This is a genomic window from Pedobacter sp. SYSU D00535, assembly GCF_017355855.1.
Classification (GTDB): Bacteria; Bacteroidota; Bacteroidia; order Sphingobacteriales; family Sphingobacteriaceae; genus Desertivirga.
This window is the reverse complement of the sequence record NZ_JAFEWD010000013.1, coordinates 1-57,671: the sequence shown is the minus strand read 5'-3', so window position 1 is coordinate 57,671 and position 57,671 is coordinate 1. Positions and strand designations below refer to the sequence as shown.

56 protein-coding genes and 1 pseudogene (1 of these 57 running past the window's edge) are annotated in these 57,671 nt (G+C 43.5%); 26 read left to right on the top strand and 31 right to left on the bottom strand.

Annotated elements, in window-relative coordinates:
* The 3 genes from J4N23_RS18925 to J4N23_RS18915 all read right to left on the bottom strand — a co-directional run.
* On the bottom strand, positions 1-744 hold the 5' portion of the coding sequence (locus J4N23_RS18925; protein WP_207429410.1) for an LruC domain-containing protein. It extends 576 nt beyond the left edge of the window; 744 of the gene's 1,320 nt are visible here — the first part of the coding sequence; the start codon lies at positions 742-744; its stop codon lies off the left edge, out of view.
* A 425-nt stretch (positions 745-1,169) separates the two neighbouring features.
* Positions 1,170-2,084, bottom strand: coding sequence for a hypothetical protein (locus tag J4N23_RS18920; RefSeq protein ID WP_207429409.1), 915 nt, complete (start codon positions 2,082-2,084; stop codon positions 1,170-1,172).
* Positions 2,085-2,347: 263 nt separating this feature from the next.
* Entirely contained in the window at positions 2,348-3,292 is a 945-nt protein-coding gene (locus J4N23_RS18915) for an NAD(P)-dependent alcohol dehydrogenase (RefSeq protein WP_207429408.1), read from the bottom strand.
* 465 nt (positions 3,293-3,757) lie between these two features.
* Between J4N23_RS18915 and J4N23_RS18910 the strand changes: the two genes are divergently transcribed.
* The 7 genes from J4N23_RS18910 (at position 3,758) to J4N23_RS18880 (ending at position 11,733) form a co-directional block, all read left to right on the top strand.
* Complete coding sequence (locus tag J4N23_RS18910; protein ID WP_207429407.1) at positions 3,758-4,645, top strand: family 16 glycosylhydrolase; 888 nt, start codon at positions 3,758-3,760, stop codon at positions 4,643-4,645.
* A gap of 178 nt (positions 4,646-4,823) precedes the next feature.
* On the top strand, positions 4,824-5,216 hold the full coding sequence (locus J4N23_RS18905) for a BLUF domain-containing protein (protein WP_207429406.1): 393 nt from the start codon (positions 4,824-4,826) through the stop codon (positions 5,214-5,216).
* A gap of 8 nt (positions 5,217-5,224) precedes the next feature.
* Entirely contained in the window at positions 5,225-6,019 is a 795-nt protein-coding gene (locus tag J4N23_RS18900; protein ID WP_370527298.1) for an alpha/beta fold hydrolase, read from the top strand.
* Positions 6,020-6,024: 5 nt separating this feature from the next.
* A complete protein-coding gene (locus J4N23_RS18895; RefSeq protein WP_207429405.1) occupies positions 6,025-7,524 on the top strand; it encodes a PAS domain-containing sensor histidine kinase in 1,500 nt (499 codons plus the stop codon).
* Between the two features lie 78 nt (positions 7,525-7,602).
* Complete coding sequence (locus J4N23_RS18890) at positions 7,603-10,242, top strand: PAS domain-containing protein (RefSeq protein WP_207429404.1); 2,640 nt, start codon at positions 7,603-7,605, stop codon at positions 10,240-10,242.
* Positions 10,243-10,265: 23 nt separating this feature from the next.
* The gene (locus J4N23_RS18885; protein ID WP_207429403.1) at positions 10,266-10,634 is read left to right on the top strand and encodes a two-component system response regulator; all 369 of its coding nucleotides are present in this window, start codon (positions 10,266-10,268) and stop codon (positions 10,632-10,634) included.
* Positions 10,635-11,043: 409 nt separating this feature from the next.
* Entirely contained in the window at positions 11,044-11,733 is a 690-nt protein-coding gene (locus J4N23_RS18880) for a DUF3826 domain-containing protein (protein WP_207429402.1), read from the top strand.
* A 29-nt stretch (positions 11,734-11,762) separates the two neighbouring features.
* Here the strand turns inward: J4N23_RS18880 and J4N23_RS18875 are convergent, their stop codons facing one another.
* Positions 11,763-12,287, bottom strand: coding sequence for a hypothetical protein (locus J4N23_RS18875; RefSeq protein ID WP_207429401.1), 525 nt, complete (start codon positions 12,285-12,287; stop codon positions 11,763-11,765).
* A 389-nt stretch (positions 12,288-12,676) separates the two neighbouring features.
* On the bottom strand, positions 12,677-12,937 hold the full coding sequence (locus J4N23_RS18870) for a hypothetical protein (protein ID WP_207429400.1): 261 nt from the start codon (positions 12,935-12,937) through the stop codon (positions 12,677-12,679).
* Between the two features lie 334 nt (positions 12,938-13,271).
* Between J4N23_RS18870 and J4N23_RS18865 the strand changes: the two genes are divergently transcribed.
* The gene (locus J4N23_RS18865) at positions 13,272-13,796 is read left to right on the top strand and encodes a DinB family protein (RefSeq protein ID WP_207429399.1); all 525 of its coding nucleotides are present in this window, start codon (positions 13,272-13,274) and stop codon (positions 13,794-13,796) included.
* A 361-nt stretch (positions 13,797-14,157) separates the two neighbouring features.
* Here the strand turns inward: J4N23_RS18865 and J4N23_RS18860 are convergent, their stop codons facing one another.
* Positions 14,158-14,769 carry a hypothetical protein gene (locus J4N23_RS18860; RefSeq protein ID WP_207429398.1) on the bottom strand — a complete coding sequence of 204 codons (612 nt, stop codon included), beginning with the start codon at positions 14,767-14,769 and terminating at the stop codon, positions 14,158-14,160.
* A gap of 404 nt (positions 14,770-15,173) precedes the next feature.
* Positions 15,174-16,091: a hypothetical protein gene (locus J4N23_RS18855; RefSeq protein WP_207429397.1), complete on the bottom strand. Its 918-nt coding sequence runs from the start codon at positions 16,089-16,091 to the stop codon at positions 15,174-15,176.
* Between the two features lie 365 nt (positions 16,092-16,456).
* Here J4N23_RS18855 and J4N23_RS18850 point away from each other — a divergent pair, with 365 nt between their 5' ends.
* Entirely contained in the window at positions 16,457-17,719 is a 1,263-nt protein-coding gene (locus J4N23_RS18850; RefSeq protein WP_207429396.1) for a hypothetical protein, read from the top strand.
* A gap of 157 nt (positions 17,720-17,876) precedes the next feature.
* Here J4N23_RS18850 and J4N23_RS18845 read toward each other — a convergent pair whose 3' ends face one another.
* The 3 genes from J4N23_RS18845 to J4N23_RS18835 all read right to left on the bottom strand — a co-directional run bounded on the left by J4N23_RS18845 (position 17,877) and on the right by J4N23_RS18835 (position 20,299).
* Positions 17,877-18,398 (bottom strand): DinB family protein, encoded by a 522-nt coding sequence (locus tag J4N23_RS18845; protein ID WP_207429395.1) that lies wholly within the window; start codon positions 18,396-18,398, stop codon positions 17,877-17,879.
* A gap of 255 nt (positions 18,399-18,653) precedes the next feature.
* Entirely contained in the window at positions 18,654-19,664 is a 1,011-nt protein-coding gene (locus tag J4N23_RS18840; RefSeq protein ID WP_207429394.1) for an NAD-dependent epimerase/dehydratase family protein, read from the bottom strand.
* Positions 19,665-19,723: 59 nt separating this feature from the next.
* Positions 19,724-20,299 carry a Crp/Fnr family transcriptional regulator gene (locus J4N23_RS18835; protein WP_207429393.1) on the bottom strand — a complete coding sequence of 192 codons (576 nt, stop codon included), beginning with the start codon at positions 20,297-20,299 and terminating at the stop codon, positions 19,724-19,726.
* 212 nt (positions 20,300-20,511) lie between these two features.
* Between J4N23_RS18835 and J4N23_RS18830 the strand changes: the two genes are divergently transcribed.
* Positions 20,512-20,958 carry an SRPBCC family protein gene (locus J4N23_RS18830; RefSeq protein ID WP_207429392.1) on the top strand — a complete coding sequence of 149 codons (447 nt, stop codon included), beginning with the start codon at positions 20,512-20,514 and terminating at the stop codon, positions 20,956-20,958.
* Between the two features lie 407 nt (positions 20,959-21,365).
* Positions 21,366-21,641, top strand: a complete 276-nt coding sequence (locus J4N23_RS18825; protein WP_207429391.1) for a hypothetical protein — start codon at positions 21,366-21,368, stop codon at positions 21,639-21,641.
* A gap of 127 nt (positions 21,642-21,768) precedes the next feature.
* On the opposite strand, the gene J4N23_RS18820 is transcribed toward J4N23_RS18825, so the two are convergent.
* Complete coding sequence (locus tag J4N23_RS18820; RefSeq protein WP_207429390.1) at positions 21,769-23,289, bottom strand: choice-of-anchor I family protein; 1,521 nt, start codon at positions 23,287-23,289, stop codon at positions 21,769-21,771.
* A gap of 509 nt (positions 23,290-23,798) precedes the next feature.
* On the opposite strand from J4N23_RS18820, the gene J4N23_RS18815 reads away from it, so the two are divergent.
* Entirely contained in the window at positions 23,799-24,299 is a 501-nt protein-coding gene (locus tag J4N23_RS18815) for a DinB family protein (protein WP_207429389.1), read from the top strand.
* Between the two features lie 284 nt (positions 24,300-24,583).
* Here the strand turns inward: J4N23_RS18815 and J4N23_RS18810 are convergent, their stop codons facing one another.
* Positions 24,584-25,669, bottom strand: a complete 1,086-nt coding sequence (locus tag J4N23_RS18810; protein ID WP_207429388.1) for a spore photoproduct lyase family protein — start codon at positions 25,667-25,669, stop codon at positions 24,584-24,586.
* Between the two features lie 383 nt (positions 25,670-26,052).
* Here J4N23_RS18810 and J4N23_RS18805 point away from each other — a divergent pair, with 383 nt between their 5' ends.
* The 5 genes from J4N23_RS18805 to J4N23_RS18785 all read left to right on the top strand — a co-directional run bounded on the left by J4N23_RS18805 (position 26,053) and on the right by J4N23_RS18785 (position 32,029).
* A complete protein-coding gene (locus tag J4N23_RS18805) occupies positions 26,053-26,625 on the top strand; it encodes a Crp/Fnr family transcriptional regulator (RefSeq protein ID WP_207429387.1) in 573 nt (190 codons plus the stop codon).
* A gap of 59 nt (positions 26,626-26,684) precedes the next feature.
* Positions 26,685-27,395: an MBL fold metallo-hydrolase gene (locus J4N23_RS18800; RefSeq protein WP_207429386.1), complete on the top strand. Its 711-nt coding sequence runs from the start codon at positions 26,685-26,687 to the stop codon at positions 27,393-27,395.
* Positions 27,396-27,781: 386 nt separating this feature from the next.
* A complete protein-coding gene (locus tag J4N23_RS18795; RefSeq protein ID WP_207429385.1) occupies positions 27,782-28,678 on the top strand; it encodes a bestrophin family protein in 897 nt (298 codons plus the stop codon).
* A 189-nt stretch (positions 28,679-28,867) separates the two neighbouring features.
* Positions 28,868-31,195, top strand: a complete 2,328-nt coding sequence (locus J4N23_RS18790) for a TonB-dependent receptor (protein ID WP_207429384.1) — start codon at positions 28,868-28,870, stop codon at positions 31,193-31,195.
* 3 nt (positions 31,196-31,198) lie between these two features.
* Positions 31,199-32,029, top strand: coding sequence for a DUF4249 domain-containing protein (locus tag J4N23_RS18785; protein WP_207429383.1), 831 nt, complete (start codon positions 31,199-31,201; stop codon positions 32,027-32,029).
* A 405-nt stretch (positions 32,030-32,434) separates the two neighbouring features.
* Here the strand turns inward: J4N23_RS18785 and J4N23_RS18780 are convergent, their stop codons facing one another.
* Entirely contained in the window at positions 32,435-32,860 is a 426-nt protein-coding gene (locus J4N23_RS18780) for a hypothetical protein (RefSeq protein ID WP_207429382.1), read from the bottom strand.
* A 474-nt stretch (positions 32,861-33,334) separates the two neighbouring features.
* Between J4N23_RS18780 and J4N23_RS18775 the strand changes: the two genes are divergently transcribed.
* Complete coding sequence (locus J4N23_RS18775; protein WP_207429381.1) at positions 33,335-34,843, top strand: carbon-nitrogen hydrolase family protein; 1,509 nt, start codon at positions 33,335-33,337, stop codon at positions 34,841-34,843.
* Between the two features lie 165 nt (positions 34,844-35,008).
* Here the strand turns inward: J4N23_RS18775 and J4N23_RS18770 are convergent.
* The 4 genes and pseudogenes from J4N23_RS18770 to J4N23_RS18755 all read right to left on the bottom strand — a co-directional run.
* Positions 35,009-35,182: pseudogene (locus tag J4N23_RS18770) on the bottom strand (DUF4394 domain-containing protein); the annotation flags it as partial.
* Positions 35,183-35,309: 127 nt separating this feature from the next.
* On the bottom strand, positions 35,310-36,383 hold the full coding sequence (locus tag J4N23_RS18765) for a serine hydrolase (protein WP_207429379.1): 1,074 nt from the start codon (positions 36,381-36,383) through the stop codon (positions 35,310-35,312).
* A 436-nt stretch (positions 36,384-36,819) separates the two neighbouring features.
* The gene (locus J4N23_RS18760) at positions 36,820-38,139 is read right to left on the bottom strand and encodes a trehalase family glycosidase (protein ID WP_207429378.1); all 1,320 of its coding nucleotides are present in this window, start codon (positions 38,137-38,139) and stop codon (positions 36,820-36,822) included.
* 396 nt (positions 38,140-38,535) lie between these two features.
* Positions 38,536-38,934: a helix-turn-helix domain-containing protein gene (locus J4N23_RS18755; RefSeq protein WP_207429377.1), complete on the bottom strand. Its 399-nt coding sequence runs from the start codon at positions 38,932-38,934 to the stop codon at positions 38,536-38,538.
* A gap of 81 nt (positions 38,935-39,015) precedes the next feature.
* Between J4N23_RS18755 and J4N23_RS18750 the strand changes: the two genes are divergently transcribed.
* The gene (locus J4N23_RS18750) at positions 39,016-39,651 is read left to right on the top strand and encodes an NAD(P)-dependent oxidoreductase (RefSeq protein WP_207429376.1); all 636 of its coding nucleotides are present in this window, start codon (positions 39,016-39,018) and stop codon (positions 39,649-39,651) included.
* Between the two features lie 151 nt (positions 39,652-39,802).
* Here the strand turns inward: J4N23_RS18750 and J4N23_RS18745 are convergent, their stop codons facing one another.
* The 7 genes from J4N23_RS18745 to J4N23_RS18715 form a co-directional block, all read right to left on the bottom strand.
* Positions 39,803-41,011: a cell wall metabolism sensor histidine kinase WalK gene (locus J4N23_RS18745; protein ID WP_207429375.1), complete on the bottom strand. Its 1,209-nt coding sequence runs from the start codon at positions 41,009-41,011 to the stop codon at positions 39,803-39,805.
* The gene (locus J4N23_RS18740) at positions 41,011-42,177 is read right to left on the bottom strand and encodes an FIST signal transduction protein (RefSeq protein ID WP_207429374.1); all 1,167 of its coding nucleotides are present in this window, start codon (positions 42,175-42,177) and stop codon (positions 41,011-41,013) included. Before J4N23_RS18740 ends, J4N23_RS18745 begins: the two co-directional genes overlap by 1 nt.
* A 355-nt stretch (positions 42,178-42,532) precedes the next feature.
* The gene (locus J4N23_RS18735; protein ID WP_242689291.1) at positions 42,533-44,194 is read right to left on the bottom strand and encodes a glycoside hydrolase family 28 protein; all 1,662 of its coding nucleotides are present in this window, start codon (positions 44,192-44,194) and stop codon (positions 42,533-42,535) included.
* 111 nt (positions 44,195-44,305) lie between these two features.
* Positions 44,306-45,496, bottom strand: coding sequence for a UxaA family hydrolase (locus J4N23_RS18730; protein WP_207429373.1), 1,191 nt, complete (start codon positions 45,494-45,496; stop codon positions 44,306-44,308).
* A 20-nt stretch (positions 45,497-45,516) separates the two neighbouring features.
* Complete coding sequence (locus J4N23_RS18725; protein ID WP_207429372.1) at positions 45,517-45,786, bottom strand: UxaA family hydrolase; 270 nt, start codon at positions 45,784-45,786, stop codon at positions 45,517-45,519.
* A 50-nt stretch (positions 45,787-45,836) separates the two neighbouring features.
* The gene (locus tag J4N23_RS18720; RefSeq protein ID WP_207429371.1) at positions 45,837-46,595 is read right to left on the bottom strand and encodes an SDR family NAD(P)-dependent oxidoreductase; all 759 of its coding nucleotides are present in this window, start codon (positions 46,593-46,595) and stop codon (positions 45,837-45,839) included.
* A gap of 10 nt (positions 46,596-46,605) precedes the next feature.
* Positions 46,606-47,298 (bottom strand): RraA family protein, encoded by a 693-nt coding sequence (locus J4N23_RS18715; RefSeq protein WP_207429370.1) that lies wholly within the window; start codon positions 47,296-47,298, stop codon positions 46,606-46,608.
* A 387-nt stretch (positions 47,299-47,685) separates the two neighbouring features.
* On the opposite strand from J4N23_RS18715, the gene J4N23_RS18710 reads away from it, so the two are divergent.
* Together J4N23_RS18710 and J4N23_RS18705 are read left to right on the top strand one after the other, a co-directional pair.
* Positions 47,686-47,979 (top strand): hypothetical protein, encoded by a 294-nt coding sequence (locus J4N23_RS18710; protein WP_207429369.1) that lies wholly within the window; start codon positions 47,686-47,688, stop codon positions 47,977-47,979.
* A gap of 1 nt (position 47,980) precedes the next feature.
* Complete coding sequence (locus J4N23_RS18705; protein WP_207429368.1) at positions 47,981-48,283, top strand: hypothetical protein; 303 nt, start codon at positions 47,981-47,983, stop codon at positions 48,281-48,283.
* A 183-nt stretch (positions 48,284-48,466) separates the two neighbouring features.
* Here the strand turns inward: J4N23_RS18705 and J4N23_RS18700 are convergent, their stop codons facing one another.
* The 3 genes from J4N23_RS18700 to J4N23_RS18690 form a co-directional block, all read right to left on the bottom strand.
* A complete protein-coding gene (locus J4N23_RS18700) occupies positions 48,467-48,898 on the bottom strand; it encodes a hypothetical protein (RefSeq protein ID WP_207429367.1) in 432 nt (143 codons plus the stop codon).
* 968 nt (positions 48,899-49,866) lie between these two features.
* Positions 49,867-50,991 (bottom strand): MBL fold metallo-hydrolase, encoded by a 1,125-nt coding sequence (locus J4N23_RS18695; protein ID WP_207429366.1) that lies wholly within the window; start codon positions 50,989-50,991, stop codon positions 49,867-49,869.
* An 84-nt stretch (positions 50,992-51,075) separates the two neighbouring features.
* Entirely contained in the window at positions 51,076-51,231 is a 156-nt protein-coding gene (locus tag J4N23_RS18690; RefSeq protein WP_207429365.1) for a hypothetical protein, read from the bottom strand.
* 31 nt (positions 51,232-51,262) lie between these two features.
* Here J4N23_RS18690 and J4N23_RS18685 point away from each other — a divergent pair, with 31 nt between their 5' ends.
* The 3 genes from J4N23_RS18685 to J4N23_RS18675 all read left to right on the top strand — a co-directional run bounded on the left by J4N23_RS18685 (position 51,263) and on the right by J4N23_RS18675 (position 52,228).
* A complete protein-coding gene (locus J4N23_RS18685; protein WP_207429364.1) occupies positions 51,263-51,418 on the top strand; it encodes a hypothetical protein in 156 nt (51 codons plus the stop codon).
* A gap of 147 nt (positions 51,419-51,565) precedes the next feature.
* Positions 51,566-51,802, top strand: coding sequence for a hypothetical protein (locus J4N23_RS18680; protein WP_207429363.1), 237 nt, complete (start codon positions 51,566-51,568; stop codon positions 51,800-51,802).
* A gap of 276 nt (positions 51,803-52,078) precedes the next feature.
* Entirely contained in the window at positions 52,079-52,228 is a 150-nt protein-coding gene (locus J4N23_RS18675) for a hypothetical protein (protein WP_207429362.1), read from the top strand.
* A 128-nt stretch (positions 52,229-52,356) separates the two neighbouring features.
* Here J4N23_RS18675 and J4N23_RS18670 read toward each other — a convergent pair whose 3' ends face one another.
* The 3 genes from J4N23_RS18670 to J4N23_RS18660 form a co-directional block, all read right to left on the bottom strand.
* A complete protein-coding gene (locus tag J4N23_RS18670) occupies positions 52,357-52,680 on the bottom strand; it encodes a hypothetical protein (protein WP_207429361.1) in 324 nt (107 codons plus the stop codon).
* A 110-nt stretch (positions 52,681-52,790) separates the two neighbouring features.
* Positions 52,791-53,423 (bottom strand): response regulator transcription factor, encoded by a 633-nt coding sequence (locus tag J4N23_RS18665; protein WP_207429360.1) that lies wholly within the window; start codon positions 53,421-53,423, stop codon positions 52,791-52,793.
* Complete coding sequence (locus J4N23_RS18660; RefSeq protein WP_207429359.1) at positions 53,420-55,075, bottom strand: ATP-binding protein; 1,656 nt, start codon at positions 55,073-55,075, stop codon at positions 53,420-53,422. Before J4N23_RS18660 ends, J4N23_RS18665 begins: the two co-directional genes overlap by 4 nt.
* 366 nt (positions 55,076-55,441) lie before the next feature.
* Between J4N23_RS18660 and J4N23_RS18655 the strand changes: the two genes are divergently transcribed.
* Positions 55,442-55,666 carry a CDGSH iron-sulfur domain-containing protein gene (locus J4N23_RS18655; protein WP_207429358.1) on the top strand — a complete coding sequence of 75 codons (225 nt, stop codon included), beginning with the start codon at positions 55,442-55,444 and terminating at the stop codon, positions 55,664-55,666.
* A 313-nt stretch (positions 55,667-55,979) separates the two neighbouring features.
* On the opposite strand, the gene J4N23_RS18650 is transcribed toward J4N23_RS18655, so the two are convergent.
* Positions 55,980-56,288, bottom strand: coding sequence for a hypothetical protein (locus J4N23_RS18650; protein WP_207429357.1), 309 nt, complete (start codon positions 56,286-56,288; stop codon positions 55,980-55,982).
* Positions 56,289-56,498: 210 nt separating this feature from the next.
* Here J4N23_RS18650 and J4N23_RS18645 point away from each other — a divergent pair, with 210 nt between their 5' ends.
* Positions 56,499-57,101, top strand: a complete 603-nt coding sequence (locus J4N23_RS18645) for a DUF4468 domain-containing protein (protein ID WP_207429356.1) — start codon at positions 56,499-56,501, stop codon at positions 57,099-57,101.
* The last annotated feature ends 570 nt before the right edge of the window (positions 57,102-57,671 follow it).

Here is a 57,671-nt window from a genome sequence, read left to right as displayed (position 1 = left end):
CTTTATCACGTCGGCCTGCACTACCATGTCGTTGTAGTCGGCATCATTCTGATTGTTTCTCTTGTCTTCCCAGGCATAAGTAAAATCGATGATATCCTTACATTCATCCATGCAGAATTCAAAGTAAACGGACCAATTCTTTCCTGGGAACTGTTTAGCCTTGTCGAGGGTAACCCCCTTAGGAGAATCAGCGCAAAGCCCTCCCCATGCCGTCTCTCCGTTTGACAGCGCTGCATGCGTTGCTATATTGAGGCAACGGGTGGATCCCAGGTATTTATCCACGTAAGATTTAGGGATCGTAACTGTGTAATTAGTCACCTTCGCACTTGCACTCCAGGACTGTTTGAAAGCAAACTTCCCGGGAGTTGCGCCACCGTTGCTTAGTTTCTTTTCCTGCTTAAACTGCTCGATGCTTTTAAAGACATCTGTGTGAATTTCGAGCAGATAAATATTGGGCTTTGTGATTCTGTAAGTAACAAGAATATCACCGCCACTATTTACCGCTACGTCTACCGAACCTACGTTCGTATGTTGTCCTGCAACCAGACAGCGGCTGATACAGGGTTCGGGGACCTCATTGAGCATGAGAGAGCTGCTGTTTTTTTTCGCCGAAAGCGATTGGGAATTAAGCTCTGCATTGACGATTTCTTCATCGCTGCAACTTACCACTCCAAAGACGGCAAGCAAGGCAAAGCCAAGTACGGAGACGCTATGCCTCCATTTGGTAGAATTAGTTGTTTTCATAGATAGGACTTTAATTAATTAACACTAGTTCACATAGGCTAACGTTTCTTTTAAATACTTGCGTAAAAAGCAATTGTTTATATAAGTTGTAACATATTTGTTGAAACGGATACATAGACCTGATTTTCAGGAACTAAAAGGGCGGCACCTCTGCTTCCTTTCGAGGAATAGGCGTACGCTTCCGATGGTTATTGTGTTTAGGGTTACAGGCGGGCTAGGCTACGCTTTCATCTTGAACTCCGCAATGTTCTCTCTCCTGCCTCGTTTATTGAATTTTGTTGCAGGTCATATTAATCCTAATTTCGGTAATTAAGGTTAGCGGTATGTTGATAACCAAGGTAAGGAGTTGACTTTTTGGAATTTCTCAAAAGCAGTCATCCTTCCAAATCTGCAATAGTTGTCAGATGACCGAAGGGGAGCGTGCCCTAAATACTGTTTCGCTTTAGGACTTGTCTTTTTATTTCGACTAAAAGGTGTCGCTGTAGCTCGACGTGAGATTTATTCTCGGGAACTTTGATATGCGTAGCGAAGGCCTCTTTCAGAAAACCGTGGCCCAGAACAGCCTGCTCATAGCTGTAGAACATATCTTTCCATGCCTTTACTCTTTCCATCGGGTGTAAAGCAATGCCGTTTGAAGCAAACATAAATGGACTAGCCAAACCTGCGTACCGGATGCTTTTCTTTTTAGACTCCAGATGAGCGTCCAGATACATGATGGCGTAGTCAATGTTGGCCGCTATCCTTTCTCTGATCTGCCCGTCAGTTTCAGGCTTTTGAGGCTTTATACGCCAGTCATTTGCTTCTCTAACGGTGTAGTCATGTTCTGTATCCACCACGTCTTCATCTGCCTGAAAGGTGTAGTGATGGCTTATTTCCGTGTACAGCTTGTCGAGGTAGGATGTTTTTTTACCCTGCTCCGCCGGACGCACATCAGATAAACTTAGTTTGTTATTCTTTAGATAATTAACCTTGAAGATTTTTTGCTGGGTTGCTTTGTTCGTCTCAAAACGGAGGAGAGAGTCTTTTTCGTCGAAACTCCATCTGCCCTCAATGTATTCTTCCGTGAGGCCCTCGGTATGCAAAGAGCGATAGGTGCCGTCAGCATTGAAGACATAGTAACTGCCGATATAGTCGCTGTTTACAAGATTTTCTACAGAAACATTTACCTCTCCCGCTTTAAATCCATCTTCCTGCCCTGGCAGATAGCTGGTACGGAAGTCCCATTTTCCGACAATGCCTGTGTCGGGATCACTCAGTAATAGGGATAACACGCTGGAAGGTGATGGCAAACAGGAAGATAAGAAGAAGAGCGCAGCAAGGCTAATGATCTTGATGTTCATGAGTAATTGTGATAGTATTTAGCAGTCGCTAGTGGACTCACCGCGCGAAAATAGATCTGTCCACTAACCGGAAGGGGCGGTGATCCTCTTTGTCCCGCGATCGAGACACTAAAGATAAGAGTTAATTTACGGGCTGTCAACAGCACTGCTAGTACCACATGGAAATAGGCTTCTGTGAGTATACGGAGATTCAGGCCAGCCGACGCCACTTAGCTCCATAGTTTCACCAAAAACACCAGGCCCTTGCAACGATTCCGCAGTCTCTACCAAACCATCGCCACTTTTCCCCTCGTTCGCATAGCTTCAATGTAGCCAATGGCTTCAGGAATTTCCTGATGCGAATAGGTAGCGTCTATATGAACTTTTATTTTCCCAGTTTTCACCAGCGAAGCTAGCGTTTCTAAATCTGGTGTATTCGTCTCAGCTGTAAATTGTGCCAAGGGATACTTGCTCAGCTTTGCTTTGAAAATTACCGATAGCATGTGCGGCATGGAGGTGAAGCCGACCATCACGCCCCGCTGTCCCATACGCCTGAAATCAGCCAGGGAAAGGTTACCATGGGTATCAACAACCAGGTCATATTTTCCCTTATGCTGATGGATGTTTTCCTGATCGTAGGCGATCACTTGATCAGCACCAAGGCCCACCACCAGGGCAGCATTCTTGGCAGAACATACCCCTGTAACTTTCGCCCCGTAGGCTTTAGCAATTTGCACGGCAAAATGTCCTACCCCACCGGAAGCACCGTTAATCAACACGGATTCGCCTTTCTGTAATTTTCCATGAGTGATGAGCGCCTGCAGCGCGGTAAGCCCCGCAACAGGAACACAAGCTAACTCCCTGAAGGTTAGTCCTTCGGGTATTTGCGCACACTCTTTTTCTGCCACGCAGGTGTATTGGGCGAAAGAACCACCTCTAAGCGTCTCGCCAAACACCCGGTCGCCTGCCTTGAACTGTGTTACACCCTCTCCTACTGCTTCGACAACACCCGCAAAGTCGGCGCCTATAAACTTAGAGCGGGGTTTAAATAACCCGAAAGCGAAGCGTGCCAGGATGGGAGTCCCCCTCAGGATATGCCAATCGGCCGGATTAGCCGAGTTAGCAGCAACCTTCACCAGCAACTGACCTGCTTGCGGTGTTGGTTTTTCTACCTCTTCCAATTGAAGGACCTCAGGTCCTCCGTATAGTTTTCTTGTAAATGCTTTCATACAGTATGTCCGTTTTGATGCCTGCAGAGATGCACATTTCTATAATCTCCCACCCCTTCGTCCAATTGTAGAAGCATCCTTTCAGACTTAATCATCCTATAGACAACGTTATGTACAAGGAGTTACAGTTTATGCTTAAAATCCTGGAGACATATCCGAGAAGTTTAAGCTGGCGAGCACTAACACTCGGCTTAAAGAAATAAGATCCTTTTAACCACCTGCGGTATGCCATTTAGCTAGCTGAGGACAGTCGTTTAGCCGCTCTAGCCAAGCTAAATCTTTTGCTACTTTTAAAGTGGCTGGCTACTTTCAAATAAGTTCTAGCCTAGCCCCTTCCATCTTCACAAAATGCCCACCTATTTGAATGATTTTGTCCCCCGCACAAGCGCCCAGATGTGCTAACCTTTGTATTGTTCGGCCGCCAGACATTTACCATTTAATCAATTACTAAAAAACTACCTTAATATGAATCTGAAATTTAACTATGGAGTCCTCTCCATTGCGATGCTATTTGCATTCTCCTCCTGCAAAAAATCGGACCTCATTGAATCATCTCCATCTGCCTCTGCCGCAGGCAAGAATGGCGCGACTACCAGTGCGGTGACATGGACCACCGTTTTGAACGGCACTACTTTTTCCAGTCGCAGCGTGCTCGAAGCACACTGGAACTACTTGTATCCCTGGGGATCAGACCACAACGGTTCTGCCAGGATGTATGCGAGTAATACGGACCGTAATCATGTTTATCTTGAAAATGGTGGGATGACTATTAAAGCAACCCGAATTAACTGGAACGAGGGAAACAGCAGCGCCGACCCCCATTTGCCGATCCGCTATCATTCAGGGGCGATGCATGCTAAAGCCCAGATAAACGTTAACGATGCCTTTGACACCTGGGAGATCAGCGGTGATTTTAAAGCGCCCGTTACTCGCGGTAGCTGGCCTGCATTCTGGATTACCGGCGCGACTTCCTGGCCGCCTGAGTGTGACATCCTGGAGTTTAAAGGAAGCACTACGAACTGGCAAAATACGGTGGATGGCCCCGATTGGCAGAACACCAGCTGGGAAACTACTCAGACCGTAATTTCAAATGCAGCCTCTACCTGGCATAATTATAAGCTCGTGTTGACGCGGATTAAAAACTCTAGCGGCGCCTGGACGAATGACGTGCGGTGCCAGTACTACATAGACGGGGTATTAAGAGGAACGCATACCGGCACCAATCACGCAAACAAGCCTATGTGGCTGATCATAAACCTGCAAATGGAAGGTTCGAGCGGATCGCCAGGACCTACTGCAGACACCTACTACTATTCAAAAAACATCATTGTCCGCAAGGGAAAAACAACTTAATCCCAGCTCCTTCAACGCAGCGTCTCACAGAGACGCGGCGGCTTATCGACTTCTTAAATTATAGAATGGAAGTCCTCACTTCCCCTTTTTTCTACTTTTAGAAAACTCCAGAAAACAATTACCCCATTATATTGTTTTATTGTCGAGTTTAGAATAACAAACACTTCCCATAAAGGTCATGGCCTTATACTATTTAATATATTCCAGCTTTCCCAGCAGGATGTTGTCGGACCAGGAGCTCGATGATCTACTGAACACCGCAAGGTCTGCAAACTCTGAGCATGAAGTCACAGGAATGCTCATCTGCTTCAAAGATTTATACGTCCAACTGATTGAAGGAGAGGAAACAAAAATTCAGCAATTATACAGTAATCTTCTTCGAGACGATCGTCATTACAATGTGCAAACTTTAAAAGAAGGAAAAATCGACCAGCGTTTCTTTCCCGACTGGAGTATGGGGTTCGAACGGAAAGACATCAGTCAGGAAATGCAGGAAGAAACCATTAACATGTTTGCTGAAAAAAGCTTGTTCCTTTTATCTATTTTAGACTCTAATAATGATCCTAAATAAATAATCTTGTGAATACGATAATCAAACGTAATAATGTCACCATTACAGGCAAGGGAGAGAAAGTAATGCTTTTCGCCCACGGATTCGGCTGCGACCAAAACTCCTGGAAATTTGTTACTGATGCTTTTGCGAACGACTATAAATTAGTCCTATTTGACTATGTAGGAGCCGGCAAATCCGATTTAAGTGCCTACAGTTCTTCCCGCTATGGAACGTTAGAAGGGTATGCTCAGGATATTCTGGAGGTTTGTGATGAGCTTAAACTGGAGGAAACTATTTTTGTTGGTCATTCCGTAAGCAGCATGGTGGGCGTGCTTGCTGCCCTTAAGCACCCGTCTTTTTTCGAAAAGCTGATTTTTGTAGGTCCCTCTCCGCGTTACCTGAATGATGAGGGGTATCACGGCGGATTTGAAAGAGCCGATTTGGAAGCACTTTTTGAATTTATGGATTCCAACTATTTGGGCTGGTCGAGCCAGTTAGCACCGGCTATTATGGGAAACCCCGACCGGCCGGAACTTGGAGCATTTTTGACCAGTAGCTTTTGTTCCACAGATCCTGATATAGCGCGGGAATTTGCAAGAGTTACTTTTTTCTCTGACAACAGAGCAGATTTGCCAAAACTTCAGGTTCCCAGCCTTACCCTGCAATGTACGGATGATATTATTGCTCCCCTTAATATCGGAGATTTTATCGCTGCAAACACTCCTGATAATACATTGTATATAATGGAAGCGAGCGGACACTGTCCTCACATCAGCGAACCACAAGAAACAGTTAAGGCGATTAAGAAGTATTTAAATTAGGGCTATTGAGTTTCAGTGTCGACAAAAAGTTATTAGATACCTTAATTGACACAGAAGAACTGTATCAAAATGCCCCTTGTGGATATTTATCTTTCCTTCCTGACGGAACAATTATCAAAATAAACAGGACCCTTCTCGAATGGCTCGGGTATGAGCTGGAGGAGGTTTTATATAAAAAAAAATTTACTGACCTCATATCAAAAGGGGCGGCACTACATTACGAAATGTTTTTTCGTCCATTAATTAACGCTAATGGAGCAGTAAACCAGCTGAGCTACGATATTATCAAAAAAAATAACGCCTCTTTTCCCGTTTTTCTTAGCGCGGTACCCAGCAAAGCAGTCGACGGAGTTGCCCAAGCAATCAACGCTACGCTCTACGACGTTAGCGAACGTAAGCTATACGAACGGGAACTGTTAATTTCTAAAAGGAAAGCAGAAGCTGAACGAAAACGGTTCGAATTTTTATCCGACTTTAATCCTGATATTATCTGGACTGCCGACGTTTCCGGCAAGGTCGACTATGTGAACAAGCGCTTTTTTCAGTTCTTTAATATCTCCGAATTCCTGGCAAAGGAGGTGCTGCTTAAAGTATGCATCAAGGACCGCTTTAAGCTGTTGCGGTGCTGGAACACCGGGATGAAAAGTTTGGAAGAATTTAAAGTTGAAATCCGACTGGAAAATCATGCCCAAGCCTTTGAATGGTATCTTATCAAGGCCCAACCGTATTTTGAAGACGGGCGACCAGTTAAATGGATCGGTTCATGTACCAATATTGATAGTCAGGTTAAATCAATACAAAGAAGAGACGAATTTATTAATATTGCCAGTCATGAACTGAAAACTCCCATCACCAGCTTAAAGGCATACCATCAAATCCTCCAGCGAATGGCGCTGCCTGAAAGTAGCAGAAAGTTTTTATTGAGAGCCGATGCCTCTCTTAATTCTCTGGAGTTTCTTGTTTCCAGCCTCTTCGACGTTTCAAATATAGACTCTGGTCAGCTTTCCCTCAATCTCAGCTCATTTTCAATTACTAAAGTGCTTGAAGAATGCATCGACCTTATATCTGCCACTCAGAACAGCCATACCATTATTCGGACCTTTAATTCTGACGACGTCCATCTGGTATATGCCGATCGCCAAAAAATAATGCAGGTTATTATTAACCTGATAAATAACGCTATCAAATACTCGCCACAGGCAGACAAGGTGGAAGTCGGCCTGAAGCTTAGCGAAAACGGGAAATTAGTAAAAATTGAAATCAGCGATTTTGGAGTTGGAATACCGGCAGACAAACTCGAGCTTATATTTGAAAAATATTATCGGGTAAGCGATACTACCAATAACAACAAAGCATCGGGGCTGGGCCTTGGGCTGTACATCATTCAAAGTATTCTGAAGCAGCATCAAAGCAGGGTGTTTGTTAATAGTACATTGAATGAGGGGAGTTGCTTTTATTTCTCACTTCCTGTCTCCAACTGGAACAATAGTGAGCCATTATCATAAGATATAAAATTGGAGGTTTAAAAAAGCGTCCATATTACCAGTATCTTTGCAGAAAGTACTTAAAAAGTTGAATCTAGTATGAATTCAGAGTTATTTAGTCGCGACAGCATGGCCTCATTATTTGAGCAGGCTCCTGTAGCGCTAGCATATTTGGAAGGGGAGAATCTACTCGTTGATATCGCCAATCCCCAAATACTTGAACTATGGGGAAAAGAAGAGGAGATTATTGGATTACCGATTATAGAAGCATTACCCGAAATAGCAGACCAGCCTTTTCCGGCTATGCTTAAGAATGTTTTTGATACGGGCATTGAGCAACGCGGATATGAAACACTGGCGAAACTATACCGGCATGGGATTCTCGAGGATGCATATTTTAACTTCATATATGCGCCTGTACGGAATACGGGAGGAGAGATCACGGGAGTAAGTGTAGTGGCGACAGAGGTTACAGAACAGGTGTTGGCCAAGAAAAATCTGGTAGAAAGTGAAAGGAAATTTAAAAGTCTTGTATTAGAGGCAGATGTTGCCACAGCGGTTTACGTGGGGCCGGAAATGAGGATTGAAGTCGCGAATGATGCAATGATTAAGGTTTGGGGTAAAGACCAGGACGTTATTGGAAAAACACTTCATGAGGCTCTTCCTGAACTGGAAGGGCAGCCTTTTCACGACTTACTGCAGCGCGTTTATCATACAGGCACTACCTACAAAGCAACTGAAGACCCTGTAGATCTGGTTGTTGATGGAAAACTACAACGTTTCTACTACAATTTCAGTTATAAGGCACTTCGAAATTCGGCAGGTGAAATTTATGCTATCCTGAATATGGCTACGAATGTTACAGAGCAGGTGATGATACGAAGAAGGGCGGAAAGTAACGAGGTAAAACTCCGTGACCTGATTTTACAAGCTCCGGTGGCGATGGCAGTTATTCAGGGAGAAGATTTTATTATAGAAACAGCCAATTCAAAATCGCTGGAGATTTGGGGACGAACGAAAGATGTTATCGGTCAAAAAGTAATTGATGTTTTTCCCGAACTTATTGAGCAGGGATTTATTGACGTGCTTCAGGATGTGTATCGTACAGGTGTACCTTTCTACGGAACGGAATTGCCTATTTCTATAGTACATAGCGACGGTCCGAAGACGATGTATATCAACTTCGTTTATCATCCCATTTTTGAGGGTGAAAAAGTTTCGACTATCATGTCTCTGGGCTACGATGTCACAGATCTAGTGCTTTCGCGACACCGGGCAGAGGAAAGCGAAGCAAGGTTTAGAAACCTGGTGGACAAAGCCCCTGTTGCTACGGCATTACTGAGTGGAGAAAACATGGTACTGGAACTGGTTAATGATGCAATGCTCGAAATTTGGGGAAGAGATAGAAGTATCCTGGACCGGGAACTCCTCGAGTTTATGCCGGAGCTAAAGGGACAAAGCTACCCGGCCTTATTGAAAGAAGTTTATGAGACGGGAGAGGAATATACCAATACAGAAAGTAAAGCCGAGATTATAGTCAATGGCGAACTCAAAACCTATTATTTCAATTTCACCTATAAACCAATAAGCTTCAAGGAAAACAAAAGAAGCATCCTGATCATGTGTCTTGATGTCACAGAACAGGTATTGTCGCGTAAGTTGGTGGAAGAAAATGAATTGAAGCTAAAAGAGAGTCAGCAAAGACTCAGCGAGTTGGCAGACTCCATGCCACAGATTGTTTGGACTGCAAGACCAGACGGCTATTTGGATTATTATAACGAGCAATGGTATGACTATACTGGCTTTAGCAAGGACAGTTTCGGGGATGAAAGCTGGGAACCGATATTGCACCCGGAAGATCTAAAACGCGTGGTAGATACCTGGTACAAATGCGTAAGCACCGGAACGGTTTACGAGATCGAGTACAGATTTAAAGATCGATTTAAAGAGGGAGAGTATCGCTGGTTCCTTGGTCGTGCTGTACCTATACGCAATGAAGAGGGACAAATAGTGCGCTGGATTGGAACGAATACGGACATTAATGAGTTCAAGATTTTGCAAAAACAGAAGGATAACTTCCTTGGAATTGCAAGCCACGAATTGAAGACCCCGGTAACCAGTATCAAAGCTTATACGCAGGTTCTGGAGGCTATGTTGAAAAATGAGGGAGATGAGAAAAAGGCAGGCCTGGTTCATAAGATGGATCTGCAGCTGAATAAGCTTACTTCACTTATTGGAGACCTGCTGGATGTTACTAAAATTCAAACCGGAAGGATGCAGTTTAATGATGCTTCTTTTGATTTCAGCTCGCTCGTAGAAGAGATTGTGGAGGAAATACAACGAACAACAAAGCATCAACTTGTCACCAAGTTGGAATTTGACGGGAACGTATTCGCTGATCGGGATCGCATCGGCCAGGTAATTACTAACCTTATTTCCAACGCTATAAAATACTCTCCTGGGGCAGACAAAGTAATTATCTATAGTCGCCTGGATGGCCCTAACGTCAGGCTTTGTGTTCAGGACTTTGGTATAGGAATCCCTGAAAACAAAAGAAACAAAGTGTTCGAACAGTTTTATCGCGTAAGCGGGACTAAGGAACACACCTTCCCTGGCTTAGGTCTCGGCCTTTACATTTCTTCTGAAATTATCAAAAGAGAAGGTGGGGAAATATGGGTTTCGAGCAAAGAAGGCTATGGGTCTACCTTCTGCTTCTCGCTACCTAATGAAATTAAATAAATAAGATTAATTGAAACGCAGGAATGACTAACAAAACAATAGTTGTAGTAGATGACGACCCGGGAATTGTAGACTCGCTGGTAGTAATGCTTGAATTTGCGGGCTACACAATTAAAACTTTCACCAAGGGATCCGACCTCTTCCCGTATTTGGCCCGACAAAAAGCAGATTTAATTCTATTAGATGTTTGGTTATCCGGAGAAGACGGCAAAGAAATTTGCCAACTACTTCGTTGCTCTCCGGCAACCAAAGATATCCCGGTGATTATGCTTTCGGCCAGCAGGGATCTTGAAAAAACGGCCCTCGAAGCTGGCGCAAATGACTTTCTCGCGAAACCATTTGAGATGAGTATTCTACTGGAAAAAATAAATCAGTTCCTTTTAACGAAATAGCAGGATTTACAATAGTCGAGACTACCAATTTCCACTTAGTGTCATCGACATTCAGCTTATGTCTTAGCAAAACCGCCTCTGAAGTTAACTTTGAGGCGGTTTTTTATTGTCGAGCAGACTTGTTGAAGCAAAGGAGGCCTCCAGGCACGTCCATGCGGGAATCAGAAGGGAATAACAAGAGCACTAGCTCTTCGATCTTTTTAAGGAGGGCAAATCCTCCTTCTTGATTTCAGTTAATGCCCCCCATTTTATCGAAGTTTAATCAGCTTATATCCCGTTTTAGTGTGTACTTTTGAACAAAGCCATTCTTCAATCACTACTGGTTGCAGAAAAAGGTTTGCATAAGCATCCAATTAAACTATTAAAACCATTATAGAATCTATTAAAACCATTATAGAATCCGGAAGATATGAATAGCAAAGGTGTAATTATTCTATTGTTCGTGGCGGTACTATCTCTTTCTGCAAAAGCTCAGTTAAGCACCACCCAAAAAGCTACTCCTGAGCAGATTGCGAATGAAGAGGCGGCTATCTACAAGAATGCCGCCGAATGGGCCGCATCCTTACAACTGAATGATGCGGAAAAAGAGCAACGTATAAAAGCTCTTATCACCACTCATTTAAAGGCTGTCCACGACTGGCATTATTCCCACAGCTACGAAACTGTACCCGCTGGAATTAACCCGGCTACCGGCAAACCCCTTGGTCCTTTAGACCGGCAGTTGATTGCTTCATCAGCTATGCCAGGAAGCGTGCATGAGACCCTGATGACTGGTCTGCGTAAGGATCTTACCGAGCAGCAGGTGGAGCAAATTTTGGATAAATACACGAAAGACAAACTCGCCTCCACCCTTGCTAAATACAAAATGATCGTGCCTGACCTGACCGCAGAGGAAGAAAAGGTGATCTTAGCGAACCTGAAGCAGGCCCGCGAACAATCGATCGATTATAAGACGGTGAAGCTGGTCATCGAAATATTTGAAATATACCGGACTAAAAACGAGCAGTATTTAATCTCGAAAGGCCGTAACTGGCCCCAGCTGTATAAGAAATACATTGATATCGTGGAGCCACCGAAAGAGACTGCTAAAAAGCGCTGATCGAGAGCTCCTTAAGCAGGCAGTGCCTGCTAATTCTTTTTGATGGAACCGATGGAGATTCCTAGAAAACAGTCGTCCTGACATCCGTCTTCTACGTAACCACAGGAGGATATTAACCCATTATTCTTTGCTTCAAAATAGGTCTTAGCATTTTTCCTTTCCAGAAGCCATTCATTTTTAGCTTGCTGATAGATTTGATCGAGAGTTAGCGGCAGGGAAGCAGACGTATAGGTATGGGAGTTTAACTCACTTTCGTTTTCTGTCCATTCAAGAGATTCCTGCGGCACAAGAGAACCTTGCGGAACTGCAGTGTATTTAAAATGCCGCTCAATTACTCTGCCCGAGGCGACTGTAATTTTAGTCTGGCCTGCAAAGCCAGTCGAGGATCCGAAGGTAGTGGTATAAGTATATGAATTGCCAGATTCTTTTTTGAAATCCAACCAGGCCCGGTAGCTTTTCTCAAATTGGTTTTGGTACTCAATATCGTCTTTGTCGCAAGATGTGAAGATGCCGACAAGAAGCAGGAGGAGTAAGGTTAATGTTTGGCTGTTCATAGTAAGGTGCTTTATGTTATTACGAAGGCACGAATGGGAATGATACAAGAGAGGCTTTTTTTGAAAAGATGGTTCAATCTTCCCAGTAGTTAATTGCCTTCCAAAAAAAGCAAGCAGCATTTGAAGGTTTCATGGTTTGCTTGTTCATCTTGGTTAATCATACCCTGCTCGCTGCATCAAGATTTCCAGGCTACCCAAAGGAGTTTTAACAGTGCATACCTCGAGCTTGGAGAAATAAATCCCCCCGCCCCATCTTCCGCCCTGATAAAATCGATAAATAGACTTTTAAGATAGGCGTTGTTCATCGGGATAGCAACAAAGGAAAAGCTCAAGCCACCTGAACGTGGTGATCATCGGGGAGGGACTAGCTTGTTATCCCTCCCGATTTACTAGTCATTTTTAGCTCCGGCCTCGGCCATACGTTTGCTTTCAAAGTTACCCCTTATCCAGGTTGCTTTTGGAGAAATGTAAGATTCCATGATGTAAGCTCCGGTCTTCGTATCCAGAATTACCACCTTATTCTCATGGACCGCAGTCTGATATCTTCCATTAGTTGAGTCAGCTGAGTTCTTGAAACTGATGATGGCTGTTAATAGAAATGCACTCGCAAATCCAATTGCTGTGGATTTTAGGTCTAGTTGGTATTTCATCGCTGATAATTTAAGTGTGTAATAACTAATATACGAAACTTCCAGAAGTTAACAGAAAGTTGAATATCCCTAGCGTTGGTCGCTTTTTTAGTAGCCAGGCCACCATTGAAAGTAAAGCCGATATATCTTGAACTGTTCAATAAGAGTGTGGCACCGTATAGCTGAACCCAAAAGGGGAATTGGGGGAGGAGGCCCCTTGCCCTGGTTGGATGTCGCAAACTACGCCCTAACTTGTCTTTTTCGCGTCTCACTGTCCCCGCCAGGATATCAGAGATTTGTATATCGAAAAATAAGTAACAAGTCCCTGATTTAACTAATCCTAAAGGAAAACATTATGGAAACTCCCTTAGCGAGATCATTAGCTATCGTTATTCCCGGTTATCGGATGCACAGCCAGACCTTCAACAACATGCTGAACGACATTCAGGAAGCCGATGCTCAAACCCGGATTGAAAATAAAACCAACCACTTCACCTGGATGGTAGGGAATTTGGTCAACTGCAGGTACTGGCTGGCGGGCATTTTAGGTCTACCAGAAAAGGATCCGAACGAAGACTTGTTTAAGGACGCAAAAGCATTGGACGTCAATGCCGTGTACCCCACGCTGGATGAGTTGAAGAAAGAGTGGCATAAAATTTCACCTCTGGTATATCAAAAGCTATTACACATCGACGAGGCAGAGCTGATGGAGTCTTATGAATTCGGCATGCATGTTCCTTACGTGGAGGAGAATAAGCTGAACATGGTGGGCATGTGCATGGATCGTGAAAGCTACCTTTTCGGGCAATTGGGTCTGATGCGAAAGATTTTAAATTACCCAGGGGTAAGATATGATGTGGATGATAATTTGGGCTATTAAGTCCGGCACCTTTCCTGAATAGCGTGTTAGGTCGTAGCGGAGACCTGACGACAAGTGCGAGTAAGGAGGAAATAGAGCCGCGTTTAGTTCAACTGGGTGGAGCTAGTTAAGCGATCGATGATTAGCTATCGAAGTTCTTGTTTGAATTGGCTGTACACCACCTCCGGCTGCGCCACCTCCGCCAGCGGAGGACAGTCCTCTGCTACTGCAGTACCTTAGACGGGAAAGAAGCGTTCTGAAAAGCAGAGGCCATATTAAATAACCAGCAGGCAATGGACCGGCAGAGTCAGGAACAACAAAAAATAATGAAGGGGACGTAGGTGCCTATTAGGAAGACTCTAAGAAGTAGGAAGAACCTTACTTAATTGAGCTTATAGTTAATACCGAATGCAAAACTCATCAGATCCGGATAACCGGGGACGAAAGAAAGTCCGAAATCTAATTGCTTACTCAGTCCGACTTTGTATTCAAATTCCCCACCATACCATAAAAACAAATATTGATATTTATCCCCTGGATCCCCTTTGAAACGGTTTTGGTTTATATACCCGGGTAAATCCAACCAGTTTCTCCGAAAGACTAATGTCGGCCCAAGTCCCCCGTACAGACTATGATTTCCTCTTTTAAGAATTCTATGCCTCAATCCTATATGACTGAAACCAGCTAATCTTTCTGCGCAATCGGCGTACAGCGCCTGCACTACCTTGAATGATATAACATCCTTAAGAAAAAATTTTTCATATGACAGCTCCGCACCGACATTAATAACTAAATATCCATGCTCGTCCAACTTGTTCGGCATTAAAAATGCGTTTTCCTCTTCGCCTTTAGGATGTACACTTAATCCAAATAATTTTATTCCAATATTATCTTGTGCTGCGATCCTATTGCATGATAACAGGATAAAAACAGACATACAAACTATATGCAACAATTTCATTCCATCATTTAACTGAAGTAAACCCTTTTCCATACCGCCAGCTAACAGGCGGCTCGTTCGAGTGCAGGATTAACAGCACCTGAATGGGTAAAATTACAAAAAGGTGAGTATCGGGGGCACTTCGCATTGGCAGAAATGTTTGCCTTCCCGGAGTATGCGGATGTGTTGATAGGTGTGCGCTAGTATGAGAACTTCGATACAAATTCTATTGATTGTAAATATTCCTGCTGGCTTTTATGCGGTGTGAGGAATATGAATTGCCTTTCTTCCAAGGCATAAGGTTAGAGTTTTTTTGAGACGACAAGATCGGCTCTTAGCGGTCTTAAATCCCACTTTCTTTCCTGAATAGCGTACTTCCTATTCATCCCCTAAAAAACCTCGAAAGAGTGTAGCGAGACGCGATGACCAGTACCTTGGTGGTTACAAGATTGCCTTATTCAGTGCTTTACTGTTTTTTTCTCCACAGTAAAAGGTGCAGCTAAAAAGCGCTCAATCATTGCAGCAATTTCATGGTGAGGACGCGTTGCCGGGATAAAGCCGATGACACAGATATGGTGATTACCGCTCATTCCTTTAATCTGATATTTTTCTTCGATGCCAGCACGACCGAAACTATAGAGATCCATGTTATGCTGTCCTCCCGCACGTATTTGCCGGTGATTTTCGTTCGGAGCATCGTCATCTGGAGTTTTAGCAAGGAAGAGTACATTCTTCGCCTTTGGATCGCCGAGATAGAACCACTCCGGCGTAAAATCTTTAAATTTCCCTTCAGGAATATGTTTTTTTCCGTCGGCTGTGACAAAAAAGTCTTCTGCATCCGCTTTCCCTCCGGCAACACCTTCGAATAGGAAGCTATACTCCCCCTCCGATTTCAGTACTTGCAAGGCTATACGATCCCCAAAAAACCAGTATCGGAAGGTAAACTTGTCATTCGAGGATTCCAGGATCACCACATCCCCTTCCGTCCTCCCATCAACAATCATTGTTTTTGATCCGCTATTGCGGCCGGCATGGCCAAAGTTACCGACACTGTTTGGGAATCCGCGAAAGTCTCCGTTCGGCCCGGGAGGAAGATAGGAAGCGATCCAGTCGTTTCCTTCAGTATCTATAAAACTTTTAAATCCTGACACCCCGTTATCTTTTTCGAAGTAAACGGTGCCCATAGGCATTTCAATCCGGTAACAGCCTGTTCCGTGCCACTGTACTTCCGTAAGTTTTACAGTAGCCGGGCTGGCTGTTTGCGCCTTTGTTGAGACCGCCCTTCTATTTTTTGAGGTCTCCGCATTCTGTGCACAGAGAATGCTGGAGGTAAAAATCGTGCAAATAAGAAATACTGCTGGCCTGACAAACTTCATCTATGGGTATTTAATTTTTTATCGGTTATTTCCGGCTTTAAGCGAACGAGCTTAAGCACGGGTAATAAAGGTATAGATATATCGAGAAAGGAAGAAAACGGAGACTGATTGTTTCGTTTTAACTCAACATGATGCCAGTCAGCTATGCACCACCTCTAGATACAGAGGACAACGATCTGGCTAGTTTGAACTCCAGGCTAGAGCAACCCCTCCTACAGCAGTGAGCGTTTCCGCTGGATAAGGTGAACAGCGTAGAAATAGTTATTTACGGTTCATTCACCAGTAAACGCCCCCAAAAAGGTAGTGCTTTCTAATACCAAATTTCGATTTATATTTGTGAATCGCTTCAACTTAACATTATCACAATGACCCGATTTACTGCTTTAAAAACCCTATTCCCAGTACTTATCATTGCAATTCCTGTAATATGTTTTTCGCAGGCAAATTATAAAAATGGGTTTATCATATCTGCTAAAGGGGACACCTCAAAAGGATTAATAGATTTAAAAGAATGGAGAACCACCCCTCAAAGTATCACCTTCAAAAAAGAAGAGAACAGTAAGCCGGAAAAACTGGGATTGAATGAGCTTCAGTCGTTTAGCATCATTGGCAACGGTTCTTTTGAAAAACATACTGTAAATATCAGTTTGGGAGCGATAGGACTGGCAGACCTGTCGACAGAGAAAGATACGACTTCTGAGACACGGACTATTTTTCTCCAGTTGATCGAGACAGGTAAAAATGTTTCGCTTTATAAATATACAGACAACATAAAAACCCGGTTCTATATTCAAAAAGCAGGATTACATGCCAACCCTGAAGAGCTGCAGTATCGTCCCTATCTGAAGAATAGAGAGATAAGTGGAGCGAAAGTATTTGCCAACCAACTTCATTTGCTTGCAGTTTCCAGTGGAGCTGACTCTCCACGACTCCGTGCAAAATTAGAGACTATCGAATACAGGGAAACAGAAGTCCGCAACATCATCCAGGAAATTAATGGAAGCCGGGAAAATGCAAAGCATCGAGAGAAAACCTCCACTTCGAGATTTGTTGCAGGTATTTTTTCATCTACTGCATCCTTAGTTTACAAAGGAGACCACCAGCTCGCAAAAGACGGCGCTACGCATGCCTTTGCCCATGCTCCCGGCATCGCCTTCGGGTACGATTTGTTTGAAAACAAACAAGTTCAGAAAATGATGTTCCGATTTGCGGGAGCAGCGTGTATGCAAAGAGCGTCTACGACGGAGAACAGTTACAATTTTAACACCCTCAGCTACCGGACGGCTAACCATGATATGGAGTACCTTCATATCTCCTTAAACCCGCAAATCCTCTACAATGTATACAACAAGCCCCAGTTCAAAACTTTCTTTGCAGCAGGGGTAACTGCATTTCGGAACGTTTATTTAAAAAACGAATCCGTCGATGCTTACGGATTAAAGAAAACGAATAAGGAGATGGACCTGCGCAAGATGGGCTTTTCCTATTCAGCAGCTGCAGGAATCCAGATGTGGAAAAAAATAGAGTGTTATGTCAAATATACCCCATCTCTGGAACTCAATTCTAATGTAAACTACTCGATGAGGCTTCGACAAAAGTGGTTTGGTATAAATTATCTATTTAAATAGACCGATAGAAATACTAAAGCAGGAGCGAATTTAATAGCGTAGATCCGATCTCAAACTTCATGCTTGCAACATAAACGGGGGTGACATAACTTTAAGCCCGGCCAGCGCAAGGATGGAAGAGCACTTTACCGTTGAGCCCTACTGCCTGCGAGCTATGCTAATCATAGCGCATTGCAGGTTTTCCGAACCCTCTTCTTAGGATGGCAATCTGACCAATATGATAGGCAATATGATGATTGATAAAAGCCCAAAGTTCGCCTTTTGAAGTCGCCACCTGATCGAACGGTGCATCGGGTTTTTCGTTGAGCGCTTCAGTGCTCGCCCTTTCAAGTGCCTGATGTAAGGGCTCGTATAAGCGGTTCCACTCTGATCGGATTTCTTCGATAGAGGGGTAGGCATAATTATCACGGGCTGCTGACTGTCCCATCACAGCAAACAAGTCGTTCCATTTTACCTCGACAGGGAGACCGATGCCTGTTGCCAGGCCATATTGCGAGTTCAATAAATGTCCTGCAAGATATTTCACATGATTCATGGCGGTATTTTCATACAATCGCTGGTTGCTTTCTTCGTCTGAAATACCGTCCAGGACGTTGTTATACAGGCGCTGATGTAAGTTGAATTGTGTTAGAAGCAGATTCTTCACCAGGTGATTAGGGCTGTTTGTTGTAGTATTCATGGCTATGCAATTTACCGTAAAATTAAGGGAGTCGAATTCTACTTATGGGGGACCGGAACGGCAAAAGAAGGGTCATTTGCGACAAGATGAGATTGTTCGCACCGGATGAACGGTCGAGCATCGTGGTGAGACCAGCATTAGAGCGCTGAAAGAAGACCCGGGGGAGTCGAATGAGACTCCCCTACCGCGGCCTGCTCCTATCCAGCCCGGGGCGTTCATGCCTCGCTGTAAACACAACAACAACTAATGGAACAATTAAAACCGATCTTCATTCTGCCGTAAATAGCGCATAGCCTCTTTCACAACTTCATGTGGATCCTTTGGAATAAAGCCTAGCTCTTCCCTTGACTTTGAAAGGTCAAAATCTTGCTGAAGCCCTGAAAACATCTTTATGTCTTTAGTGCTTAGTAGTGGCGCTTTTCCATTGAACTTACTTCTCATTTCCATCAACCAGGCAACAGCAAGTAAAACAGATTTAGGAACTGCGAGCGGCAACTTTAACTTCAGCTCGGGAAATAATTCTTGCGCAATTCTGGTCGTTTGCTGAATGGAAGTACATTTCTCGTTGGCCAAGATGTAGCGTTCTCCATTTTTTCCTTTTGTCGCAGCCAGGTAACAGCCTTCCGCTACATCTTTCACATCAATCCAGTTTAAAGCAATATTAGTTTCAACGGGAATTGCCTTTTTCAAAATTAAGTTGATGATGTTATAGGATACGCTCAATGGTGCTATTGCAGTTTCACCGATCATGGCAGAAGGTAACACGGCCACTAAATCGATGTTGTGCTTTTCCGCCAATTTAAAAGCCAGTTGCTCACCATCGTTCTTGGAATTGTAGTACATATCTCTTCGATCAGGATTGTATCCATAGCATTCCTTTACGGGAGTTTTGGAGTAGTTTAATGCGGCAATTGAACTTACATAGACAATGCGCTTTACGCCTGCTTCTACAGCTGCTTCTACAATATTTCTGGCTCCCAGAAGGTTTACATCATAAATTTCTCTTTTAGGATCTTTAGCCCAAAGTTTGAAAGCTGCACCAACCGCATAAAAAGTGTGTACACCTTGCAAGGCTTTTATCAACGACTGCTTGTCTGTAATGTCGGCCTGAACCACTTCACAATCCAAGTGGGAGAAAGCCTCTTTGTTTTCCAGATTGCGAACGGAGGCCCTTACCGGAATACCTTTACTAAGCAGTAATCTAAGAAGGTTGTTTCCGAGATGTCCATTTGCCCCATTTACCAATGCTAAGTTTTTCTGTGTCATATCGTTCTATTTGATGACACAAAATTGAAAACTGCTTTTCCGAAGCTACTTGACAAATGTTAGTTAATCATTTGTCTCCTGATTCTGCTTAAGCTCTCTGGCTTCATTCCAAGAAAAGAAGCAATATATTGAACAGGAACATTTTGGAGTATCTCGGGATATTTCTCAATCATTCTGCAGTACCTTAATTCTGCGCTGAGTGTGGCCAGCTCTATTGAACGGTTTTCGTTATAGGCGAGTGATTGTTGAAAAACAATAATACTGAAATCCTTAAATGCAGCGCTGTGGTGTATAAGCAGCTCCAGGTTGGTCTTGGTAATCCGAAGTAATTCACAGGAGGTGACACATTCTAAATTTTCTCCGGATCGAGTTTGATTGATAAAGTTGAAATAAGATGTAATAAATCCAGGCGGACAGTTAATATGGGTTGTTACCTCCTCGCCCTTATCATTATAATGAAAGAGCCGAACGAATCCGGATACCACAAAATACAGATATGCAGGAACGCTGCCCTCCTCTTCAATAACCCTGTTCTTTGGAATGGAAACCGGCTCGAAGTAAAGTTTACAGAGTCGGATATCCTCTTCCGATAAGGCAATACTTTGAGATATTAGCTCGAATAGCTGGCGGTGCATTATGCAAAAGTAAGAAATCGAATCCTTCAACAAATTCCTGGAAATTAAGGTAGAATTCAAAATAGCAAGTTTTTAAGTTTCGTCTTAGGACATCAACCTAAAATTATCGGCAGACTGTTTGCACATAGAATACCCGGGGCGAAGCAAAGAAGGACACTCCGCAGCAGCGAAGGGACAGGAAACCCTGATATACCAACCATAATTTGAATAACATGCAGGTTCTCCAACAGCAGCAGCTACTACCGATAAGCATTGAAAAAGCCTGGTACTTTTTTGCCACTCCGCGAAATCTGAACGAAATTACTCCACCAGACCTGACATTTGAGATCACCTCTAACCTTCCTGCTCAGATGTACGAGGGCCTCATTATCACTTATAAAATCAAACCTTTTCTTAATATTCCGATGGACTGGTGTACAGAAATTACGCACATCAGCGAAAAGGAGTATTTCATTGACGAACAACGCTCCGGACCGTATAAAATCTGGCATCACGAGCATCACTTTAAGACTGTGGAGGGCGGTGTGCTGATGACAGATTTAGTTTATTATGACATTGGCTTCTCCGTTTTTGGCTGGCTGGCGGGAAAACTATTTGTACATCGGAGAGTGAGAGAAATATTCGCTTACCGGCAGCGAATCCTTGCGGAATATTTTTAAAGTGAAAATGCTGGGTAGGAATTTGAGCGGCTATCGCAGCGATAAGCACCACTAGCTTGCATCTCATTGGATATAAAAGGGATTACAAATCCCTTTTCATCTAAAGTTCGACCTCCTTTGCGGCAGATGTCGAACAGCGAAGGGGGCAGCGAGAGCGGGTTACTTCCATCAAAGTTGGGTATTAATTAAATAATGAAGAGTTTGAAATATTTGCTATTCACTTTCATACCGTTTATACCCTCCTGCGTAATGTGTCCCCGTTATAAGGTAGAAGATAATTTCAGAGTAACCAACGTTACTACTCGCACACTCTTAACCTACGTTTCCTTTGCAGGAGACTTGTCGGAAATCGACACACTTATAAACGGCTCACCTCCTCCAATTATTATTTCCCCCTGGACACCCGAATGGCGCAAAGCTCTAAATTCATCAAAAACTCGGGACATTGGTCTGCGATACTGCACAATAAAACCGATTTCCCCGGATTTGATTTAGAGGAAGTTCCGGAAGACAACCATGTATGGATTTTTTTCTTCGACAAAGCCCGGGTTGATAAACTGGGTTGGAAGGAGATAATCCGCGAACAAGATTACCTGAGGAAGTATAAATTCACGAAGGACGAAATTCGAGCAATTCAAGGGCACTTTGAATTGAAGGAATCGAACTTGATTCAAAAGGACTAACGCAGGTAGACATTGTTCCCTATCGTTGATTCAATCATTTATGCTCGCCGCTAGCGCTAGAAGGGAAACAAAAAAGGCCCACTAAAAACAAAAAGCACCTCCGAAGGAGGTGCTTTTTACATGTTTCTTATAATTTATCTGGCTGATAAAACTTGACCATTCCGTCGCCTTCACTGGATACTACCAGAATACTGCGGCCGTTTGGACTATCTTTTGGTTTAATAAACAGAACACCCTCAGGGGCGTCACCTGTTGCAAAAAGCTGTACAAAAACAGGACTTGCAGGATTGCTGACGTCATAGATGGCAATCATGTCCGAGCGTTCCATTCCGATGAATGCCAGCGTCTTTCCATTTACCGAGCCAACTGTTACTGCTTCTACTTCTACCCCTTTGTTGTCTGATCTCGTATCATCATATTTCCCGGCAGCAATCACGCGCTCTTCCAGGTCCTTGCCAACTTCGGCTACCAACTGCCCGTTTGTCGCATTCAGAATAGTAACACTGCGGCCGCCGGTAGAATAGATCTCGTCAAAATCGCCGTCTCCATCGGTATCACCCTGCATTCTGGTAACTGTTAATCTTCCCAGATTAGCGTCAGTCTTTAAAGTAGCAGTATTGGGAAAGCGAGTAGCATCAAGCGATAAGTCTTTCACCCGTACTTCCTCTCCGAAGCCGGTATATTCCCTCGTGTCGCCTTCATTTGCCAAGGCAAGGTAATTTGTGCCGTTAGCTGAGAAAGCGGCAATGGCGTCAGGAAGGTAAAAGGCTTTGATCGGCCAGGTTCCTAATTGTATCTTATTATCGCGATCACTCACATCAAAAGCGTTCGCTGCTAAACTGATATCTTTGACACCCAATGGTATAATGCGCTGAATAGTTCCGCTCACCAGGTCTACTTCAGCTACTCCATTATTTTCCTGCAGTGTAACCCAGGCTTTTTTAGAATCTGCCGAGATTGCCACGTATTCCGGCTCAACGTCTTTTGCCAATGTCGCATTCTTTCCATAAACTCTGAATCCTTGTGTTAACAGCGTGTTTTTGGAATTCTCGAAAGCTGTAAAATCTACAGTGACTACTGAATAATTGTTCTTTGTATTGATGATGGAAATAGAGCCATTAGGATCAACGGAGTAATCTGCATTAGGCTCCCCTTCGTTGGCAGTAACGATATAGGTTCCATCAGGGCTGAAAGTGACCATGTCGGGTAATGCACCAACCGTCACTCTTCTAACCTCCTGCAGAGAGGACGTGTTCCATATAGCCACGCTGCCGTTCTCCGTTTTAGTGGTTCCTTCAAGAGCAACTGCAAGTCGGCCCTCTGATACCGCCACGCTGTTAGCACCACCGCTGCTAGCAGAAAAGTCTATAGCCTGAAGTTTGGTAACTGCAGGAAAGTTAGAAAGGTCCAGTACTTCAACTTTCGTTGCACCCTCGTTGTTTACCACAAACAAGCGTTTGCTTTGCGGGTCGAAAGCTGATATTTCTGAGGCAGCCTCGCCACCTAACTTCTGGGAAGCGACTTCTTTGAAACTGGAAGGATTTTCAGGAACGACAGGTTCAGGAACTTCTGATTGCGGCGAGTCTTTTTTACAGCCTGCGGCAAAAAGGGAAATAGATAAAATACTTAAAAGTAGCTTCTTATACATGTTGACATCTTTTTCGGACGAAAATAGAAAGGCTCAAAAAACAAAGACGCTCAGGCAGATAAGTTAACGAAAAAGTAAACTAGACTTTAAAATTCAGGGCCTCTTGTAAAGTCTGTGTTAAGGCCGGCTGATGCTCATAGGAAATTAAGCAAAAGAGTAAGTGACTTAGCATAATAGAAAGTTTCAAGGTTGATAATTGCCTCACGATCACGCTTTGGAGGGGCTACCTTTTAAGGAGAAGAATTTATATCTTCAAGTATGGCAACCACTGACAACCTTATCCTTCAAAATGCTCAAGGAAGTATCGGCAAAATCACACTTTTAAGAAATACGGAAAGAAGACCGTAATCAGCAAGTATCCTGATATTAGCGGGGTTGAATATAACGACCTGCAAAAACAAGAACAGAGCCGCTTTGCTAAAGCTGTACAGCCGCCAAACTTAGCCCTGGGTCCCGGAGACAATACAACTTCAACAAGATAAATTGAGATTTCTTTAAAGCATTATAAAATGAAATACACCCTGCAAGACGGTTTTCTTTATTACATAGACTTATTGGGAAGCGCAGATTTCAGACAACGGTTTTCTTCGCCAGAAAGCTTGGTTCTACTTAGAACAATCAGCGAGGAACAGGCGAACTACCGCTATGCACCAAACAAGTGGAATATCAAGCAAATAATAGGACATCTTACTGACCACGAAAGAATTATGACCTATCGGACATTACGATTTAGCCGAAAAGACAGAACCCCACTACCTGGTTACGACCAGAACTTATTTGTTGAGAACAGTCGCTTTAACAAATTAAGCCTACAACAACTAATAACAGAATTTGAAAATGTCAGGGCAGCTACGAACAACTTCATTGACTCTTTATCCGAAGTCCAACTTAACTTAAAAGGAGTTGTGTCGACATACGAATTAACAGTTGAGGAGTTTCTGAAAGCTACCGTTGGACATGAAATACACCATATCAACGTCATTACAGACAAGTATTTGAAAGGCAGATGAGAATGCGCTTAATAGCACTATTGGTTTAATTGCGACCGGAAAGCACACCGACACGGTGTGCCACCGCCTTGGTTCGTGTCTCCACGAACCAACGACCTAGAATTTGTTTCTACTGACTACGAATCTTCCTCTGCCCGCCTCTATGCAGATAAGTATATGCATTCTCTTTTCTTAAAGATTTGAGGTTGGAGTTCTAATTGATTTTTATTGGTTCGTGTCTTCACGAACCAAGGCGACGGCTAGCAAAGGACCAAAACCAGCTCTACTTTGTCATCCAAGCACTGTCAGGTCCAGTAGAGTATTTTTGCTGAAGGAAATAAGCTGCCGATTTCCCGGTTAAAAAAGGTCTTCAAATCGTTCATCATCAATTTCGGATAAACATATTTAACTCCTCCAAACTTATTCCGTTTCACAATACGCAATTGCTCATCCATCTCCAGCGAAGTGTTAGGATACCATTTTAGCAGAATGTCTTTAGAGCCTGGTGTAAACCGGTGTGTAATCAATTCAAAGGTAAGGTCGCAAGGAAAGTCTAACGCTTCCGCCAGCTCATTAAACAATCGCCCATACTCCTGCTCCCAATTGGGTATTGGCATGATGGGGGCAAGCACCACTCCTACCGGATACCCTCCGCCTCCTTGTGATTGCGGCAAGGCTAAGTTCCGTAGCGCTTTGATCCGAGCCGATATAGGCGGCGTACCGCTTTCCAGCCTTCGCCCAATCGAATGCGCGTTAAGACTGATTCGACAGCGCGTGTTGTTATTATGCTGAAGATTTAGAAGCGGTTTGATGGCATCGAACTTTGTTACGAAGCGTAGCTGCGTATTTTCCAACCGTCCGAAAAAACTAATAGTTTCCTGCAGGCCGGCGGTAATATGTTCAAGACTCAGTGGATCGGTGTAGCAGCTGGCTTCAAAAGTTGAGAACTGCGACTTGCTTGTATATTTCACCAGGTTTTCGAGAATTGCAGGCAAGTTGGCAAACACCCGTATCACCGGCGGGCCTGATAAACTCCCAGCCAGGTAGCAGTATTGGCAATGAGCCGGGCAGCCTTCTGCCAGGTGAAACTGCCAGTCGGCGCTCGGCGGAATTGGGCGAAGAGAAAAAGCTCCAGGAGGTGCCTTCACTACCGCGAGTGTAGATTTGGCTGTCTGATAGGTCTCCCGATCGCTTGCTCCCTTTAGACCTGTTACTCGTTTTGTAACTTCGTATTTCAAACCATATAACTTCACCCGCTCAAGAATCCGCTGTGCATAAGGTTCTTCAAATGCATCGGCAGTAAAGACGACCCGCTTCGGCATCCATAGCTTAAACTCCTTGTACTTACCCTCCGCCCCCGGCGCCTCTGTTGGTAGTTCGATTTGTCCCATGCAGAAAGGTTTGCAAACCTTATTCCAACCCACATTATTAAATCTCCAAATTAAAATTAATGCTTAAAGTGGATTGGGGCTGGCTAATAGCCCTTTCCTAACACCGGGCATAAAATAATTGTAGTACCACGTGTCCCTATTTTCTAACAATAGACTTATTCTCGCATACAAAATATTTTCACCCCCGCTGGTCATAATGTCTTGCTGCCGTCCAGCCTCCGGAGGAAAATTGGAAAGGACATACAGCACAAGTGCGTTGCAAGGGCCTCCATGAATAGCTCAAAAAATGGCTGCTGCATATCCCCCGATTCAGGAACGCAAACTTATCATGCCCAATTCCCTCCTGCTTTATCGTATTTTGTGCATCTTTAAGACCGGAGCTTATGATAGAAGCGCTAATTCAACAAGTTAACAACACAAGCAGGCTTTGCGAGGCAGAGTTGGATCTGATTAAAAGAAGTTTTGTAACTGGGCGATTCTCCAAAGGGAGTATGCTTGAAGCGGAAGGAACACGTACAAAAAATCTCTACTTCATTGTAAATGGTTTTATAAGATCTTTTCATTATGAAACTGGCGAGGACATCACCACAAATATTCGGGGAGCTAACAGCCTAATCACTGCTTTTAACGGCTTTGTAAACGATTCCCTAGCCGACAGCAGCATTCAGTGCATTACCGCTTGTGATGTTCTTTCGATATCTAACCATAGCTACAAGCACTTAATTGCTGAAAGTATCAGCTGGAAAAACTTTTGTCATAGCATTTATGAGCAAGAAATAATTTTTAATCAGAAACGCACCCGCGAACTCCTGACAAAAACTGCCGAAAGCCGCTATCTCCAACTATTAAAAGACTATCCGGGCATTGGCCTGCATGTCCCTGTTCAATACATAGCTACCTATCTGGGAATTAAACCAGAGTCGCTAAGCCGCATAAGAAAAAAAGTCATTTCCTAACAATTGTCATCTTTTCTGAAACAGCAACTCCGGAATTTAGCATACCTAAAACAGAAGGTATGCAACAAATAAATCGACTTTCCATTCTCCCATTCGGGATGATCAACAGCTATGTAATCCGGGGGGCAAAAAAACATGTCCTGGTAGATGCCGGCCTCCCAGACAGCGAAAAACAGATCCTCCAACAGCTCCAACTTCTTGGATTAAGCTTGAAAGACATCGGCCTGCTGGTTATCACACACGGTCACATAGACCATTTTGGTAGTGCCAATGCGTTAAGTAAAGCTTTGGATGTGCCGATCTTAGTTCACGAAAACGATGCGCCTGCTTTAAGCACGGGAAAATCTTTAGTCGCAACATTAAAACCGACACAAGCGTATTGGAATTTATTAAAATGGAAGTTATCAGCAGATACTGCAACACCGGTGGTACCTGACTTGATCCTGAGGGCCGATGAAGTATTTAGTCTAAAAGAATTTGGAATTGCAGGTTCGGTCATCCATACGCCCGGTCACACGCCCGGGTCTCTTTCAATTGTTTTGGACAACGGCGAAGCTATCATTATGGACCTCGCTTCTTCCGGCATTTTTCTTGGCGGTATTCTATGCAGGTCACGAATGAAGCATCCTCCCTTCCATCATGATAAGTCGCTGGTAAAGCACAGCATTCATCAATTACTGGCGAAAAACACAGAGACGTTTTACCTTGGACATGGCTATCCGGTAAACAGGAAATTGCTCCTGCACTATGCCGAAACCATGCTGGGCTAGAATAAAAAAGAGCTAAAGCTATCCGTAGTCACCATGGTACTCAACTGGGACATATTGAGACATTACAACCAGTACGAGGACACTAACCAAGGCGAAGTCGCAAGTATGCTAGGTGAGCCAGGAGCGACGTGTACTTGTACCTCTTCCTACCCCTATTTCATGAGCATCCGGTACAAATTCCGGAACCAAAACCTGCTCTACTTGGAAGTACCGCAGCAAAGAATGGTTTGAAACTCTATGGCCTGATGCCCAACAGTTCCGTTCGGTTTAAAGCACCGACACGCCTTGCGGGACATATCCAGCAGCAGCAAATAGATGAAATTCCCTCAAACAACAGGCGGTGAAACTTCTTTTATACCCAAAACTGGTTGATCAGGGGAAACTATATGATTATAGAAACTAACATTCGTGCGATCAGGGTCATTTTGCTTATCTGGAAGTGGCTCTTGTTTTATCTTATTTTGTCAATAGCTGTTACGGTACTTCACACCTTTTACAAAATAAATTTGGCGATTCCTTCTTCAGAAATATCTATGCTGGGTATCGCTCTTTCTATACTTATGGGGTTCAGGGTTAGTTCGGCCTATGAAAGATGGTGGGAAGCCAGAAAGATCTGGGGCTCCGTTGTAAATAACTCAAGGAGTCTGGCAAGGCAACTTATTACATTCACGCACGAATCCGCTATTTCGCAAGAGCTGGTATACGCGCTGGTATACAGACAGATCGCTTTTGTTCATTCAATGGCTTGTCGGCTAAGAGAACAGGATGCCGCCGCTTTAATTAAGCCTCTACTATACGAAGAAGAATACGAACAGTTAATCAGAAAATCGCATATTCCAAATCTACTACTCTTACACAATGTGTATGCGATTAAAGAATTACGACAAGAAGGCATTATTACCGACATCGAGCTGCTAAGGCTTGAGGAGACTGTTTATCAATTAACAGATAACTTGGGTGGAGCAGAGCGGATAAAAAACACACCTTTTCCTGTGCCTTACAGCTACTTTACCTGGTTGCTTGTGCACATCTTTGCTATCCTGATCCCCTTTGGGATGGTGGACGCGTTTGGGTACATGACAATTCCTGCGGCTATGTGCGCTATTTTTATTTTCCTGATTATTGAACAAATAGCTATTGAAATTCAGGATCCCTTTTCTAACAGGGAGAATGATATACCCGTTACTACAATTAGTCAAAACATCGAAATTGATTTGAAAGAAATGCTTGGGGACACCAATTTACCGCAAAAGAAAAAACCCGAAGGTGGAATATTAATGTAAATCAGGCAGTTCGTCTCCTCGAGTTCTAGCGGATTGAAAAAAACTGCGTCGCCCCTTGCTTTAGGCAAGCTCGGGCTGGCCGGGTGCGAACCAGTGTCACCCTCGCTTCTCTACCCTCAACGCTATTGATGCCTGTAACAATTTCCAATTTGCAGCATCTTAGCGGTACAAATTCGACAAAGAGAAATAATGAATCAATTCAAAAAGGTTAGCGTACTTATTCTGGCATTACTTTCTTTTGCGGGATATGGATTCGCGCAAAATAATTTCACTATCTCGGGTGTTGTCAAAGATTCTCTGTCGGGAGAGACTTTGATCGGTGCAACGATAAAGCTCAAAGGGGCCCGGGACCATGGTACCACCACCAATGCTTACGGTTATTACTCGCTTAATGTACCAAAAGGAGAGTATCAGCTCACCGCAAGTTATATCGGTTTCCGAACACTCCATCAAACACTGAACCTTAATAAGAATACTCGCCTCGACCTTTCGCTAAAGGCCGATAACGCGCTGGCGGAGGTAGTCATTACTTCAGAGCGAAGAGACCATAATGTTTCAAGTGCGCAGATGGGCCTGGCGAAACTGAATATGGCTGAAGTGGAGAATGTACCGGTTTTGTTCGGCGAACGCGATATCATCAAAACCCTGCAATTGCTTCCCGGGATAAAATCTGCTGGTGAGGGCAATAGTGGATTCTACGTCCGGGGCGGCTCTATTGATCATAATTTGATCCTGTTAGATGAAGCACCCGTTTACAATGCCTCCCACCTCCTGGGTTTCTTTTCTACCTTCAACTCGGATGCTATAAAAGATGTAGCCGTGTATAAAGGCGGAATGCCTGCTCAATATGGCGGAAGGCTGGCTTCCGTACTCGATATCCGCATGAACGATGGGAACCAGAACGACCTGGGCGTAGAAGGTGGTTTGGGCCTGATCTCATCACGGCTAAAGGTGGAAGGCCCTTTGGTGAAGGATAAAAGCACCTTTATCATCAGCGGACGAAGAACGTATGCAGATGCCTTTCTGAAGCTTGCTCCCGATACCTCCATCAGAAATAATGTATTGTATTTCTACGATTTAAATGCCAAAGTAAATTACCGCCTCAACCAGAATAACACGCTTTACCTCTCCGGCTATTTTGGGAGAGATGAACTCGGACTAAACAACACCTTCGGCTTCGATTGGGGCAACTCCACCGCTACCTTACGCTGGAATCATTTGTTCAACAACCGTTTATTTTCAAATACCTCGCTCATCTATAGCAATTACAATTATGTGATCCAGAGTTTTATTGAGCAGAGCGATTTTAAAGTAAAGTCGGCCATCCAGGATCTGAATCTTAAGCAAGACTTTCAATACTCCCTGAACCAGCATAATTTACGCTTCGGGCTGGATGTGATACACCATACGATCAAACCGGGCAGAATCACCGCGAGCGAGGCATCGTCGGTAAATGACGATCAGATCCAAGACCGGGCAGGCCTGGAAATGGCGATCTATATTTCGGATGAGTGGAAGGTTAGCGACAAACTAAACATTACTTACGGCATCCGCGGAAGTTCTTTTTCAGCCCTGGGTCCGGGGGATTTCAGAACTTACGACCAGGACGGTAACACCATTGCCACCCGCAATTACAACGAGGGAGAAATTGTTAAAACATATATTAACCCGGAACCTCGCATTTCTGCAAGTTACCAGTTGGGAAAATCAAGTTCCCTGAAGGCTTCTTACACCAGGAACACACAGAACTTGCACCTGATGTCGAACTCCACATCCACCTCTCCTACCGATCTGTATGTGATGAACAGCAACAACATCAAACCGGAGATAGCCGATCAGGTGGCCATAGGATACTTCCGAAACTTCAAAGATGACAAATATGAATTTTCTGCTGAAGTCTATTACAAAGGCATGTCTAATCAGATAGAGTACCGCAGCGGCACCGACTTGCGGGGCAACGATAATGTAGAAGCCGATCTGCTTTATGGCGACGGCAGGGCCTACGGAGTGGAACTGTTCCTTAAGAAGCGTTTCGGGAATTTAAACGGCTGGGTGGGTTATACCCTTTCCCGTACCGAACGCCAGTTCAATGATATCAACGGCGGCAGCTGGTTCCCTTCCAAGCAGGATCGCACGCATGATCTCTCCCTGGTAGGTATTTACAAAGCAAGCAAGCGATGGACCTTCTCTTCGACCTTTGTTTACAATACTGGCAATGCAGTTACCTTCCCCAATGGCAAATATCAGCTGAAAGGTAAAACGGTATTTTATTATTCTGAAAGGAACGCCGACCGCCTTCCCGATTATCACCGCCTGGATCTGGCTGCTACGCTGGAAGCAAAACCAGGGAAAAAGCTTCAGTCGAGCTGGTCGTTCGGTATCTATAATCTGTACAACCGGCAAAATACCTACACCATGGATTTCAGAGACGATCCGGATGACGCGACAAGAACACAAGCTGTACGAACTACGCTGTTCGGCATTATCCCATCAGTTACGTGGAACTTCAAATTTTAAATTATGAAAGCATCTTATTCAATCGCATTGATATTTATGAAATCAGGAGCTAAACTCCTATCGCTGCTTCTTGCAGGTACGTTTCTCGCAAGTTGCGAAAAAGTAGTAGAGGTGGATCTGAAGGATTCGGAGCCCAAACTGGTTGTTGAGGCCGAAGTTAGTGACCGGGACACCAACCACGTGGTGAGGATTTCCAAAACGATTCCCTTTACCCAAACAAATGAGTTCAACGGCATTTCCGGTGCCCAGGTAGTACTGAGCCTTCCGGGCGGACAGAAGATCACCTTCAGCGAAACAGAAAAGGGCGTCTACAAAAGCCCCAGGTTCGCAGGTGTTCCCGGAACGAACTATGTACTTGACGTAACTGTCGAAGGTAAAGTGTACACCGCAAGCTCTACTATGCCACTAGCGGTAAAGCTGGACTCACTGGGATTTAGAAAACTGTCTTTTTTCGGGGAGGAAGTGATTGTTCCACTCGCTTATTACAAGGACCCAAAGGATGCAAAGAATCAATACCTGTTCCGTATGAAAGCTAAGAATGAAGAAGTCCAGGAATCTTTAACTGAAGACCGGTTTACGAATGGCAATGATGTCACCGAAACGCTTTTCATGGATTTAGAAGAAGAGCTCGTTGAAGGGGATTCGCTGGAGGTTGAGATGCGCGGCCTGGATCTGAACGTGTACAAATATTACTTCGCTATTGCTCAGATATCCGGAGAAGGCGGTCCGCCGGTAGCCCCCTCCAATCCGACTTCCAACTTCAACAATGGCGCGCTTGGAGTTTTTAGTGCTCATACCACTTCTAGTTTAAAAACGGTGGTGAAGTTGAAGTAAATAGCGGATAGCCAGCGCAGAGAAGTTGTTGGCGTTAAAATTACAAGTACTCCTAGCTAGCCCACGGTTGTCGCGTGGGCTAGCTATTTTATGCTCGCAATTCTGGTAGCATCATAATATGCCGATTGAATTATGAACAGCAGAAGTAATAGAACAGAAAGCCGGAAATACCCATGATAATCCTAGTAGCAGGTTTCGTAACAGCGGCTCACTATTAGCAGTTTTCAAGCGCAGTGGAACTGCACCTTCTAAAACAGAGCTTCCCAAGATAGCTTCTAACTGCCATCGATGGGAGGATGGTTCACTTCTCCTTGGAGGAGAAGGGTTAGGGATGAGGAGATACGTACCACTTGGTGAACCAGTACAATATTTTTCCGCCGTCGTTTTAATTATCTCTATCGAATACTAGTCCATGGAAGGCCTTACAGCAAAAGAACCTTCCAGACTTATTGTTTCTTCCCTTCTGTTTCGTAAAATGCAGTCGAACGTCCCCTTCAGAGTTTCCCCTTGAGCACTTAATTGTAAATTTCCGATCGTCTCCTGGTACAACAGGTCGGCGTCGGAGACCTTGGCTGCGTAGCGGATATCATACAATAGAGGTTGTCCATCAATGCCTTTTACGATCTTAAATCTTAGCCATTCAGTTTCGCTGACCTCTGCATCGAAATAGTAAACATTACCCTGAAATGTTACGGTTGTACCATGGGATTGGGCCTCTTTCAGTAACCCATCTACCTTAAAAGACAATTGATTAAACTCCTCCGCATTTTTCTTACAGGAGATAGTTACGAAGAAAATAATCAACAGAAAAAGACTTCTAATAGGCTTCATTTTTTGTCATGAAGCTCAAATATATCGAAATTTAGAAAGGCTTATTCAATTAGCCGCCTCTACTACTCAATCTCGCCCAAGCGTCCGCTTGTGCTAGTGTATAAAAAATGTCTCAGGCTGTTGAGTACGATAACTTTGTACACACGCGGCACTCGTGCGCCGGCATGGGGAAAACTACCAATGTTGTTTCTGCAAACTTTCAACTGCACTTTTTAAAACAGATACTTCCCCAGATAGCTTCTAACTGCGATCGAAGGTAGGATGGTTCCCTTCTCCTTGAAGGAGAAGGGTTAGGGATGAGATGACTCCGCTTGTGCTAGTATCTGTATTTCGACCTGCCAAGCGGAACATATCGAACAACAGGGATGCCCCAACAGAAAAATGTACCTCTTCTAAAGCCGAATCCATACTCGCATTTTGCCGGCTCAACACTTTTATTCATGATATTCGTTCTTTAAAGACTACCATTGCATTATGAATATTGAAACAAGGAAACTTACGCTGGAAGACTACGATGACCTGAAAGAATCAATGCTGCAGGCGTACGACACATTAGGCGGACAAATCTGGAGCAAAGCAACGATCGCTAAATTGCTTTCGCTTTTTCCGGAAGGTCAGTTGTGCATTGCAGTAGACAATAAAGTGGTGGCTTGTTCATTATCCATTATTGTAGATTACGATGAGTACGGCGACAAACACACCTATAAATTAATTACAGGAGAATATACTTTTTCAACTCACGACCCTAACGGCGACACCCTATACGGTATAGAGATATTCGTTTCTCCTGAGTACAGAGGACTGCGTCTCGGGCGTAGACTGTACGAGGCGAGAAAAGAGCTCTGCGAAACCTTGAATCTTAAAAGCATTGTGGCCGGTGGCCGGATTCCGGGGTATCATGCGCATGCAGCAACGATGAGTCCGAGGGAATATATTGATAAAGTTAAAGCCAAGGAATTGTACGACCCTACCCTGACTTTTCAAATATCTAATGATTTTCACGTAAGGAAGGTGCTAAAAAATTACCTTCCGGGAGATCATGAATCAAAAGACTTTGCGACCCTTATTGAGTGGAACAACATCTATTACCAGGGAATAGATGCCTCTGCCCGCTCTGCGAAAACAATCCGTATTGGTTTGGTACAATGGCAAATGCGGCTTTTCCCCGACATGGAAACCTTTTACGAACAGGTAGAATTCTTCGTTGATGCAGTGAGTGGCTATAAATCCGACTTCCTCCTTTTCCCCGAGCTGTTCAATACCCCATTGCTTCAACCGTATAACCATTTACCAGAAATGGAAGCTATGCGTAAGCTTGCAGAGCTCACGGAAGAAATAGTTCTAAAGCTCCATGAATATGCTGTTTCTTACAATGTTAACATCATTACGGGAAGTATGCCTATTCTTGACAATGGCAAGCTTTACAACGCTACGTACCTGTGCCATCGGACCGGAAAAACGGATGAATACAGAAAAATCCACATCACACCTAATGAGCAAAAGTACTACGGAATGGTTGGTGGCGACAAAATCCAGGCCTTTGATACGGATTGCGGAAAAGTTGGAATCCTAATCTGCTACGATGTTGAGTTCCCTGAACTAAGCAGAATACTTGCCAACCAGGGGATGCAAATTTTATTTGTTCCCTTTTTAACCGATACTCAAAACGGTTATACCAGAGTGCGGCATTGTGCGCAGGCCAGGGCCATTGAAAACGAATGCTATGTAGCCATAGCCGGTTGTGTGGGCAACCTGCCAAAAGTCAATAATATGGATATTCAATTTGCACAGTCGGCGGTATTTACACCATCCGACTTTGCCTTCCCTACCAATGCTGTTAAGGCAGAAACCACTCCAAATACGGAGATGATGCTGGTGGTGGATGTAGATTTACACCTGCTGGATGAATTACATCATTTTGGCACTGTTAAAATTTTAAAAGACAGGCGGAAGGACCTATATGAGGTTAAACTATTAAAATAACGAAGAGAAAAATACAATTTTACGATGCCTCGCTGCTATCGGTAAGTACGCTGCCCTCGCTCAAAGTTGCATACTCACACGAAAGCGGAGGCGGAAACTAATATCGTGACAGAAACAGAAAAAGCCGCCCTGCACAGGCGGCTTTTAACGTATCAAAAAAACAATTTAAAACCCTAACCCAAGGGCAAATCCGCGTACCGGAGTATTAAAGCTGACACCCGGTTTCACTGTCGCCATGCCCGTAGTCGTGTTAATAGTATATAACCTCGTTGCGCCCCCTGCAGTTAAAACAGCGTAAGCCATTCCGGAGGTTCCGCCGATATCAAATCCATTACGGCTTGTACATCCAACCCTAAACTACAGATTTTAGGGTGCAGCAATTTGCTAAAAGAATATCAGTACATTTCGTTTCATGGTCAGGAGTATCCATTAGTCCTCGATTCGTCCGCTTACACAGAATAGCCCTTCAGAGTTTTAGAGCCTTTCGAAGCCTTCCCCATAGCTCATTATCGAAGCTCGAGGCTGCTAAGCGCGAATCTCCGGCACTTTCACCCATCCGGATAATAACGAGATTTTGAGACGGAACTACATAAATCTTTTGATCGTTTTTTCCCAAAGCCGCGTAAGTATCCTCAGGCGCATTGGGAATGAGAAAACCATTGAAACTAATTTGAGTCTGCGGCAGCATATAACTGCTTTTGCCATTCAGCCAGGTGAGGTAACCGTATGCAGCATTGATGTTTTGAGAAGAAGCAAATTGCGCAGAAAGAAAATCAGCGGGGAGAATGGCCTTTCCATTCCAGCGTCCATTGTTAAGCAGGAGCAAGCCGAATCGTGCCATACTGCGCGGTGTACTGTAGAATACGTTATTGAACCCCGACTTCAGCCATGATCCATCCATCCCAATTTCACTTCCTATCATCTGCTGGAAATAAGATTTATAAGGAGTGCCGGTAGCCGACTCAAGCACCTTCTCGAGCAAGGTATAGGGGGCATTATGATAAGACCAACGGGTACCAGCATCTGCCTTATATTGAAGGCAGGATGGCGAGGTACAGTCACTTTCGGGTACATTGTCGTCTAAGCCGGTAGTCATGGCCAGCTGATGCCGGATCGTGATCTTATTCTCTTTCTCAGGGGAAGTACTGGTCCAACCGGTGCCAAGATACTGAGAGGTTCTATCGTTAATACTTAGTTTGCCCTGGTGCTGCGCAATTCCAACCAGTGCGGCAGTTAAGGTTTTACCTGCGGAAGCCCAATACCAACTCTTATCGGGAGTAAACCCATCAAAATAATATTCAACAGCAATGCGCCCATCTTTCAGGATAATGAAAGCCTTTGTGCCCTTTTGCTCAAGGAATGTCGCCAGGGAGCTCAATTCATTCTCGTTCCAGTTCAAAGACGAAGGCCTGATGCTCTCCCATTCGCCGGAGTGGGCCGGTGGAAAATAGGAATTGGGGGCTTGATTACCAGGCTCCTCCGCTTTCCTGCATTGCATAAAAAGCAGAGCAAACATAATAATTGATAGAAGTCTTTTCATTTTAACTTTAAGATAAAGCACTCGCCATGCTCTGACAGAAAATTCTACTTTTGGTTTAAAGACCCTATACGTGGAATAACTATTTAGGTTTGTTTCGGTGAAGGCATGTTGACAGATCCAAATCCTGCAGGCTTCGCTAAGTGGCAGTGTATGCAACTCAATAGCCTCAGCGTCCTGTACTTCTGCTTTCAGGTCTGACGCAAGCGTCCGCTTATGCTACTATACAAGGTGAGTATCTACCAAGCCCTTTTCGCCGCCCATTTTGGCGCAAGTAGACGCTGCCGGTCTGTCGACAAATCGGGTTAATCCCGGATTCATATACATTACACTGCAGCTTTTAGTCCATGTAATTTTTTGGACATGAAAAAGCTGACATTTAGGGTTGGGGCCTAGGTCAAAAAAATAGCGGAAAGAAAGGCCTTCTTAAGCCTTGCTCCTACTTTATCGAGTCATACATCAAAGCCATAGCGATGAGTGGATTGTGTCCCAAATAATCCTTGGACGGTGTGTTAAACTTCGTATGTGGCTTTCGCTTAACGTCTTCAGGGTTGCCTCCCAGCGAATGATAGAACTCCCAGATCGTTCCGGTTCTTTTAAACTGGCGTGCAGACGCATCAAGTGCCTTTTCAAGAATTAATTTTGCCGCATCTCCCCTTTTGTAGTTGAGACATGCCCGGGCTGCCCAGTAGGTCATGCTATTCCATGCAGGCCCACGCCACATACGTTGTTCAAATTTAGGATCCTTCCTGCCCACAGTAGCCATTGGGTGAGCGGTGAAAAATGCCGCGGTATCTAACAGATAATTGTCAATGTATCGGTCAGCCTGCTCCTTAGTTGCTGCCCCGGTGACCAGAGGCCACATACTTTCTAGCGCCAGGTGGCGAAGAGATGGATCTTTCACCGCCCAGATATCATAAAACATCCCATTCTCCTTCACATATAACGAATCGTTAATGAACGTCTTCAAATCGTCCCTGCGTTTGTCATACCAATGAAAATCGAAGCCTAACTGCCTTGACCATTCGCCGGCTATTTTATACAAGTTATACACATGCGAAGTGGCATCTATGCAAGCTAGCGGACCTTTTTTTACCTCATCAAAACGCACTCCTTCATCTACACCGCTCTCCCACCTTTTCAATAAGATATCATTATAGAAGAAACCTTCCCCCTGAGCCTTCCTGTTATTTTCAAACCAGGCTATTTGCCTGATCAGAGGCCCATACAATTTTTTCAGCACGTCCTTATTTCCGGTGTACTTAATGTAGTCCTGCGCTGCTATCGGCCATACCGGCGGATGCCCCTCGGTTTTTTTATTCCAGTATATTGTATCTCTGCCTGACATCCCTCCTGGCATATAAATCGAGCCAGGCAACATGCCCGTAGGCTCCTGATTTCTCACATCATTTAACAACTGATGCAAGGCATGCTCCGGATAAGAGTGTAATACATCAAGGGTAATGTGTACAATGTCCCAGTGGCCAAAAGCCTCTCCATATACGTAGCCCGGGCCCAGGCCCTCCCACTCATATTCAAACGGCCAGGCCGCCGGGTGTGTGTTGGTTTTGTGAAGCCTGGCAAGATACGTTAGCATCGGCCGCCATTCTGGTTTACCGGATGTTGAAGCAGTCGTAATCAAGCGTTCCCAGGAGCCATTGCCAGAGGTCGACTTTTTGCCCCCCGTTTGTGATTGAACACTCGCTGACAACGAAAAAACACATATAATAATGAGAAGTAAGCGTGGAAATCGGTTCATAACGCAAAATAGTAAACTTTGCACAAGTTCACTACTGGAAGCTTATGCACGTGGGATTTATAATGCTCGGCATCAAAAGCATTGTTTCTCCAGCAAACAGCGAGATACTTGAATACAAGTACTTGACGCTTAAGGCCGGGCCTACTTGCGCCAAACCACGGGTAGTTTGGAGGAGGCACGACAGGGCAGCAATGCTTTGAAAAAGACTAGTTTTCAGGCAAATGCAAGGAGAGCCGAACTACATATGAGCTTGAAAGCCGAATATGGGTTTGGTAGCAATAGAGTATTTGTAGAATTATTAAAAGACACACGCAGCACACTGCGTCAGCATGGGTGTTAGAAAGAACGCACAGCACCGTGTGCCAGCCCAGGCAATCAAGGCTTGGGCCAGTATGTTTAGGTATCTGGAAAATTATTTAGGTTTTGGAACAGTGACTCTTTGCTTTTACGCCCGGTATCTATCGCCCAATTCGCCATTGCCTGTAAAACGGGCTTTAGTGCCAGACCGTCTTCAGTAAGGCTGTAAGTAACTTGCGGCGGAACTACCGGCAGCGCCTTCCGAGAAACTAAACTGTCCGCTTCCAACTGCCTCAGGTGCTGTATCAGCATCTTTTCTGTGATATGTGGCATTGCTCGCTTCAACTCTCCATAACGCTTGCTGCCACTAATCAGGTGGAACAAAATAATTGGCTTCCAATAACTGCCGATCTTCTCCATTGCGTAAGTTATCGGGCAGAGCCTGAAAACGGTTTGCTTATTAAACTGAATAGTTGAACTCTCTTTTATCTTAGTCATAACGCCTACTTACTTTAGAGTATGTACTTGCAGAAAAGTAAGCACTAAAATACCTTTGTCTAATCAACAAGCAAAGAAAAAATGAAAAAAATAATTGTATTCGGCGCATCTCGAGGTACAGGAAAACAAGTCGTGGAACAGGCTCTGGCTTTAGGACTCGAGGTTAAAGCGATGGTCCGTAATATTGAAAACTTCACCCTCCAACACCCTAACCTTAAAACTATTAAAAATGATGTTTTACGCCCCGAGACGTTTCAAGAGCATATTGCAGGAAACGAAGTTGTGATATCTTGTCTGGGCATTCCCAAGATCCAGCCTACTACTTTATATTCCCAGGGAATGAAAAACATTGTAGACTCAATGCAACATGCAGGGGTAAGCCGCATTATTTGCATCTCGTCCGGAGCTATTAGTATTCCGCCAAAAAGCTCGTTTATTATGACCTTTCTTATAAAGAACGTTCTTCAGCGCATATACAAACCTATTTACACCGACATGGTTTTGATGGAAAATATCCTTAGCCAGTCTGAGCTGAACTGGACGGTGGTCCGCGCACCCAAACTGAGCGACGGGAAGCTTACAAAAAAGTATAGGATAATAACTCAGCAACCACTAAAAGGTATTCCAACAATCTCCCGAGCAGACCTCGCGCATTATATCTTAGATCATATTACGGACAGCCACACCTTCAAATCGAAAGTTGAAATTGCCTATTAACTCTGATCCCGCTAATGGCACTGGGGATTAAAAGCGATGTGCACTATAGCTCTTCCTATATCTGCCTTCTTCAGAAGGTTTGGAGCTATATGCCTGGTTTATAATAGTACTCCTTTCCCAGCCGGGCTCCATACTTATGACAAAATGGGAGTTATCCTACCACGGGAATCTCGAAGTAAAATCGTGTACTTTCTTCATCACTATCTACGCCAACATGTCCGCCATGGCGTTTAATGATTTCTGCAGAAATATATAGTCCGATACCAAGTCCCGGAAACTTTTGGGAGGAACTGTGAACACGATAGAACCGATCAAATACGAAAGCTTGCATCTCTTCCGGTATACCTATCCCAAAATCTTCAACCGTTACGCGTACGTTCCCATCAACCAAGGAGCACGTCACTACTACTTCATCTGCATCCGGTGAATATTTAACTGCGTTGGATAAGAAATTGCCAATCACCTGTTCTAAACGGCTGCGATCGCACTTAATAATTGCATGAACATTATTTTCGGCAATTATTTTATGTGTAGAAACGCCAACTTGTATTTGTGAGACAACTTCATTGATAACTTCTGCAATAGCAACCTCGCTGAAGTTATAAACCATTTGCCCGGCCTGAATCTTGCTAACGTCCAGGAGATCGTTTACCAAAGCTGTTAATCTATCAACCTGAGCATTTGCGCGTTCAATAAACCTAATTGCATGAGCATTATCACCTTTTGTTACCGTCCTTTGGAGCATTTGAAGAAAAGCCTTCATGGAAGTTAAAGGTGTTTTAAGTTCGTGACTGGCCACGTTCATAAACTCATCTTTTTTCCTCATCAACTCCTCAATATCCTTCCTGTCTTTTTCCTGCTTTACTAGTGCATCATTGAGATTGGCCCGCATCAGGTCAATGGTGTTAGCAAGTTTTTCTGCTTTCACGGCAGTTTTTTCTGCCAGCTCTATGCGTATTCGGGCACTTAATAGCTCCTGCTCTTTTTTAAACAACGATATTAAGACAGGCAGAATTTCTCTGAGCTCAGTTAGTTGAGCCTCTTCAGGTATCCTACCCAATAAAACTGCGACCGATTGAGAGGGACCAGCTATTCCCAGAGCTGGTAGGGACGAAGTATTGTCGGGAAATGGTAAAGTACCCTTATGAATTTCTTGCTTCGCGGTATCATTTAGAAAACAGTGCCATTTGTTCCCGTCCGGAATAGTTTGCTGGAAGCCTGGAGCCGGTAGCAAAATGTTAATTTCTGGATCGCGTATAAATATCATCAGACTGCTGCCTCCGAGATATTCTGCTAATTTCGAAGCAGCATGCATACGTTCAGAACTTTCGCTTAATCCCGAAATTAACTGTAAAATCATTATTCAGGAATCACACAAACTACTGCCGTACAGTTTTGAAATCCGCTAAATTGGCCATTGACCCTTGCTACTTGTCCGTAGGTGTTACAGCCCGCGTAGTTAACCCCTTTTAGAGTTTCTTTTACCTGGTTTAATTCGAAATCAAAGGTTTTACCCATTCTAAGTCTGGTAGCAACGCAATCAAAAAACAAAGCCACGTTTGGCTTATGATCTCCCAGCTGCTCTATCGCATTTTTTGCGGCAAGCATTGCTGCTTCCTGCGAGCAACTATTATCTGTAGTCATAAAACTCACATACGCACCATTCGGTACATCACTGGCCATAGCAATCGACCCATCAGGGAGCACTGCCAGGGGAACCCGCAATTTATGATCTCCTGCTATTTCTATGCCGATGATATTATGCAGAAAAAAAGGAATGGGTTGTTCTACATCCAATTGTTGGCCTGTGGTTTTTGCATGTTCGAGAAATACTTCTAAAGCCGGGCGTGCATTCAAACTTACCAGCTTCATTCCATCCGATTCTGTTACCCGCATTTTTTCGCCCACCGGCTTCCATCCATGTGCCGCGCCTACGCCAATTGGCTTGTTCGACAGAATCTCTAAGATGACGGCCGAATTGGTGTAGGCATCAGTATCGTAAAATATGTGCGTACGCTGAAAGTTTGCATTATCGCCCGCCCCTCCACCGAAGAACTGGTATTTTCCTGTAGTTTTTTCAGTTAAAATATCAATTAACTCGTCAGTATAACCCGATAAAGCGTCTGCAAAAATCATGGCTGAATAATATTGATACTGATAGTCGTGTATATCCGTTAAGTTTTTATTCAGTTCCTCTGCGACCAGGGCCCGGTCTTCTTTGATTCCCGTGGCAAATCCCGCCCTGAACTTTAGATCTGTAGATTGTATAGCGATGGCACAGGCAGAATCGGTTCCGAAATCATTCGATGTAAATTCGCCAGCAGACGAACTACCAACTAGTATTTTAGGATTACAGCCATTTTTTAATTCACCTAAAAAGGCTGGGTAATCATATATCGATGATGCAAATACAATTACAACATCAGGAACAACATCAGGAAATTTATTTTTTATTTTTTGTCCAAGTTCTCGGCCCGCCTCTGTGCCATCATTTAATTCAGTAAAAACTACTGCAGATTGAGTCATATGTTATAGGGGAATATTAGCCTTTGATAAACCTCCTGTCGGATTATTTGTTTGGTCGATAAGGCTAGATAAAGGAAACGCGGTATGGCTCAATACGATAAATTCGTGCATGAGAAGACAGCAGTTGGCAGAGTGACACTCCTTCCCGAAAAAGGAAAGAACACTCGATGTGAACTATTAAACTCTACAATGAAGACGGTACTTTAGTTTACTCGATCGCAAAACAAACACGAACCCGCTCTGTCCGTAGAGTTGAGCGCAGCGTCTCTACGAACAGCACTGCATAAAATTATTAAAAGGCACACGCCGCCCGGTGTGCGCCGGCAACGAGCAGCATCCCAACAGTATTTACACCTCACTGGCGAGATGTTGTTTCCCAGCCTTCGGGTTTCGCGGGTGTACAATCCTTGAACACAATACTGCCAACTTTATCGCCTTTAATTTCGGTCTTCAGTTCATTTCCCGGCACAGCGAAATGCACGTCTTCGAACGCAATATTCTTGCTATCCAATACCTGGATCAAACTATCTCCGCTGCTTATTTTCAGATTCTTCAACACAACACCCTTTGCGTCGTTCAGCGTGATCAATTTTTTAGAACGAACGGTTGCATTTTCAATTGACAAATTGCTCAAAGGCGACTCTGGCAGGCCATTAACCTTTAAAAACTGCGATGACTGCTCTACAACAATATTTTTTATGCTGATATTCCTGTATAGAGGAGTTAATTTATTTACAACCACATTATCCCTGCTTGCCAGGGCTCCTACATACATGCTGCTCCCTAACATGTCTACATTGACGGCTGTTCCCCTTAGGTTCATCCTGATCCGCTCGTAATACAAGTTTTCTCCGCCACCACCTCTTGGCCTCCTTGTTTTAAAACGTATTCCGGTATCAGTATCATCAAAAACACAATCATGCACATACAAGTTCCTGATCATGCCTGCAGTTTCACTTCCGGTAGTAACGCCTCCGTGTCCTTGCTTTGCAAGGCTATATCTTATCACGATATTTTCTGAAGGTTTATTCACACGCAAGCCGTCCTCGCCTCTTCCGGACTTGATGGTGAAGCAATCGTCACCCGCCGCCAACGTACAGTATTCTATCAACACATTTTTGCAGGATTCGATGTCCATACCATCTCCTGTCGGGATACCAACTGAGTAAACGTCAACACCGCGGATGATGACATTTTCACAATACACCGGGACAATATTCCAGAAAGCCGTTTCTCTTAATGAAACGCCTTCTATATAGACGTCTTTACAATTAATGGGACCAATAAACGTGGGCAGGAAGATCGGACCTCCGTTCTTTCCATCAAATATTCGTTGCGTTGCGGGCTTCTCGAAAGGGACTTTTTCTTCAAACGTTCCATAGCCTATGTTCTGTTTTCTTACAGATCCCGGAGCAGGCCCAATCAGCGTACCTTTACCTGTGATGGCGATATTCTGCTGGCCGTTCGCATAAATGCAAGCTCCCAGCGACATACCTTCTACGCCTGCACTACGGGTAAATACAACCGGCAGGTAGTCTTTAATTTCGCCGCTGAAACGCAGTTCGGCCCCTTCAGAGACATGAAAGTTCACATTACTTTTCAGGCTGATACGGCCGGTATTCCAAATGCCTTTGGGAACAATAACGGTACCGCCACCCTTACGATGCACCTCGTCAATAGCCGCTTGTATCGCTTTTGTACTCATGACACCCTGCTTTGCCCCCTTCTCCGTAATCTGCATTGTCAGCGGTTTAAATGTGGGCTTTTTGAATTGAGGCATAGGAAATGGCGCATAGACAGGTGCAATCTCATCAGGCATTCTTAATGCCCCCACTTCATCCTTCGTAGGAATAGAATCAAGAGGATCGGTTCCTTTTGCGAAGCTGCTTTGCATACCCGCAACTAAAGCCAGAATAAAAGCGAGCGTTCTTAATTTGATTGCCGCCTTCATCTTAGCAGAAACGGACTTTAATGGCAATAATCTCGAAGCTGTTGGTATTGAATGATTTCTTTTCATATGGCCTATATAAGGGTGCTTAGCGTTTGTCGAATTTATACTATTCAGGCAGTCAGGACAGCCGCCCTGCACGCTAATAAATTCAGTACTATTTTTACAGGTAACTACAGATTAAGCAGGGAAACAACCAGGTTGATAATCCAATTGAAACTGTTTATAGGTTAATACAAATTCGCGATGCCTTAATGCTTCTGATCGTGTAAGCATCCCTTCGCTAACCTTTTCGATATAGTCAACAATCTCCTGTCCCAATTCATCTAAACTCGATTCTCCATTAATTATTTTGCCGGCATTGATGTCCATGTCGTCCCGGAGCCTTTCAAATGTTTTTGGATTACCGCAAATTTTTACAACAGGTGAAATTGCTGAACCAACCACTGAACCTCTGCCTGTGGAGAACAAAATAATGTGGGCACCACAAGATATCAGCTCCGCAATCTCTGCATTATCATTAATGTTTGGAAATCCGAAAAGGGGCTCACCATCGGGAACAACATCCAATAAATATAACCCTGGCTTGGGGGCTCTTTGCGTTGGTTTGATTATTCCGCTTATGACAGAGTCGCCACTTTTACAATAAGCTCCCATTGATTTTTCTTCTATTGTTGTTAAACCACCGGTGGCATTACCGGCAGAAAAGCTGTCATGTCCCATTTTTTTATAGTACACATACGCTTTTTCTACAGTTGACAAAAGCTCCTTGGCCAAGGTTTCATCAGCAGCACGATCGGCCATGATCTGCTCACATCCAATCAATTCACCTGTTTCTTCAAATATGGTTGTGGCTCCTTTCGCAACAAGGATATCAAAAGATTTGCCGATAGCCGGATTAGCCGCTATTCCACTCGTGGCATCCGAGCCGCCACAGATGGTCCCCACTATTAGTTCATCCCAATCTAAATTTACCTGTGGCACCGATTGAATCAGGGTATACGCTCCATCTACCCACTTAACTCCTTCCTGTATGGTTTTTAATGTCCCCCCGGTCTCCTGTATGACCAATGTATGTACGGGACGATTTGATTTCTTTACAGCAGCAGATATGCCAGCGGTATCGAGGTTTTCACATCCCAGGGAAATAAATAAAACGGCACCTACGTTAGCGTGTGTACACAGGTTCTTCAACATGTTGTTAGCGTATTCGTTGGGTGCGCATCCGCTAAAGCCGATCACATGTACATCTTTATCTTTAAATTCTGACGCGATTTCCCTGGCAACATGATGCGAACACTCCACTGTATAAACAATCAGTAAAGTGTTTCTTATACCCTTCTCGCCGTTATCTCTTAAGTATCCTTTCATCCTTAGGTAATAATTAAGTTCTAATAATTACTCTTCATGTTATGACTATGTACGTGTTCTCCTGGCTTTATATCATACAGGGCAGAACCAATGGGACTTCCATACTTGATTATTTTTTCGTCCTTTTTTATAGGTCTTATGGCCACCTTATGAGTGTATGGAATATTGTTTAGTAATGCAAGAGGCTCTGTATTATCATCTAAGAAATATTCATCCCCTTCTGACAATGGCTGCAAAGCTATAGCTACATTATCATGGATATTAATACGGAGAATTTTGTTCGTACTCATTCTTGTCTCTACCATCTAAAACGACCTTTCACTTCTATCATTACCCGGGATTAAAAAGCAAAGGCAGCACCGCCGTCTACCGGCAATAAAACACCGGTTATATAAGCAGCCGCATCAGAAGCTAAAAACAGTGCAGCATTGCCAATATCCTGCGGTTTACCAAATCGTTGAAAAGGAATACGGTTCATGATCTTTTCCCTTCTTTTTTCATCTGATTGAATTGCTTTGAACATCATGTCGGATTCAATCCAGCCTGGTGCAATCGCATTGATGCGGATATTATCCAGGCTGTAATCGGCCATAAATGCACGCATCAAACCAATCAAGGCAGTTTTTGCTGTGGTGTAGGCGACTACCTGACTCATGCCCATAAACGCCGACATCGAACTGATCAAAATAATGTTTCCACTCTTGCGTTGGCTCATTCGGTTCGCTACCTCACGCGACAAGGTGAAAACGCTGAGCAAATGCACTTGCAATACACTTAAAAATTCTTCATCAGTGGTTACCCCGGCCGGCTTTTTCAGATGCTGGCCCGCATTGTTGACCAGGATATCAATAGGCCCCACTTCTCTTTCAATTTTGTCAACCAGGGCAGGCACCTCTTTCTGCAGAGAAATATCCTGCGCGTAGTAACAAGCCCCGTTCCCGACTTTCTCCACTGCGTGCTGCAGAACATCCTCACGCCGTCCCGTAATGACAACCCTTGCCCCTGCCTTTGCAAATGTTTCTGCAATGCCAAGACCGATGCCTGATCCCCCACCCGTTATTAAAGCAACTTTCCCTTCTAAGGATAAAATATTTTCCATAATTCAATCTTTACATGATTCCAAATTTCTTAAATGCATCGACCGTACTCATCCCTTCTTCCAGGGCTTTCTGTACCAGCTTTTCTCCTCTTGCTTTTTCTATGGCACCGCTGAACGCTTCTTTTTCTGCTTCTTTGGGTATGATCAGCAATCCATCGAGATCTCCATATACGATATCACCCGGATTGACCCTTACGCCATTAAATTCTATTGGAACCCTGTAATCAATCACTTTACCGCGAGGTCCCTGGTCTTGTGCATAACTGCCCAAAGAAAAGGTTGGAAAATTCAGCCGCAGAATTTCAGGCGTATCCCTGGAATAGCCATCCACTACCGCTCCCGCAGCCTTTAATTTCAGTGCCCTCGTACTCATCAGGCCACCCCATAAAGCGTAACGGGGAGACGAGCCGGAGCATATATACACTTCATTGGGTTGCAGGCTGTCCAATGCTTCAAACATAATCCCAAAAGGCTTTTTCATGAGTGGCACCTGACTCCCTTCTACTACTTCGGCGAAAACATCGGCTTCCAACACAGGCATAGCACGGCCAATCACTACCATGTCGCTTCGTAAAGGCTTTATGTGAGGCGAAACAAATTGGTGCAAATAACCCATCTTATCAAGAATATCGCCTACCAGCGCGGTAAACAATTCTTTCCGGGCAATATCAAATAACTCTGTATCATCTTTCCAAAGTTCCATTGTATATATATAATTTAAAGGATAGCAATTCTTACTTCTCTGTTTTTGCAGGACAGTTAGTTCTCTATTTTATTCCGGTTCAGCACCTAAGGGGGCAATACCAAAAACACAAATAAAGCCGTTTTATCGATCGAAAGATAGGAAATTATCTTCTAAGGGGAGGTTCGGGCTGCAAGGTTGAAGCAGCAAATGTACGCTTCGGCTATTGATTGCGATATGGAAGAAAGAGGTTTGATAATAGGGGAGTTTGGGTGAGTGGGTTGGATACTCTTTTTTATTGGGAAATTAATAGGGACTTCAGGGACAGTGTGGGGCTGGGAAAGGGAAGAGGATAACTTCTGTTTAATAAACCTATATTCTATATTAGGAGAACAATTGAAGTAATGAATGGATAAGCTAGATTGGGGAATCGTAACTCCCGAAGGAACAAGGCTAGAAAGGAATGAGTTTATCTACGTATATAACCATGACCTATCATCTGCGGAGAAATTGAATCGAACCTTAAGGTTTATTTTAGGAAGGCTTCGCTATTACGATACGCAGTTACCCCCTAACCCCAAACATTTAGTAAAAATTGATTTACGGGGCCAAAGTGTACCTAAGAATACTACTGACCTTTTGAAAATGGAGTTAAATAACCAGTATCCTGGAAATTTAACCATAAGCTTTATTGTCGACTAAAATGGCTTTTAATATTATAGCAGAATCGTCAAGACGTCTTGATTTCGAGGAGATACATAAAGCTTCTGTGAAAACAAGCCTGGGATTTGAAATCTTCCCCATGCCCAAACTGGGAATTAATGGAGGGGATGCCATAGGTATTTCTGTTCCTTTATCAAATGCAGATGAGCCGACTTGGATGGAATTGAAGCGAGTATTGAAGTTATTGAAGTCGTATTTTCATTGCGATGTCTATGATTTATACGGTGGGCAAAAACTAGGCTTATTTAATATTAATTCCTTTCGTAAAAACTTAATGGCATAAAGTCGCGGCTGTGGCAAGCTTAATGTCCATTGGTCGCGGCGCATATGCAAAAATGCTCATGCTCGCACTAGCCAGGGTTTGATAATGGTTGATTTTGGGTGAGCGAGTCGAAGGCTTTTTCTGTTGGAGAATCCGTAGATCGTGGGAACTTTAGGACAGCGAGGGGATATAGAAAACACATTTCTACTCCAAATCTATACCTCTAAAAATTATAAACTGTCGCTCCGTTAGGCCGAAATAGTTCTTATCTAATGAAATATTATTGATGTTTATTTCTTCAAAATCTTCCGGATCTTCCTCCCAGTCGCCCTCCCAGCAACAATAGTATTCAAGAAGCTCCTTCTCTGTTCTCTCTTTAATAAATTCGATAAACTTTTGAGGTGAACGCTTATTATCCTGCCACTCAGGATTATCAAATTCAGCAGAATAAAAGTTTAAGCCACAGGAACAACGTGTATCTGAGCCGACATAATAAATGTATTGCTTAGAAAATTTAGATCTTAGATATTCATTTTGTTCCGGCGATATCTCTTCAAAATAGATATCCGTTTCCTTAGGAACAAACTCTCCCGTTTCTAGTTCCTCATCTGTCCCTATAAAAACTGCAAAACACATATTGTAGATTTTGAAGTAAGATAGGAAAAGATGCAATTACAAATACTTTGCAATGAAGCCAACGGGGAATAGTTGTATCTTCATTTCATAGAATGACGCATTCCAATGACTTCGATAGTTCAATTTTCACTTACTGATTTCGTAGGATATGCAACCCTTCCCGTGGCACTTATTGTTTTTTTTGCGATAAAAAGCCGTAATAAGTCGAAATTTGGGCTCAACTTCAGTCGGGTGTGTTGTCCTTCGTGTCACACTAAACAACCAATTATCAGAATGCCGCAAAACGAAAGACAAGCGCTGTACGGAGGGTGGACTTGTGAGAAGTGTAAAACTGAAATAGATAAATATGGTCGAGCTGTTGACGCAGAAAATCAAGAGATTGAGCAATCACCAAGATAAAAATTAGGAAAAGTCCGCAAACCTCGCTGCATTTCCCCTCGAAAACGAGGACGATTTAGGGCACCTGTAATCGCAGCACAAGCGGACGCGAGAGATAAAGAGAGGGATTGGAATAGTATAAACTGTCAAGCAGGACTAGATTATTTATCTTTATATTAAAGATTTTGTTAGAGAAAGTAGAAGCACATATTAATAGACCGATCCAAAAATAAGTAGTGTCCAGCTACTGTGAGCCTTTATGCCTTTAAAGCCGGCACTTTAATTCCTTACGCTTTTTTCATGACAGGCTAAATTTTATTGCTATTTTTAAACCACCACCTCCGAAACACCTATTCTTTTAACATCTCAAAGCCATACAAGCACCTTATAGCGACCTTACAGCGATGTTATAGCGACCTTATAGCGATGTTTTCCCGGCTTCGTTCAGTATTCGTTCATGCTTGCCTCTGTATTGGTTGGCAACAGGTTCAGACGCGTTTCGGTATGTTGGCCTATCTGCTGAACAGAGTCTGGCAGGAGGCATCAACCACGCTAGCGACTTTATCTAAACCTTCATTCTTCTGAAGCATTTATCGTGATAACCACCATTTTTTTGTCGGTGTTATTCCCGGGATCACTTTCTCTCCCATCAGCGGGGTCACCATTTCGATGTTATTTTTTTGGGCCAAATCCGCTACCATATTAATTGATTCGTTCCAGGGATGCAAGGCTAAGTCAAAGGTAGAGAAATGAATAGGAAATAGCAGACTGGCGTTTATCTCCTGAGAAGCCTGGATTACCTGTTCCGGAAAAAGATGGGTATTCGGCCAGCCTTTGTTCCATGCATCTATCTCCATAAAAGCCAAATCAAATGGTCCGTATTTCTGGCCTATTTCTTTGAAATGTTCGCCATAACCAGTATCTCCGCTCCAATAAAGATTCTTCTTCTCTCCTTTAATTACATAGGAGGCCCACAAGGTTTTATTCCTGTCATTATAACTTCTTCCCGAATAATGTACAGTTGGGCAAGCGGTTATACTAAGTGATCCATGTTTTACAGACTGATTCCAGGCCAGCTCTTTGATCTTATTCTTTGACACCCCCCATCCCTCCAGCCTGGCTCCTACGGCTAGCGGAACGATGAAGCGGATGTTCTTGTTCGCCAAAAACTTGATAGTTTCTGTTTCCAGGTGATCGTAGTGATCGTGGGTGATTATTACGATGTCAATCTTTGGGAGTTCCTCGCGCTGCAACGGGGGAGCGCTCATTCTCCTGGCAATTATCGGCAAAGGGCCTGCATTTTCAAACACAGGATCGATTAAAATACGGTATCCATCAAGTTCAATGATGGCACTGGAATGCCCTAGCCAATAGGCGGCATATGAAGAAGGCACTTCTGAAAAATCCCTTTTTGTAAGTGCACGTTTGGGCAGTTCAAACTCCGGGGCGTTAGGAGATCTTTTGAAAAACCTCCCGAAGCCAGGGTTACCTCCTGTTGTTTGTTCAGGATGAGAAACGATCTCTTTCGGACTTATAAATTCGTCTTTCAAAGGTGAATAATATCGATGCCCGGAATATTCCTTTTTTCGCTCGTCGGAAGATTTTAACTGCCCAATTTGATTATTTACGTAGTAACCTGTTACGCCTAAAACAAGGAGTAATGCGATAGCCAGGGCGCTTAAAATATGTTTTCTTTTTATTTTGAAATTGAACATTTTATCTCTGTTAATAAGCCTTACACTTTACGGCGGGATCTTTCCAAGAGCTTACAAAGGTAAAAGAAAGAAGATCTCTTTCGACTAGAACTCGCAAGCATCCCCATGGTTCGGCGCAAGTATGCAGTAAGGGCTGAGGGCTCTGTACTCGTTTCGGATAAATACATCCAGCCAGTAAACTACTGCAAAGCTTACGAAGTACAGCTTCTGCTGGTCCCTGATTTTGTACTTGGCACTCATGAAAAGCTAAGCTAACATTTAGGTTGGGCCAATGCAACTACAGCACAAGCGGACGCTTGCGCCAGAGAGAGGCTCTGTACTCGTTTCGGATAAATACATCCAGCTAGTAAACTACTGCAAAGCTTACGAAGTACAGCTTCTGCTGGTCCCTGATTTTGTACTTGGTACTCATGAAAAGCTAAGCTAACATTATACCTGAGGTTGGTGTTATCACCATACCTCTAAAAATTTATTTTCTTACATTCACATAATGTACCCTGGCCTTGAATTTTTTACAGCTACATGCCTTAATTGGCAGCACCTTTTATCGCATGAAAAACATAAACAGATTATCATGGAAAGCCTTTCCTTTCTTGTGCATGAGAAAAGAGTATGGCTGTATGGCTATGTAATAATGCCTAATCACATCCACCTGCTATGGCGGAAGCAGGATGACTGGATGGATAAAAGTGTCCAGCAGCAGTTTTTGAAATTTACCGCACAGCAAATAAAATTCAATCTACTGCACAACTTCCCAAAAGAATTAAACAATTATAGAAGTAGCCAAAATGACCGACAGTTTCACTTTTAGGAAAGGAGACCTTATAAAGCTACAATGTTCAACCGGGCAGTACTGGAACAGAAACTTGACTACATACATAACAATCCAGTAAGAGCCGACTCTGTTCATTGCCTGAGGAGTATCTTTACTCCTCCGCCCCTTATTACCTTTTAGACGTTTCTGATCCTTTGCTTACGCATTATATGGAACATATGTAATGTCTGGGATCTGGCATGAATATGAATAGAGAAAATGGTATGGTGATAACACCAACCATAGGGGAAAGCTAACATTTAGGTTGGGCCAATGCAAGTACAGCACAAGCGGACGCTTGCGCTAGAGGAGGTACTCGTTTCGGATAAATACATCCAGCCAGTAAACTACTGCAAAGCTTACGAAGTACAGCTTCTGCTGGTCCCTAATTTTGTACTTGGTACTCATGAAAAGCTAAGCTAACATTTAGGTTGGGCCATTGCAAGGACAGCACAAGCGCGACGCTTGCGCTAGAGGGGGGTAACAGGGTGACAAAAAAAAAGGTCGTAGCAAGAGGCTACGACCAGTACGGAAATCCGAATTAGCGATCCTTAATTAGGTCTTCTCGTATGATGATTGTAGTTTTTGTAAGCAGGGCCTTTCAATTTCTGCTGCTCATTTCTACCAGTGGTCACTACCGTCTGTTCTACATTTGCAGTAGCTCTCCCTGGCTGACGGTTCTTAAATGCAGGCCCTTGAACTGTTTCTACAGTGGTAGCAGACTGTACTTTTGTTGGCACCGCTTTATGCATCCAGTGCTTAAAATTTTTATATTCCGGACCTTTCAGATCACTTTGTTTTACTTCGCTTTTTTCTTGTGCCAGGGCACCAAATGAAACGACAAACAATCCTAAAATTAATGCTGCTTTTTTCATGACTGTTCTTTTATGTGTCTAACAAATTTACAGTCGATGACAAGGGTTTGGGAATACAGGAATTCACCCTATTTGCATCCGTATTTCTACGGATGCTTCAAAATTGAAGTTTAGATCAAACTTAATTCAGTGGCTTTTTTAATAAGTTCGGCAGTGTTTTTCACTTCCAACTTTTTAAGAATATTCGTGCGATGTGTTTCTATCGTGCGTGAACTCACAAACAATTGAGCAGCAATCTCTTTTGTGGTCAAACCCTTAGAAATCAGTCGCAAAACCTCCGCCTCTTTCTTTGATAAAACATCCTCGCTGACGCTTTGGGCAGACATGAAGTTGATCATTTTCTCAGAGATTTCAGCGCTAAAATACTTCTTCCCTCTGTGAACAGTCCTGATGGCAAGGATCAGTTCAGATTCATCCGTGTTTTTTAAGAGGTAACCGTAGGCACCCATTTTGGCGCATTTTGCAATGTAGTTACCAGCACTATGCATAGAAATGACAATAGGTTTGATGTTGGCGTCTACGTTTTTTAATTCCTTCAACACCTCAAAACCGTCCATCTCTGGCATAGTGAGATCCAGCAAAACTATATCCGCCTCCATCTCCTGTTTTACCAGGTTCATCAACTCAGCACCATCAGCAACACTTTTAACAATTCTAATATCGTCATGCTTTTTAAGTAACTCTACAAGCCCATTTCTAAAAAGATCATGGTCGTCAGCAATTATTAATTTGATCTCATTCATGATTCAACAGGTAGTTCAATTTCGAAAGTTGTATTTCCGGGTAATGCATTGATCGTAATTTTACCATTGCAAATGTCTACGCGCTCTTTAATGTTGGTGATTCCAGACCCGAGTTTAACAGTGCTAATATCAAAACCAATCCCGTCATCAAAATAGAAAAGCGAAATAAACTCATCAAATTCTGAGAGGGTAATCCGGATGTTTTTCGCCTTAGCGTGTTTAAGTGAATTATTTATCAGCTCCTGGCTTATTCTAAAAAGGTTGATTGCCTGATGGTCTGTAATCCTTGAGTTTTCTTGTTTGGTAAGATCCTCATATTCAATGTTTATACTGGTTGATCTGTTTAAGTTTTCGATGTAATTTGTTAGTGTTACGCCAATTCCAAAATCATCTATAGAAGCAGGCATCAATGCGTTCGACATGGACCTGATTTCGGAAATAGTTTCATCCACTATTTTTTTCATTTCATTTTTCTTCAACTCATCTTCGACGTTATTTTCAATGTAGTGCTTCAACGAAGTTAAATAAGGGCCCACACCATCATGAAGCTCTCTCGAAAGTCGGCGCCTTTCATTTTCCAAACCGTTCACCAACAGCCGCTTTGCCATTGTCCTGGTATTATCTTCCTGGTTTTTAAAATCGATCAGCTTATTTCTCATCGTCAGCAGACTTTTCCCCAGGACGTCATTGGCACTACCGGGTTCATAGATTGTTTTTACATCCATATTGCCGATTGCTTCCGAAAATTTTACAGCACCCTGTAAAGAAGCTTTCAGGTTCGATAGCGCATCGAACATTTCCTTTATTTCCTTTGAGCTTCTTTTGTATTCGATGTGTTGATTGTAGTCGCCTTTAGCCATCACTCTCAGGCTATTTCGCATATTCTTTATCGGGTCAACAATAATTCGTGTCAGGAAAAGAGATAGCGTAACAGCAACTAAAAAAACGACGAGCGTTAAGGTCATCAGCCTTAACTTCAATCTATCCAAAGGCTTCGTCACCTCACTTACATCAATTTCAGAGAGAATAACCAACTTTAGATTTGAAATTTGAATCAGACTGTAGACACTATAAACCGGAACACCTCTATAATCTTCAAAAATAGCTCTTCCATTGATCCCTTTTAAGGCACTGATTACCCCAGGAGTTCTTACAGATATATCATAAGGTTTTTTATCCGAAAAAAAACGAGATTCAGAACGCATTCGAAAATCTTCGCCAACAAGATAGGTCTCTCCACTCTCGCCCATACCCGTTCGTTCCAACAGGATCTCTTGTATATTGCTATAATCGATAACCTTGATCTTTCTGCCTTTCTTGGCATTCAGAACAAAGCCTATCGTTGCTTTTTTATTTTTATGATAGGGAGTAAAATCGTGGATGCCACTGATCATTTTTATACTATCCGGAAGCGCGAAAGCAGCGCTATCCATATTTTCGCTAGACTCGTCAGAAGTTTTAAAACTTTCCCATTCTGACTTTATCAGATTCTCTATCTGAATACTTTCAAGGGTTTCGATTGAATTTAACTGCGCTAGAATACGGTCGTTCAAAACACTTGAAAACTGTTCATAGAACGAGAAAGACAACAAAGCGATCACCAATACGATCAAACTATTGATCATTATTAGTATCAGCGTTTTTATGTTCATTGGAATCTTCTTAAAAAACCTATCAAGTCGTTTATGATAATGCGCTTTTCGAACGTAATGATACGGATTTACAGTCTGTAAAACGACATCAGTAAGCCCAAATCCCTTGCTGGCTTAAGGTTAAGGGCCGAATTAGCCATGGGCTGGCTTAATGCCCGCAATGAAAGAAGCTGGTAGCTTTGGTATAGAAAGTCGATGTCAAGGTGCTCCCGGCTTCCTGAATAATCTGCTGCACTACTATGAAATGGTGCTTCAGAAACATTCGTTCCAGGCTTAACGCTCCGGACAGCGGGGAATTTACATCATGGCATGGGAAATTAGTCGTTTTCCTTGATGCATTATTATACTTTTGCCCAAAATCAAAAAATGGCAACTACAAAACTTACAATAAACAACAACGGTTCGGTTAGAATTGAAGGAGATTTCGAAATTGTGGACAAGAATGGTAACGCTTATGGCCTACAAGGCCGGACAGTGGTATCGATCTGCCGATGCGGACTTTCTAAGAACAAGCCCTTTTGTGATGGATCGCACAACGGCCATTTTGAGCACGAAGCAGTCGCATTCGATTTGCCACCCAAGAAAGTTTAGTGTCCCTACTATTGCAGGATGCACGGATCAGGTGGCATTTGTTGGTCCGAGCTTGCAAGCTCGGACCTCATTATACTAAGTCACTATCCAAGATCCCTCTACCGCCGGAATAGTCAATTGCGCTACTGTATTTCCAATGATAAGCTTCTGTAGCAAATCCGGAAAAATGCACGACAGGGACTATTTTAGGCTGAAGGGTTCATTGAGATAACGAAAGCAGAGCCTTTGTTGGTCTAAGGCACAAGTACACCCCCCACAGGTCAACGCAGCATACTTGCGCAAAGACGAGCCCCATTAAATTCTTCATAAACGGCTACTCACCATCTCTATCCTGTTGCAGACTTTCCTGTTCTTTACTAATCATGTATAAGAGAACCCGCTCCTCATCTTCTTTCCATGTTCCTGCCTTATTCTCAAGCACTTTGAACAAAATAGCAAACGAATCATCCAGCCTTCGGCCACAAATTTCTTCTGCCGTTTCCCAATTTATAGCATTTAATGCTTCCCTTGCTTCTCCTAAATATTGAAACTCCGTTTCTCCGACTACGGCTCCCCAAACAAGTTCTTCACCGTTCTTTTGTCCCTGTTGTATAGTAATCTTACCCTGATTCTGTTGTTGCATATCTATGACTTTTTAGTGCAACAAAACTGTGGGTGCTATGTTTCGGGCCAGTGGTCTAAGGCACAAGTACGCAACGCTGAGGACAGTAAGGTGTCCGAGCTGCAAGCTCGAACCAGCAAGCGCCTATGCAAAACGCTTATGCTCGCCGTAGCGGGGATTTTTGTTTTCAGGATATTTTTTGGAGATTGCAGGCGTAAAACCTACGCAATTATGAAGGCTATTCTCTTCTCCTTACTTTTTATTCCACTTTTTGGAAGTGCTGACACCTGGCCTATCGATTCACTTACCGGACGCATCAAGTTTACTGAAGTGGTAAATCAAGCGGCCACCAAAGAACAATTGTATTTAAAAGCTAAACGATGGGTGGGCGAAATCTTCAACTCGGCCAAAGCTGTGACAGAAATTGACGACAAGGAAGGCGGCATGATGGTGGTAAAAGGCTTCTCCCCTATCAACCTTAAGCACTCTTATGGAGTTACGCGCATGCGTTTGATGTATTCGATTAAGCTTGACTTTAAGGATCAGAAGTATCGGTATTCAATTTCGGATTTAGAGTATGAGGGAGAGCCGACTGCGATGGTACCCAACCCGCCGAAGATAAATTCGGAAGCCTGGTTGATTAATTGGGAAAAAAACTGGGAAGCAGAGATGCAAAAGTCAGGTATCAAGCTGAACGCGCGACAAATGGAAAAAGCCAAGGCAGATTCGAGGCTCTTGCACCCACAATACCAAAAACAGACTCAGATAACGATCGATGCGCTGATATTGTCATTGAAAAAGGCGCTGAGTGATAGTAAGGAAGATAATTGGTAAAATTTATATGCTAACAAACAACATTCTTAAAAAAGTTTTTAAGATTCAGTTCGTGGCGTACCGGGACCTGTTTCGTTATTGAACGAAACAACAATCCCTCTGTCCGAGAGTTAAGCGTAGCGTCTCTACGGATTGAACAATAATCAGGAGTTTAAACTCCACTACCATCGAGTTAGAGACTCTCATTTATACTGGAATCCGTAGAGCCCTGCCAACTTTACGGACAGTAAGGGGTGCGCCAGCATGGGGAAGAATTGCCAGATCTTTTTCAGTAATGATTCGAAGCTCCTTCGGCTGTTATTCCGCACACGGTCGTGAAAGGTTATTACCAAACAGGTACCTGATTCGGGATTGTCTCGGGGAGTGTTCGGCGTTTGTTCGGGAAAACCTACCATTTGTTCGGGAACTGTTCGGGAAACGTTCGGAAAATACCAAACGTTCTTTGTCTCGTCCTGAAATAGCTATACAGGTTTATTGCTTATTACTAATTCAATTATACACTGCAATTTGTTATTCCTTTATGAACTATACAAGTGGTGTTGCGGTTATTTGATTTCTACTTTTCCATCG

Bases quoted from the DNA above. Each gene is read 5' to 3' on its own strand.
- J4N23_RS18905 (WP_207429406.1), top strand. From the start codon at position 4,824: ATGGCCTTATACTATTTAATATATTCCAGCTTTCCCAGCAGGATGTTG.
- J4N23_RS18745 (WP_207429375.1), bottom strand. From the start codon at position 41,011: ATGATTTTACAGTTAATTTCGGGATTAAGCGAAAGTTCTGAACGTATG.
- J4N23_RS18890 (WP_207429404.1), top strand. From the start codon at position 7,603: ATGAATTCAGAGTTATTTAGTCGCGACAGCATGGCCTCATTATTTGAG.
- J4N23_RS18680 (WP_207429363.1), top strand. From the start codon at position 51,566: ATGGAAAGCCTTTCCTTTCTTGTGCATGAGAAAAGAGTATGGCTGTAT.
- J4N23_RS18780 (WP_207429382.1), bottom strand. From the start codon at position 32,860: ATGAAGCCTATTAGAAGTCTTTTTCTGTTGATTATTTTCTTCGTAACT.
- J4N23_RS18880 (WP_207429402.1), top strand. From the start codon at position 11,044: ATGAATAGCAAAGGTGTAATTATTCTATTGTTCGTGGCGGTACTATCT.
- J4N23_RS18830 (WP_207429392.1), top strand. From the start codon at position 20,512: ATGCAGGTTCTCCAACAGCAGCAGCTACTACCGATAAGCATTGAAAAA.
- J4N23_RS18715 (WP_207429370.1), bottom strand. From the start codon at position 47,298: ATGGAACTTTGGAAAGATGATACAGAGTTATTTGATATTGCCCGGAAA.
- J4N23_RS18655 (WP_207429358.1), top strand. From the start codon at position 55,442: ATGGCAACTACAAAACTTACAATAAACAACAACGGTTCGGTTAGAATT.
- J4N23_RS18665 (WP_207429360.1), bottom strand. From the start codon at position 53,423: ATGAATGAGATCAAATTAATAATTGCTGACGACCATGATCTTTTTAGA.
- J4N23_RS18650 (WP_207429357.1), bottom strand. From the start codon at position 56,288: ATGCAACAACAGAATCAGGGTAAGATTACTATACAACAGGGACAAAAG.
- J4N23_RS18825 (WP_207429391.1), top strand. From the start codon at position 21,366: ATGGCGCAAAGCTCTAAATTCATCAAAAACTCGGGACATTGGTCTGCG.
- J4N23_RS18845 (WP_207429395.1), bottom strand. From the start codon at position 18,398: ATGAATACTACAACAAACAGCCCTAATCACCTGGTGAAGAATCTGCTT.
- J4N23_RS18840 (WP_207429394.1), bottom strand. From the start codon at position 19,664: ATGACACAGAAAAACTTAGCATTGGTAAATGGGGCAAATGGACATCTC.
- J4N23_RS18660 (WP_207429359.1), bottom strand. From the start codon at position 55,075: ATGAACATAAAAACGCTGATACTAATAATGATCAATAGTTTGATCGTA.
- J4N23_RS18750 (WP_207429376.1), top strand. From the start codon at position 39,016: ATGAAAAAAATAATTGTATTCGGCGCATCTCGAGGTACAGGAAAACAA.
- J4N23_RS18915 (WP_207429408.1), bottom strand. From the start codon at position 3,292: ATGAAAGCATTTACAAGAAAACTATACGGAGGACCTGAGGTCCTTCAA.
- J4N23_RS18645 (WP_207429356.1), top strand. From the start codon at position 56,499: ATGAAGGCTATTCTCTTCTCCTTACTTTTTATTCCACTTTTTGGAAGT.
- J4N23_RS18870 (WP_207429400.1), bottom strand. From the start codon at position 12,937: ATGAAATACCAACTAGACCTAAAATCCACAGCAATTGGATTTGCGAGT.
- J4N23_RS18740 (WP_207429374.1), bottom strand. From the start codon at position 42,177: ATGACTCAATCTGCAGTAGTTTTTACTGAATTAAATGATGGCACAGAG.
- J4N23_RS18790 (WP_207429384.1), top strand. From the start codon at position 28,868: ATGAATCAATTCAAAAAGGTTAGCGTACTTATTCTGGCATTACTTTCT.
- J4N23_RS18755 (WP_207429377.1), bottom strand. From the start codon at position 38,934: ATGACTAAGATAAAAGAGAGTTCAACTATTCAGTTTAATAAGCAAACC.
- J4N23_RS18730 (WP_207429373.1), bottom strand. From the start codon at position 45,496: ATGAAAGGATACTTAAGAGATAACGGCGAGAAGGGTATAAGAAACACT.
- J4N23_RS18710 (WP_207429369.1), top strand. From the start codon at position 47,686: ATGGATAAGCTAGATTGGGGAATCGTAACTCCCGAAGGAACAAGGCTA.
- J4N23_RS18800 (WP_207429386.1), top strand. From the start codon at position 26,685: ATGCAACAAATAAATCGACTTTCCATTCTCCCATTCGGGATGATCAAC.
- J4N23_RS18885 (WP_207429403.1), top strand. From the start codon at position 10,266: ATGACTAACAAAACAATAGTTGTAGTAGATGACGACCCGGGAATTGTA.
- J4N23_RS18875 (WP_207429401.1), bottom strand. From the start codon at position 12,287: ATGAACAGCCAAACATTAACCTTACTCCTCCTGCTTCTTGTCGGCATC.
- J4N23_RS18765 (WP_207429379.1), bottom strand. From the start codon at position 36,383: ATGAAAAGACTTCTATCAATTATTATGTTTGCTCTGCTTTTTATGCAA.
- J4N23_RS18785 (WP_207429383.1), top strand. From the start codon at position 31,199: ATGAAAGCATCTTATTCAATCGCATTGATATTTATGAAATCAGGAGCT.
- J4N23_RS18815 (WP_207429389.1), top strand. From the start codon at position 23,799: ATGAAATACACCCTGCAAGACGGTTTTCTTTATTACATAGACTTATTG.
- J4N23_RS18705 (WP_207429368.1), top strand. From the start codon at position 47,981: ATGGCTTTTAATATTATAGCAGAATCGTCAAGACGTCTTGATTTCGAG.
- J4N23_RS18835 (WP_207429393.1), bottom strand. From the start codon at position 20,299: ATGCACCGCCAGCTATTCGAGCTAATATCTCAAAGTATTGCCTTATCG.
- J4N23_RS18920 (WP_207429409.1), bottom strand. From the start codon at position 2,084: ATGAACATCAAGATCATTAGCCTTGCTGCGCTCTTCTTCTTATCTTCC.
- J4N23_RS18775 (WP_207429381.1), top strand. From the start codon at position 33,335: ATGAATATTGAAACAAGGAAACTTACGCTGGAAGACTACGATGACCTG.
- J4N23_RS18810 (WP_207429388.1), bottom strand. From the start codon at position 25,669: ATGGGACAAATCGAACTACCAACAGAGGCGCCGGGGGCGGAGGGTAAG.
- J4N23_RS18685 (WP_207429364.1), top strand. From the start codon at position 51,263: ATGCAACTACAGCACAAGCGGACGCTTGCGCCAGAGAGAGGCTCTGTA.
- J4N23_RS18865 (WP_207429399.1), top strand. From the start codon at position 13,272: ATGGAAACTCCCTTAGCGAGATCATTAGCTATCGTTATTCCCGGTTAT.
- J4N23_RS18795 (WP_207429385.1), top strand. From the start codon at position 27,782: ATGATTATAGAAACTAACATTCGTGCGATCAGGGTCATTTTGCTTATC.
- J4N23_RS18820 (WP_207429390.1), bottom strand. From the start codon at position 23,289: ATGTATAAGAAGCTACTTTTAAGTATTTTATCTATTTCCCTTTTTGCC.
- J4N23_RS18670 (WP_207429361.1), bottom strand. From the start codon at position 52,680: ATGAAAAAAGCAGCATTAATTTTAGGATTGTTTGTCGTTTCATTTGGT.
- J4N23_RS18850 (WP_207429396.1), top strand. From the start codon at position 16,457: ATGACCCGATTTACTGCTTTAAAAACCCTATTCCCAGTACTTATCATT.
- J4N23_RS18695 (WP_207429366.1), bottom strand. From the start codon at position 50,991: ATGTTCAATTTCAAAATAAAAAGAAAACATATTTTAAGCGCCCTGGCT.
- J4N23_RS18855 (WP_207429397.1), bottom strand. From the start codon at position 16,091: ATGAAGTTTGTCAGGCCAGCAGTATTTCTTATTTGCACGATTTTTACC.
- J4N23_RS18910 (WP_207429407.1), top strand. From the start codon at position 3,758: ATGAATCTGAAATTTAACTATGGAGTCCTCTCCATTGCGATGCTATTT.
- J4N23_RS18805 (WP_207429387.1), top strand. From the start codon at position 26,053: ATGATAGAAGCGCTAATTCAACAAGTTAACAACACAAGCAGGCTTTGC.
- J4N23_RS18735 (WP_242689291.1), bottom strand. From the start codon at position 44,194: ATGAAAAGAAATCATTCAATACCAACAGCTTCGAGATTATTGCCATTA.
- J4N23_RS18690 (WP_207429365.1), bottom strand. From the start codon at position 51,231: ATGAGTGCCAAGTACAAAATCAGGGACCAGCAGAAGCTGTACTTCGTA.
- J4N23_RS18675 (WP_207429362.1), top strand. From the start codon at position 52,079: ATGCAAGTACAGCACAAGCGGACGCTTGCGCTAGAGGAGGTACTCGTT.
- J4N23_RS18725 (WP_207429372.1), bottom strand. From the start codon at position 45,786: ATGAGTACGAACAAAATTCTCCGTATTAATATCCATGATAATGTAGCT.
- J4N23_RS18760 (WP_207429378.1), bottom strand. From the start codon at position 38,139: ATGAACCGATTTCCACGCTTACTTCTCATTATTATATGTGTTTTTTCG.
- J4N23_RS18700 (WP_207429367.1), bottom strand. From the start codon at position 48,898: ATGTGTTTTGCAGTTTTTATAGGGACAGATGAGGAACTAGAAACGGGA.
- J4N23_RS18720 (WP_207429371.1), bottom strand. From the start codon at position 46,595: ATGGAAAATATTTTATCCTTAGAAGGGAAAGTTGCTTTAATAACGGGT.
- J4N23_RS18860 (WP_207429398.1), bottom strand. From the start codon at position 14,769: ATGGAAAAGGGTTTACTTCAGTTAAATGATGGAATGAAATTGTTGCAT.